This is a genomic window from Streptomyces sp. NPDC037288, from assembly GCF_055603265.1.
On sequence record NZ_JBVJVY010000006.1, the window covers coordinates 218,870 to 273,143 of the forward strand.

Here is a 54,274-nt window from a genome sequence, read left to right on the forward strand (position 1 = left end):
CACTTTTTCTTTCTCTTTCGCTGAGAGATCGGGCGGGGGGGGGGGGGGGGGGGGGGGGGGGGGGGGGGCCCCCCCCCCCCCCCCCCCCCCTCCCTCCCCCCCCCCCCCCACCGCCGCGGTCGGCTCCGCGTGTTCAGCGGACGCGGTGCCCGAACGCGTCCTCACGCGTGTAATAGCGGTAGAAGAACGTGGCGAAGGTGCATCCGGCGACGATCAGCGACATCACTACGGTCCGCCAGACCGAGTGGCCCGTCTGGATGTAGAGGAAGCCGAACGCGATACCGGTGCACGCCGTCCACAGCAGCGCGTGCACCTCCCGCGGCATCCGCGGGGCCAGCTTCAGCAGGGCGATGCACACCACCGCGAACACCAGCGCGCTGACCCATCCGAGCAGCAGGTTCCCTCCCGTGATGTCACCGCCCTGGCGGGCGTCGGCCGCGACCCAGTAGCCGTAGACGAGGCCCAGCACGACCGGGACGGCGATATGGGCGATGCGATGGGTGCGCGTGTCGAAGACGTCGGGCGGACGGGCGCGCCCCTCGGGCGTCCGGGCGCCGATCTCCGGCCTGACGCCGGGACGGGGCGTGCCGCCGGGCGCGGGTGCCGCTTGAGCCATGGGAGCACTCCTCTCTCTCCTTGCCCCCGCCTTCCAGAGCACACCTGGGGGCAGGGCCTGGCAAGTCGGCCGGGGGAGTGACGGGCGCCCGGATACGGCCGGTTCTCTCCCGTGTCTCACTGTTGGGACACCGGGAAACAGGGTCCTGGTCGCCCTGGGCGACTGCTGGCCACGGTGGCCTGCGCCGTGCGCGTGCGCAAGGAGAAGCAGACCCTGCACATCCAGGACATCGCCGGGAACACCCGGCGTATCGGGCCGCGCCCGCTGCCGCCGCGCCGGCGGGCCTCGACCACGCCCGGGTGTACCCGGCCGCCGACGCCGACGCCCGGGTCGGCGGGGACTTCTACGACATCCGGCCCGGCCCGCACACTCGGCCTCGGCGGCCTGCTGTCGGGCCTGCCGCCCGTGCACCGGGTGCCGTTGGCCGCCGACGAGCACGGCGAACCGGGACGTTTGCGGTCCTGAGGCGCGGGTTTGCAGCAGCAGCGGTTACCGTGCTGGCTGGAGAGCCGATCAGGGCCGACAGGGGGAGGACCGATGCCCGGAACCGTGTTGCTGCTCGCGGCCTCGCCGGTGGGCCGGGGGCGCCTGGTGGACGCGGCCGGTGTGCTGCCGGTGCTGGCCGCCGTGGCGCCCGCCGTGCTGTCCGGGACCGACACCGCCAACGTGGTGGAACTCGCCGACCCGCTCGAACCGCAGGCCGTCCTCACCCGGCTGCGCGCCGCCGCCGCCGCGCCCGGTCCGCTGACCGTGTACATCGCCGGCCAGCTGCAGCTGGACCGCCGGCAGCGGCTGCCGCATCTGGCGCTGGCGCGCACCACCGCGGCCACCGTCCGCTACACGGGGCTGCCGTGGCACTGGATCCGGGAGGAGCTGCGGTTGCGCTCCGCTGCGGACACGGGGCTTGTGGTGGACCTGCACGCGGACGACGAGGCCTGGCGGTACGTCACCGAGCGCGGGTTGGACTGCGGGCCCAACAGCGCTGTCTACGGTCGTGTGGTGGCGGTGGGCGGGCGGCGGGGGGTGGGGGAGCCGGCGTACATGAAGGCGGTCGCCACCTTGCTGAGGAGCGGTTACCGGCCGCCGCTGGGTCAGTTGCACGAGCAGGCGCTGGCTCGGGTCGGTGAGTCCGCTGCCGGCCGGGGGCTGGTGCTCGCCGTTGCCGGGGGCTGGGCCCCCAGACCTCCGGTCGCCCACCCGTCCACCCGCCTCGGCCGGCGCGGAGGCCACCCCGCCACCCCGCCCGGTGCCGAGCGGAACCCCCACACCGTCATCGGCACCGGGCAGGCCCTGGATGCTGTCATCGGCACCGGGCAAGACCCCCACGCCCTCATCAGTGCCGCCGTTCGGGCCGGGCGGCACGCCGATGCCGAGGTGCTCGCCGCCCGGCATGAGCAGTTCGCCGTGCGCGACCACGGGCCTGCCTCCGACGAGGCTCTGCACTGGGCCGAAGTCCGCGCCGACCTCGCGATGTTCGCGGGGGACGCGGTGCGCAGTTGCCGGGCCTGGCTGGCGGTCGCCCGGACCCGGCTGGGCGCGGGGCAGGCGGTGGACTCGCCTGCCGTGGAGGCCGCCGTGGACCGGGCCCACCACCAGTGGGGGCGGATCACGGACACGGCACCGGCCCGGGAACTCGGCCCCGCGCTCGCGGAGTTGAGGCAGAGCGTGCCGGGCCGCCGAAGCGGCGCGCTGGAGAACGTCCAGCGGCACCTGCGCCAGCTACAGGCGGCTCCGTAGCCCCGCCATCACGGCCACGCCACCGCGGCACGCGCTCATGCCGCAGACAGCATGGCCAGGGCGCCGGAGACGAGGGTGCGGACGCCGGGGGCGATCGTGCACAGGTCGGGTGCGAAGTGCGGGCTGTGGTTGCTCGGCACGGCCGCGAACTTCTCCGGCGGCGTGTCACCGGGGGCCTGCTCCCAGACCTCGGCGGGGGTGGTGGTGACGAACCAGTACGAGTACGGGATCGAGCCGAGCGCCAGCTCGGGGAAGTCCTCGCTGCCCATCGCCGGGCCCGGGTCGAACACCGTGCCCGCGCCGAAGACCTCCCCGTGCACGGCGGCCACGGCGGCGTCGGTGGCCGCGTCGTTCACGGTCACCGGGAAGGTGTTGCCGACGGTCACCTCCGGCTCGCGCGGGCAGCCGGCGGCCAGGCACTCACCGTGCGCGATGCGCCGGATCGCGGCCAGCATCCGGGTGCGCACCTCGTGTGACTGCGTGCGCAGGTTCAGCGAGATGCGGGCCTCGGTGGGGATGATGTTGTGCCGGGTGCCCGCCTCGATGCGGCCCACCGTGAGCACGGCCGGTTCGCGGGCGGCCAGCTCCCGGGAGACGACCGTCTGGAGCCGGGTGACCAGGTAGGCGGCGGTCACCACCGGGTCGACGGTCGACTCGGGCCGCGAGCCGTGCCCGCCCCGGCCGTGCACGACGATGTCCACGTCCGTCGCCGCCGACATGATGAGGCCGGGTGCGTGCGGGTACAGGCCCGCCGGGCCGGGCGCGGCATGCTGCCCGAGGAGCACGTCCGGCCGGCCGAACCGTTCGTACAGCCCGTCCGCGACCATCCGGGCCGCCCCCTGCCCGCTCTCCTCGGCGGGCTGGCCGACGAGCAGCAGCGTGCCGTTCCAGGTGTCCCGGCCGGCCGCCAGTGCCGCCGCGGCCCCGGCCAGCCAGGTGACGTGCAGATCGTGTCCGCAGGCGTGCATCACACCGTCCGCCGTCGAGGCGTACGCCAGCCCGGTCTCCTCCGTGACCGGCAGCGCGTCCATGTCGGCCCGCAGCAGCACGGTCGGGCCGTCGCCGTTGCGCAGCCGGCCCACGACGCCGGTGCCGCCGACGCCCTGGGTGGTGTCGAACCCGGCCCGCTCCAGCCGCTCGGCGAGCTTCCCGGCGGTGCGGTGTTCGCGCAGGGACAGTTCGGGGTTGCGGTGCAGGTCCCGGTAGAAGTCCTCCAGCCGCGCTGCCGGCAGGTCGGAGGTGAGGTCGAGAGCGGTGCGGGCGGCGGCAGAGGTCATGGCCGCAGCGTAGGTCGGTTCCGCGTCGTTGTCCCCGGATCGGCCGGCGCCCCCGCCCGTCCCCTGTGGCCGGCCCAGCCGATCCCGTGCCCCGTCAGTGGGGGGACATCGCCGCCGACGCCGTGGCGTGCGCGGCCGGAACCGACGGTGCCGCTGCCCGGGCCGGGCCCGCGTTCGCCGCGAGGACGAGGGTCGTCACGGCGACCACCGCCGCGGCGACGCCTCTGGCATACCGTGTGGCGGGCCGTTCGAAGGGTGCGGATGTACGTCCGATCACGGCGACCTCGCAACACGACAGCGGCGTATTAAGCAGCTTTAATTCGCCGTTTAACCTAGGGGTGCCGCAGCCTAACGGCAAGACGACACACGCGAGTTGGGGGGCACAGGCGATGCGGGAACGGGATGATCCTGCGGTCATCGGGCGGCGCGTGCAGCAGCTGCGCACGGAGCGCGGGCTGACCCAGCGGCAGCTGGCGGAGCCCGCCTACACGCCCGCCTACATCTCGACGCTGGAGGCGGGCCGGGCGCGGGCCTCCGACGAGGCGCTGCGGCACATCGCCGGCCGGCTGGGGGTGGCCTTCGAGGAGCTGGCCGTCGGCCGGCCCGCCCACCTCGCCACGGACCTGCGCCTGCGGCTCACCGGGGCGCAGCGGGTCCTCGCGGACGGCAGGGCCGAGGAGGCCGCCGTCCAGTACACGGCGCTGCGCGCGGAGGCGGAGACCCACGGGCTGGGCGGCGAGCAGGCCGCCGCGCTGCTGGGACTCGGCGAATGCGCGCTGGAGACGGGCGAGTTGGCGAAGGCGCGGGAGTTCTTCGAACGTGCCGAGGGGCACCTCGCGGACCAGTCCCTCCCGGTGCGCGTACCGGCCGTCCGCGGTCGCGCGGTCGCGCACTACCTCGCCGGTGAACTCCGGTACGCCGTCTACCTCCTGGAGTCCGCCCTCGACGAACTGAACCGGGGCGGACTGCATGATCCCGACGCCCTGCTGCTCCTGTACGCGAGTGTCATCGGCCCGTACATGGACATGGGCGCGCACGCCCGCGCCGCCCAGGCCGCCGAGTTCGCCCTCGCGCTCGCCCCGCGGGCCGCCGACCCCGCGCTGATCGCCCGGATGCACCGCTCGGTGGCGCGCACCCTGATCGCCGAGGGCCGGGTCGCCGAGGCCGACGCCTCCCTCGCCAAGGCCGCCGAGCTCTACCGCCAGCTGCAGCTGCGCACCGAGCTGGCCAACTGCCACTGGATGCGCGGTTACGTCTGCGCCCAGAACGGCGAACTGAAGCGGGCGGAAGCGGAGTTGCGCCAAGCGCACGCCATGCTCGCGCAGAGCCGGGCCGCTCTCTACCGCAGCCAGGCCGCCGTCGAACTGGCCGACGTCCTGCACCGCCGCGGCAAGTCCGCCGAGGCCGCCGGCCTCCTGCGGGGCGTCCTCGGTGACTTCTCCTCCGAACGCGGTGCGGTGCACGCCGCCGCGGCCCACCGCCTGCTCGGCATCATCGCCGAGGACGCCCGGGACACCGAGGCCGCCGAGGAGCACTACGTCCGCGCGCTCAGCCTCCTGGAACGCGCGGGCGCCGCCGGCGACCTGGCCGACCTGTGCCGCCTCCTCGGTGACCTGCTCCGCCGCACAGGCCGTGTCGAGGCCGCCCTCGACGCCTACCGCACGGGCCTGGGCCACCGCACGGCCCCGGGCACGACGACCCTGGGCCCGGCTCCGGCACAGCCACCGCTGTGAGGGCGGACGGCGACCTAGACCTTCGAGTCCCGCTTCCAGTCCTGGACGAGGAGCCCGAGCAGCACCTCGTCCAGGAACTCGCCCATCACCCAGGCCGAGGAGCGCAGCACGCCCTCGCGGACGAAGCCGTTGCGCTCGGCGGAGCGCAGCATCGCGGCATTGTCCGACAGCGTCTCGATCTGCAGCCGCTGCAGGCCGCGCACGACGAAACCGTAGTGGCACAGCACCGCGACCACGTCGGTGCCGTAGCCCTTGCCGCGGGAGGACGGCAGCAGGCCGAGCCCGATGTGCGCGGACCGGTTGTGGTTGTCGATGCCCCACAGCGTCGCCGTGCCGACCAGCGTGCCGCCCTCCAGCTCCACCACGGAGAACTGGACGCTTCCCTGGTTCTTGTCGTCCACCACGAGCCGCGGATCGTTCGAGCCGGGCGTGATCGGCCGCCACGGCCCGCCTTCGGCCCGTGAGGAGTTGACCACGTCGTCGTAGAGCTCGGCCCGCAGGACCGGGATGTCTTCCTCGTGCCGGGCCCTGAGCCCGACCTTGCCGCCTATGAGCATGTGAGTTTCCTACTGACGCCGCTGGCCGAGGACACAGAACTCGTTGCCTTCGGGGTCGGCCAACACGACCCACGACTGGTCGCCCTGGCCGATGTCGACACGCTGTGCGCCATGAGCCACCAGCCGGGCCACCTCGGCGTCCTGGTCATCAGGCCTGAAGTCGAGATGCAGTCGGCTCTTGGCCTTCTTGCTCTCGTCAAGCCGGACGAAATCCAGCCCCGGCAGGCGATCCGGCGCCGGGCGGATCTCGAACTCCTCGTCGGAGGAGTGGACCACGACCCACCCAAGAGCCTCGGCCCACCACTGCCCCAAGGCCACCGGATCCGCCGAGTGGACGATTACCTGTTCCCATTCCAAGGCCATCAGCCAAGCCTAGGCCCAGGGTTTCGAAAACACACTCGTATAAAGAGCGGGCCACCGCTCACCCCCGTGCCGGGCTCGCCGCCGCGGTGGCGAAGACGTCCGACCGGACGCCTGCCGCCAGATCCCCGGCCGCGGCCGGGAGATGAGCCGGTGTGGCCGGGTGCCCTCCGGTGGCCGGGTGCTCGGCGAACAGGGCGGTGGTCAGAGCGAGCCGGGTGGTGTACGCCGACTGCCACAGGGTCCGGGTGCCGGGGCCCGTGCCCGCGCCGCCGGTGAACACCGGCAGGGGGCTCACGGTGGCGTACTTCGCCGTGGTCGCGGCCGTGCCGGGGTCCATGACCCGGTGCCGGTCCGGGCGGGCCGTGTAGAGCGTGTGGCCGCCCCGGGTGATCCGGGCCACCGTGTACGGCGTCGCGTACGTGCCCTCCGCCGCCGCCGTCGCGTACACCGAGGCCACGGCCAGCGGCGTCGGGGCCGCGGTGCCCGGGAGCCCGGTCAGCGGGGCGCCGAGCCGGATGCCGGTGAACGGCCGCAGTGCCGTACCGGCCTCCACCGCGCCGGACAGGGCGTCGTTGAAGGGCTGGTGGGCGTAGTCCGTGCCGCCGTACAGGACGCGGACCGCGCCGTCGCCGGGGACCATGGCGACCACGGCCGCGTGCAGCCGGGTGCCCTTCGGCGGGTTCATGGCGCCCTCGCGCTCGCGCACCCGCTCCGAGACCGCGTACTGCGTGCTCAGGTCGAAGGTCGTACGGACCGTGTAGCCGCCGCGCGCCAGTTGGTCCTGCGAGATGCCCAGGCGGCGGGCGGCCTCGGTGGCCGCCGCGTCGATCAGGTACTGGCGCTGGCCGTCCGTGTCACCGGGCGGGTAGAAGCGGAAGGCCGGGAAGGCGGCCGAGGAGCGCTGCGCGGCCGTGATGCCGCCCGAGGAGCGCATCGCGTCCAGGACCCAGCGCCAGCGCTTCTGCAGCGTCGCGGTGACCTGCGCGTCGGAGCCAGCCCGTTCGTAGTACGTCGGCCGGTTGATGACGGCCGCGAGCGCCGCGCCCTGCGCCACCGTGAGGCCCTTGGCGTCCACGCCGAAGTAGTTTCGTGCCGCCGACTCGATGCCCGCCGCGCCCCGGCCGAAGTACACGGTGTTGAGGTAGCCCTCCAGGATCGCGTCCTTGGAGCGGGTGCGGTCCAGCTTGACGGCGATCAGCGCCTCGCGGGCCTTGCGGGTCAGCGACTGCTCGGGGCTCAGCAGGGCGTTCTTCACGTACTGCTGGGTGATCGTCGAACCGCCCTGACGCTCCCCGCCGGACAGCGTGGACAGGGCCGCGCGGACGACCGCGCTGGGTGAGACGCCCGAGTCCGTCCGGAAGGAACGGTTCTCTGCGGCGATCACCGCGTCCTGGACGTGCCGGGGCACTTGGGAGAGGGGCACGTCCTGCCGGTCCACCGGGCCGCGCCGGCCCAGGTACTCGCCCTCCGCGTCCAGGAAGACGGTGCTCTGGCTCACCGTCTCCGGGTGCGGGTCGGGTATGGCCGTGAGCAGGTACGCCACCCAGACCGTGCCGACGAGCGCGAGGACCAGTGTGAGAAGTCCCACCAGGACGCGCCGGGCCCAGCGGCCCCGGCGGCGGCGCAGATGCACGAGAAGACGCTTCACGAACGGACGCTTCACCGGCTGACGGTTCACGAGCCCACCCCGCCCCGCGCCAGCACCCTGCCGGCCCCGTCGTACACCGTGACCCGGGCGTCCAGCAGCACCCGCTTGTCGTGGGTGGCGGTGAACGGGGCGGTCGCGTACCAGGCGTCCCAGCCGGGGGAGCCCGCCAGCGTGAGCACGGTCCCGGGGACGCGGCCCGACGGTGCCTCCACCTCGACACGGGCGGCCGGTCCGCCGCCGTGGTGGACGCCGGACAGCAGCAGCCGCCCGTCCAGCACCTCCAGCCGGAGGGTGACCGCCGGCGAGCCCGAGGAGAGCCCCGCGACCGGCAGGAACTCGCCCCCGCCCTGCGGCGCCGACCAGTGCGCCCCGTCCTTCGTCAGCCACAACTCCGTTGCGGCCAGGGGCCGTACGCGCTCGCCGGCCGCCACCACCCGCACGGCCCCGGCCGTCCCGGTCCTTGCGGGCGTCGCGGGCCCGGACGCCGGCCTGCCCGCCAGTCGCAGGCCGACGTAGCCGAGCGGGCCCAGCACCAGCAGACAGCAGGTCAGCAGCGCCGTGATCCGGCGCCGGCGGCGCCGTGCCCGGCCCTCGCGCTCGATGGCCGCGAGCGGGACGGGTGTGCGGGGGGCCTCGTCCAGGGCGGCGGCGAAGGCCTCGCTCAACTCCTCGTGCAGCGCACCGGGTTGCCTCTGCTTCATGCTGCCCCCAGGGCTTTCAGCCCCCGTCGTTCGTACCACTTCACCGCGCCGACCGACCAGCCGAGCATCTCGGCGGTCTCCAGCCGGCCCAGGCCCTCGCCCAGACGCAGGACCAGCACCACCCGCTGGCGGGCGGGCAGGGCGGCGAGGGTGCGGGCGAGCCCGCCCTCGGGGCCGGACCCCGTGCCGCGCGGCCGGCGGCGCAGGTGCCGGCGCACCAGCAGGCGCCGTACGTGGAAGTCGGTGTCGTTGCCCGGGATGCGCCGCCAGCGGGCGTACGCGTCGGAGAGGGCGGCGCGCGCCAGGGCGTCGGCCCGGGCCGGCTCGCCGGTCAGCAGCTGGGCCGTGCGCAGCAGACGCGGCCAGGCCACGGCGGCGTAGCCGCCGAACTCGGGCCGGCGGCCGGGTCGGTGGGCGGGACGGCGGCTGGCTCTGGTCGTCATCGGTTCCCCTACGGTGTGTTTCCATGTGCGGCGTACGGGACCTGTACGCACCGTGAAGCGCTCCGGGTTGCACGGTGATTCGGGGAATTTGGGGACCGATGGCGGGGGTGGCATGACCGAGGACGAGTTCGACGCGTTCTACGCCACCGCGTTTCCCCGGCTGACCGGACAGCTCTACGCCTTCACCGGGGATCACGGCGAGGCGCAGGACGTCGTGCAGGAGGCGTTCGTACGGGCCTGGGACCGGCGGCGTGACTTCCTCGCGGACGGGGCGCCCGAGGCGTGGGTCAGGACCGTCGCGATGCGACTCGCCGTCAGCCGGTGGCGGCGCGCCCGGCGGTGGCTGGAGCTCGTACGGCGCACCCCGCCGCCGGAGTCCGTCCCCGGGCCCGATCCCGGGCACGCCGCGCTCGTCACCGCACTGCGCACGCTGCCCGAGGCCCAGCGGATGGCCGTCGTCCTGCACCATCTGTGCGACCTGAGTGTGGAGCAAGTAGCCTCGGAAACCGGGGCCCCGGTGGGTACGGTCAAGGCCCGCCTGTCCCGCGGCCGCGCGGCACTGGCGCGGGTGCTGGGCGAGGGGGAGAGGGAGGCCGACCGTGTCCGATGACCGCGGCTACGACGCCGGCCTCGACGGCACCGGTACCGGACGCCCCGCCGAACTGTCCGGAGCGCTGCGCACGTTGGCTGGTGAGCACCAGTGCGCACCGCCCGTCCCCGGCGCGGAGATCCGCCGTCTCGCCGTACGGCGCGGCCGTCGCCGGCGTACGGCCGTCGCGCTCGCCGGGGTCGCGGCCGCGGCGGCCGTCGCCGTCACCCTGACCGCCGGCCTCGGCCACGACTCCGGCCCCGGCCGCCGTACCACCCCGGCCACCGGTCCCGGCGTGCGCCCGAGCCCGGCCCCCTCCGCGACCGAGGCCGCCGACGCCGTCGTCGACCTCGGCAGGATGACGATGACCGTCGACGGGCGGGTCCTGCCCGTCTCCTCCGGCGTGCCGGGACAGCCCACACCCACCGGCCGGTTCACCGTCATCGGCAAGTACCAGGCGCGGTCGCCGAAGGCAGGGAACGGCCTCGACGGCAGTGGCAGCGGCAGCGGTGGCGGCGCGGCGAGGCCGACAGCCCCATGGGGGATCGAGCTGCGCTCCGCGGACACGCGCAAGGCCACCTTCGCCATCGCCCTCGCCCACGACCCGGAGGCTCCCGGCGACCACCCCACCACCGACGGCTGGATCGGCCTGCGCGAGGCCGACGTCAAGTGGCTGTACGCCCGGCTGGACAAGGGTGCCGTGGTGCTGGTGACGGGGGGGACGCCGACGGCCGGGCCGTCCGCGTCGACGCCGTCCTAGGACGCTCACCCCGGCAGGCCCGAGGATCAGACCTGCGCCCGCCCCTGTCTGCGGACGTCCGCCAGGCGGAGCGCGCCGACCTGGACGACGGCCTGGGTCGCGTCGTTCGGTACGTCGCCCAGACCGCCGTTGGTGAACGCGAAGGCGTCCTCGCCGACCCGGACGGCGGCCAGGTCCAGCGAGAGCAGGGCCTCCTGCCCGTCCGGGGTCACGGCGGCGACGCTGATGTGCAGGCCCTGGCGCGCGTCGCCGACCTCCGGCAGCGGGGCGTCGGTGACCTGGACGTCCTCGAGGATCCCCAGTTCCGTGGTGGCGGTGAAGCGCGCACACCGCGCCGGCATCGTGCCGAGCCACTGCAGCGCCGCGTCGACGTCGGCGGGACGGCGGGCGGCGATCTGGTAGCGCAGCTGGGCGTCGGTGTCGGCGTCGTCCAGGCCGATGGCGACGCGGGCGGGGCCGCCGAGGAGTTCGTCGGTGTAGAGGGCGTCCAGCAGCGGCTGGCAGTCGCCGGCCTCGGTGGTCGCCTTCAGCAGCCCGTCCCGCCAGGTGGCCGCACCGGCGGTCGGCGTCCAGGGGGCGCCGAGGTCGGTCTGGGTGACGAGCGCGGCCTGTGCCTGCGCGTCGGTGAGGGTGGAGCCGTCGGCCCGCGCGGACGGCTTCGGCGCCGGGGCCTGCTTGTCGATCGTCGGGAGGGGCTGGGGAGCGGTCGCCGGGTGCTTCAGACCGAGAGCCGCGCAGCTGCCCAGGCCGAGAAGGCCGGCGACGGTGAGCCAGAGCGGGAGGCCACGGGGGCGTATCGCGTCGGTCATGGCAGAGGTGCCTCCTGGGCTGCGGGCCGGTGGGGTGCCTGCTCTCACGGCACCACCGCCCCGCCCGCCTCACCAGCGCTTGGGTCCGTCCGGGTGAGTGCCCGGCCGAAAACGCCTCGACCTGCGGCTTCACGGCGGCTACGGTGGGCGTATGCAGCGCGCCCAGCAGTGCCCGAAGAGCACGACGACGCCGGATACCGTCCCGGCGCGCTGACACCTGACCAGCATCGAAGCCCCGGGGCGAACGCCCCGGGGCTTCTGGCGTGTCACGGGGTGTTGGCCCCTCCTGGCGAGGAGGAACCCCCATGGACGACCGTCTGCCCGACCACCGCCGGCTCGGCCGTGAGCTGGACCTGTTCGACACCGACCCGCTGATGGGCGCCGGCCTGCCGTACTGGCTGCCCGACGGCGCGGTCGTACGGCACACCCTGGAGGAGTACATCCGCGAGGCCGAACGCCGCGCCGGGTACCGGCACGTGTACTCGCCCGCGCTCGGCAAACGGGAGCTGTACGAGATCTCCGGGCACTGGGACCACTACAGCGACGACATGTACCCGCCGATGCGGCTGGGACCCGATGAGTCCGACGAAGTGGTGCTGCGCCCCAGCCTGTGCCCCCACCACGCCCTGATCTACCGCTCCCGCTCCCACAGTTACCGCGAACTGCCGCTCAGAATCGCCGAGTTGGGCAGCATGCACCGTGCCGAACTCTCCGGTGTCCTCGGCGGACTGACCCGCGTACGGGCCATCCAGCTCAACGACGCGCACATCTTCTGCACCCTGGACCAGGCGGTTCAGGAGGCCCGTGCCGCGCTGGAGCTGATCGGCCGTGCCTACGCCGACCTCGGCATCGAGGCCGTACGCCACCGTCTCTCGCTGCCCGGTGAGGGCGGCAAGTACGTCGCCGATCCCGAGCTGTGGCGCCGGGCCACCGAACTGCTGCGGGAGGTGCTGGACGCGTCCGGGGTGGCGTACGAGGAGGCGGAGGGCGAGGCCGCCTTCTACGGCCCGAAGATCGACGTGCAGATCGCCGACCCGGCCGGCCGTGAGTCCACCCTGTCCACCGTGCAGATCGACTTCCACCAGCCGGCCCGCTTCGACCTGCACTACATCGGCGCCGACGGCGCCAAGCACCGCCCGGTGATGGTGCACCGCAGCATCATCGGCAGCGTCGAGCGGGCCGTCGCCCACCTCATCGAGGCGCACGCCGGCGCCTTCCCGGCCTGGCTGGCCCCGGTCCAGCTGGTGGTGCTGCCGGTCGCCGAGGAGCAGGAGGAACAGGCGGCGGCGGTCGTACGGCAGGCCCTGGAGCTGGGCCTGCGGGCGGAGCTCGCCGGTCCCGCCGGCGGCACCCTGGGCGCCCGGATCCGCGCGGCCCGCCTGGTGCCGTACCAGGCGGTGATCGGCGCCCGTGAGGCCGGGGCCGGGCTGGCCGCCGTACGCCTGCGGGACGGCCGGCGCCCCGGGGAGCTTCCGGTGCCGCAGCTGCTGGCCCGGATCACCGCCCGGGTGGCCGCACGCGGCACCGGGCTGTGGGACTGATCGCCGGTGGACCGACGGCTGTGCGACTGATCGCCGTAGGGCTGATCGCCGTGCGCTGATCTAGGGTTTGAGCGTCGGTACGACGAAGGAGGCCGCTGTGACCGGTCAGCCCATCCCCGTGATCATCGACTGCGACACCGGCGTCGACGACGCCCTGGCCCTGCTGCTCGCCGTACGCCACCCCGGCCTGGACCTGCGGGCGGTGACCTGCGTGGCCGGGAACACGGACGTCGACGGCGTGGTCCGCAACACCCTGACCGTGCTGGAGCAGGCGGGCGCCCCGGACATCCCGGTGGGCCGGGGCGCCGAACGCCCGCTGATCGAACCCGCCCGCTCGGCCCGGCATGTGCACGGCTCGGACGGCATGGGCGACCTCGGCCTGCCCGCACCGGCCCGCCGCCCCGCCGACCTGGACGCGGTCGCCCTCCTGCGCCGCGAGATCCTCGCCTCCCCCCGCCCGGTCACCCTCATCCCCACCGCACCGCTGACGAACATCGCTCTGCTGCTGCGCAGCCACCCCGAGGTGACCCGCAACATCGAGCGGATCGTCTTCATGGGCGGCGCGGTGGCCGTCGGGAACGCCACGCCGGTCGCCGAGTTCAACGTCTGGCACGACCCGGAGGCGGCGGCGATCCTGCTCACGGCCGGCGTGCCGATCACCATGTACGGCCTGGACGTGTTCATGCAGGTCGTGGTGGACGCCCCGGACGTCCACCGGCTGCGCGCGAGCAGCGACCCCGGCACCCGGCTGGCCGGCGAACTCCTCGCGCACCGGCCGACCACGCAGGGAGAGGCCCCGGAGGCGGAGGAGGCGGGCGGCCTCGGCGACGCGGGCGCGGTGTGCGCGGTCGCCGACCCGGACGGCATCACCACCCGGCTCCTGCCCGTCGAGGTCTCCCTGGCGCCCGGCCCGGCCCGGGGCCAGACGATCGTCGACCGCCGCCCCCGCCCCGGCGAGTCCGAGATCCACGAGGGCAGGCGCGAACAGGCCCTGGTGGACGTGGCGTTGCAGGTGGACGTGGACCGGTACGTCAAGCTGTACCTGCAGACCGTGGAGCGCTAGCCGAGGCGGACCGCGGGCAGACGATTGTCGTCGGCCTCGACGACCAGGATGCGGCGGTGGCAGCCCGGACTTGCGGCGGTGGACGGCCAGATCACTCGCGATATCGGGGCGGTGGAAGGCGACGGTGACCGCCACCGTCCGGCACCTGAGCCACGGGCGGGCGTCCCGCCTCGGCACGCAGTGGTGCTAGTCGGCGGCGGCGGGCTTCGCCGTCCAGCGTTCCTCCACCTTGGCGAGGCGCCAGTAGGACAGTGCCGCCGCCCACACCACCACGAACAGGCCGACGATGAGGTAGCCGACGTTGTCCAGGTCGAGTCCGGCGATCCAGCCCGTGACGCCGTCGTGCAGGCCGAACTTCTCGTGCAGGACGCCGACCAGCTCGATCGTGCCGATGAAGAAGGCGACCGCGATGGACAGGCCGGTGATGGCGAGGTTGTAGAAGACCTTGCGGACGGGGTTGGAGAACGCCCACTGGTAGGCGAAGTTCATGAAGGTGCCGTCGAGGGTGTCGAACAGGCTCATGCCGGCGGCGAACAGCAGCGGCAGGCAGAGGACCGCGTACCAGGGCAGACCGGCCGCCGCGCCCGAACCGGCCATCACCATCAGCGTGACCTCGGTGGCCGTGTCGAAGCCGAGCCCGAACAGGAAGCCGAGCGGGAACATCTGGCCGGGCCGGCTGATCGATTTGGTGAGGCGGCCGAGGATCCGGTTCATGAAACCGCGTGCGTCCAGGTGCTGTTCGAGCTCCCGCTCGTCGTACGCCCCGGCGCGCATCGCCCGGAAGACCCTGAGGATGCCCACCAGGGCGACCAGGTTCAGGGCCGCGATGAGGTACAGGAACGTGCCGGAGATCGTCGTCCCGAGGAAGCCCAGCACCTGGTGGGTGCGTGAGTGCTCGTCCATCACCTTGCCGGCGAGCCGGGTGCCGCCGGCGATCAGCACCGCGAGGACGACCACCACGCTGGAGTGCCCCAGCGCGAACCAGAACCCCACCGACACCGGCCGCTTGCCGTCGGCCATCAGCTTGCGCGTGGTGTTGTCGATCGCGGCGATGTGGTCGGCGTCGAACGCGTGCCGCATCCCGAGGGTGTAGGCGGTGACGCCGAGCCCGATCCCGAAGGCGTCGGTACCGACCCTGTAGTGCTCGGGTACGACCAGCAGGAAGAGGATCCCGAAGGCGACGACGTGCAGGGCGACGATCACCGCCAGCAGTCCCGCCGTCTTCAGGGTGTCCTCGCGCCGCCAGCGGAAGGAAGCAGCATCGGCCATCGGGTTGAACGCTCCAGCACCTCGTGGATCACTTCGAAGTGCCGTGGCCGGTCTCCTGGCTTGGGGGGTCGTGCGTCCGCCGTCCCTGCCTTCCCAGTCGTACGACCGACCAGTGGCCCGGCTGCTGCCGGACGGGACGAGAACTCCCCGATCACAGTGGCGAGGGCCGCGTCGAGTTCTCATCGACTTCCCGAGCACCACGGCCCGCCCACCGTACGGGTGCGAGCCGGGCACTGCATAGCTGCGCACCCGTGCAGGTATGCAAGATCACAGAGCCGCCTGCGAGGATGGCGCCATGCATCTCGTGCCTGCCGACCGAGCCGACCGGCGCACCATCGACGGTCACCGGGTGTGCGAGGCGATCGCCGCCATCGGTGACGCGGACCGGGTGCGCGCCTGGGCCGGCCGCTTCTCGCTGCTGGCCGACGCCAACCGGCTCGCCCTGCTCCTCGCCCTGCACCGCACCGGCCCGCTCGCCGTCTCCGACCTGGCCGTGGCCACCGGAATGAACGATCCCGCCGTCTCCCAGGCCCTGCGGCTGCTGCGGGCGGCGGGCGTCGTGGCCGGGGAGAAGGAGGGGCGGGTGGTGCGGTACCGCGTGGTGGACGCCGAGGTGCGCGCGGTGCTGGACCACTGCTGACACGCTCCCCCGCGCGTCCTTGCGAAGGTTCCCTTTCCGGGTCATGTGGACAGATCTGTACTGTCGTCCTCCCCGAAGGGATCCCGTATGGCCCCTATGGCAGACCGCTCCTTGGACCTCTCCTCCAAGAACCCCGACTGGTGGCGCCAGGCCGTCATCTACCAGGTCTACCCCCGCAGCTTCGCCGACGCGGACGGCGACGGCCTCGGCGACCTGCGCGGCATCACCCAGCGCCTGAGCCACCTCGCCGGCCTCGGTGTCGACGCCCTGTGGCTGAGCCCGTTCTACCCGTCGGAGCTGGCCGACGGCGGCTACGACGTCGCCGACCACCGGGACGTCGACCCCCGCCTCGGCACCCTGGGCGACTTCGACGCCCTGGTCGGCGAGGCCCACCGGCTCGGCCTGAAGGTCGTCGTCGACATCGTCCCCAACCACACCTCGCACCAGCACCCCTGGTTCCAGCAGGCCCTGCGCTCCGCCCCCGGCTCCCCGGCCCGCGACCGCTACGTCTTCCGGCCCGGCCGGGGCGCGCACGGCGAACGGCCGCCCACCGACTGGCAGTCCGTGTTCGGCGGAAGCGCCTGGCAGCGCGTCCCGGACGGCGAGTGGTACCTCCACCTCTTCGCCCCCGAACAGCCCGACCTCAACTGGGACAACGAGGAGGTCCGCGCCGACTTCCGCACCACCCTGCGCTTCTGGTCCGACCGGGGCGTCGACGGCTTCCGCGTCGACGTCGCCCACGGCCTCGCCAAGGACCTCACCGAGCCGCTGCGGGACGTCGGAGACATCGGCGCCACCGGCGAGACGGCCCTGCCGCGCGTCCCGCCGGGCAGCCACCCGTACTGGGACCGCGACGAGGTCCACGAGATCTACCGCGACTGGCGCAAGATCCTCGACGCCTACAGCCCGCCGCGCACCGCCGTCGCCGAGGCCTGGGTCCCGGGCGCCCGCCGCGCCCTGTACGCCCGCCCCGACGAACTCGGCCAGGCCTTCAACTTCGAGTACCTGGAGACCGGGTGGGACGCGGAGGAGCTCCGGCAGGTCATCACCGACTCCCTCGCCACCGCCCGGGCCGCCGGCGCCTCCGCCACCTGGGTGCTGTCCAACCACGACGTCGTACGGCACGCCTCCCGCCTGGTGCTGCCGCCCGGCACCGACCCGGCGGCCTGGCTGCTGTCCGGCGGCACCGCGCCCGCGATCGACACCGGGGCGGGCCTGCGCCGGGCCTGCGCCGCGACCCTTCTCATGCTCGCCCTGCCCGGATCCTCCTACCTCTACCAGGGGGAGGAACTCGGCCTGCCGGAGGTCGCCGACCTGCCCACGTCGGTCCTCCAGGATCCGATCTGGGAGCAGACGGGGCATGTCCGCAAGGGCCGCGACGGCTGCCGGGTGCCGCTGCCGTGGACCAGGAGCGGACCGTCGTACGGCTTCGGGCGCGGCGCGGCCTGGCTGCCGCAGCCGGCGTCCTTCGCGTCGTACGCCGTCGAGGCGCAGAAGGGGGCGGAGGGTTCGACCCTGGAGCTGTACCGCACCGCCCTGCGCCTGCGCCGCAAGCTGCTGGAGGGCGAGACCCTGACCTGGACACCGGACGCGCCCGCCGGGGTCCTGGACTTCACCCGCTCGGAGACCTGGCGCTGTGTCACGAACCTCACCGCCGAGCCGGTGCCGCTGCCGCCGGGCGAGGTGCTGCTGGCCAGTACGCCGCTCGACGGGAGTGCAGTCCTCCCGCCCGACACGACCGTCTGGCTGGCCTAACCCACGGTCGGGCTCGGGCTCGCCCCCGAGCCGCCCGCGATGCCGTTGATGTCGACGGGCGTGGACGTGGGGTTCGGGGGCGGAGTGAGGACCACCTCCGGCTGGCCGGCGGCCGGGGGTGGCGGGGTCAGGTCGGAGTTGGGCAGCTTCGGCGGGGTCGTCTGCTGGAACAGGGTCTGGTCGAAGTCGACCAGGCCCGTCTTCTCCATCACCGTCATGTGGTCCAGAACCGTGTTGTTGGCCTGGTCGGCGAGGGCGCGCACCAGCGAGTTCTTGGTGGTGGAACGGATCTTCGAGATGGTGTTGAAGATCGCGCCGTGCGTCATCCGCAGGATGTTGGCGAAGTCGCTGTCGAACTTCTTGCCGCTGTCCGCCTTCAGCTGGCTGACGAAGCCCTGCTGCTGGGGGCTCGCCAGGTTGGGCAGCGTGATGTTCAGCATCGGTGCGATCTTGCGGCAGGTGATGTCCAGTGCCGCGTGTCCGTCGACCAGGTGCTTGCTGGCCGTGATGACCCCCGGCGTGGTGCCCTTCTGCAGCCCTATCTGCCCCACCGGGTACTCCCAGAGACCGGCGGCCCGCACCTTCACCACGAAGTCCCGGTCCTGCTCGGTGAGCGGTCCCCACTGGGTGTTGGCGATGACGCGGTCCTGGGCGGTGGTGACCGTGGTCAGACCGAGCATGCTCGGGTAGGCCAGGGCCACGAGGGTCATGGCCATCGCACCGCCCACGAAGAGGGTTCCCGTCGCGTTCCGCGAAAAGCGCACCGTGCCTCCTGCCCGGTCGTGGATCCCGCCTCGGCGTTGGCGCAGGGCGGTTCGGACGCACAGCAGTACGGACGGGGGAGCGATTCGTCTCTGTGGATCAGGTAAAAACTGCCGAAGGCTCAGGCCCGGACGTCGATTGCCACGTGTTGGCGCACATGACGAACGGTTGGTCAAACGTTGACCGGTCTCCGGGAGAAAGCAGCCGAAACACAGTCCTAGATTCGCCACATGCCCCCACAGCCCCCGCCCCGCATGCCCGCGGCCCTCCCCGTCCTCCCCTACCGCAAGCCCACCAAGGGCCGCGACTACTGGGTCCTGGACGACGCCCTGCCCGAGATCGACGCCGTACGGGAGCGGTGCCTGACCAAGGACGACTGGGTCAAGGGGTACCCGTACACCTCCGAGACCTGGCCCGGCCTGCGCGCCATGCCCGGACTGGAACCCTCCGAACTCGCCCGTGTCGAAAGGCTGGTGAAGAAGGCCACCGGGGCGAAGGACCTCTGGGTGCAGCAGGCGCCCGGCGGCGGCACCCTGAACCACAACTGCGTCCAGGTGGTCGGCGAGGGCGAGAGCGAGCCCCGCCCGCACACGGATTCGCGGGCGCTGTGCCGGTACGCCGCCGTGCTGTATCTGAATCCCGGCGTCCCCAAAGACTGCGGCACCGCCTTCTACCGACAGTCACTCCCCGGCGGCCGGCTCGGCGGCAACATCGTCCAGGCCCCGCACAACAACCTCGTCGAGGCCCTCGGCACGCGGTACGTCCCGTCCGACCACTTCGAGGAGGACATCCGCGTCCCGCACAGGTACAACCGCCTGCTCCTGTACAACGCCAACCTCGTCCACAGCGCGACCGGTTACCACGGCTCCACGCTGGAGGAGAAGCGGATGACGGCGGTGTTCTTCTGGATGGCGTGAGGGGGACGGCCTGACGGCCTTCCCCCATCGGAACTCTGCTTGACCGCTGCCGCCGGCAGTCGACGTCATGTGCCGGTACATCTCGGAGTGGGTCGGAACCAAACTCCGCTGGGGACTCACCGCGGACGCCGTCGAGCGCGAAGCGCTCCCGCCCACGTCACAGTGCCAGCAACAGTGCCGCCAGCGCCGTACAGCCCGCGCACACCGTCAGGGTCAGGGCCACACAGCGTCGGCGCAGGTGCTGGTAGCGGCCTTCGTACTCGGTGCGGAGCGACGCGCAGCGGGACGCGATCCGTTCCAGGTCCGTCCGGGCCCGGTGCAGGCTGTCGGCGACGTAGCGTCGCTCGATCTCCTCGCGCTGTCCGGTCGTCAGCCAGTCCAGAGGCCCGGTGAACTCCCGTGCGCGCTGCTGCGCCTCGGCGATCCGGGCCTGCCAGAGCAGGTAGCCCTCCACCTCGTTGGCGAGGGCGGCGTCGAAGCCCTGCCGCGGCGGACCGTTCACCCGTGGCCCCGGTCGGTCCTCGCCGGGGCCTGGGCCTCGTGCTCGCTCATCGCGATGTCGGGGTGGTGCAGGTCGAACGCCGGGGATTCGCTGCGGATCCGCGGCAGGGTGACGAAGTTGTGCCGCGGTGGCGGGCAGGACGTCGCCCACTCCAGCGAACGGCCGTAGCCCCACGGGTCGTCGACGTTCACCGGCTTGCCGTACTTGGCCGTCTTCCAGACGTTGTAGAGGAACGGCAGGATCGACAGGCCGAGGAGGAACGAGCTGATCGTGGAGACCGTGTTCAGGGCGGTGAAGCCGTCGCTGGCCAGGTAGTCGGCGTACCGGCGCGGCATGCCCTCGGCACCCAGCCAGTGCTGGACCAGGAAGGTGCCGTGGAAGCCGACGAACAGCGTCCAGAAGGTGATCTTGCCGAGGCGCTCGTCCAGCATCTTGCCGGTCCACTTCGGCCACCAGAAGTGGAATCCGGCGAACATGGCGAAGACGACCGTCCCGAAGACGACGTAGTGGAAGTGGGCGACCACGAAGTACGAGTCCGAGACGTGGAAGTCCATCGGCGGCGAGGCCAGGATGACGCCGGTCAGGCCGCCGAAGAGGAACGTCACCAGGAAGCCCGCGGCCCAGAGCATCGGTGTCTCGAAGGACAGGGACCCCTGCCACATGGTGCCGATCCAGTTGAAGAACTTCACCCCGGTCGGCACGGCGATCAGGAAGGTCATGAAGGAGAAGAAGGGGAGGAGGACGCCCCCGGTGACGTACATGTGGTGGGCCCACACCGTCACGGACAGACCGGCGATCGCGATGGTCGCGGCGACGAGGCCCATGTAACCGAAGATCGGCTTGCGGGAGAACACCGGGATGACCTCGGTGACGATGCCGAAGAACGGCAGGGCGATGATGTACACCTCGGGATGGCCGAAGAACCAGAAGAGGTGCTGCCACAGCAGGGCGCCGCCGTTGGCCGGGTCGAAGACGTGGGCGCCGAACTGGCGGTCCGCCTCCAGGGCGAACAGCGCGGCGGCCAGCACCGGGAACACCATGATGGCGAGGACGGCGGTCAGCAGCACGTTCCACACGAAGATCGGCATCCGGAACATGGTCAGGCCCGGGGCGCGCATGCAGATGATCGTGGTGACGAAGTTGACCGAGCCGAGGATGGTGCCGAAGCCGGAGAAGGCCAGGCCCATGATCCACAGGTCGGGGCCGATCCCGGGTGAGTGGACCGCGTCCGTCAGCGGGGTGTAGGCGAACCAGCCGAAGGCCGCCGCGCCGTCCGGGGTGAGGAAGCCGCCCGTCGCGATGAGCGAGCCGAACAGGTACAACCAGTAGGCGAGCATGTTCAGCCGCGGGAACGCCACGTCGGGGGCGCCGATCTGCAGCGGCATGATCCAGTTGGTGAAGCCCGCGAACAGCGGCGTGGCGAACATCAGCAGCATGATCGTACCGTGCATCGTGAACAGCTGGTTGAACTGCTCGTTCGAGACGATCTGCAGGCCCGGCCGGGCCAGCTCGGCACGCATGATCAACGCCATCACGCCGCCGGCCAGGAAGAACGCGAAGGACGTCGCCAGATAGAGCGTGCCGATCGTCTTGTGGTCGGTGGTCGTCATCCACTTCACCACGACACTGCCCGGCCGCCTGCCCCTGACCGGCACCTCGCTCTCGTACGCCTCCTCGGCGGCACCATGGGGTTCGTTGAGGATGCTCACTGGTCGTCTGTCTCCTGATGCTCGCGGGCCGCGCACGTCATGACATCGGCTACTCGCCATCCTTGCTGCGCGGTGGCGCGCTCGACGCCCTGAGCGGCCGACGCGCGGCCGATCGTGTGACGGATGCACACGTATGGCGCAAGCTCGAAGGAGAGCAGGAGGAGAGCCGGCGAACGGGTTCGAGCAGGCGCCTCGTCCGTCCTCCGGGTCCCGGGCGGGCAGGTTTGACATCCGCGTCATGGAATGCGTCGGGAAGGGCGAACACTGATGAGCAGCATCGCCATCGTGGGGGCCGGTCCGGGGCTGGGGGCCGCTGTCGCGCGACGGTTCGGGCGGGAGGGGTTCGACGTCGCTCTCTTCGCCCGGGACCGGGAGCGGCTCGACGTGCTGGCAAGGGAGCTCGGCGGGAGCGGGATCGGCGCCCGGGGGTTCGTCGCCGACGTGCGCAAGCCGGAGGAACTGGCCGGGGCGCTGGAGCGGGCGGCGGGCGAGGTGGGGACCGTCGAGGTGCTGCAGTACAGCCCGGTGCCGCACCGGGACTTCATGCGGCCCGTGCTGGAGACCGGGCCGCGCGATCTCGTCGGGCCCGTCGAGTTCTCCGTGTACGGGCCCGTCGCGGCCGTGCAGCAGGTGCTGCCGGGGATGCGCCGGCTGGGGCGCGGGACGATCCTCTTCGTCAACGGCGGGACCGCCGTCGTACCGCACACCGAGCGGGCCGGGACGTCCATCGCGTTCGCCGCGGAGACCGCGTACGGCCATCTGCTGCACGAACGGCTCGCGCGGGAGGGGATTCACGTCGCCCAGCTGGTGATCCCGGGGGCGATCACCCCGGGGCACGCGCGCAAGGACCCGGCCGTGCTCGCGGAGACGCTGTGGGGCATGCACCGGGACCGGCACGGGTTCCGGCACTTCGCCGACGACCTCGACGGCTGACGGGGCACCGTCCACCTGCGGGGTGGGGGTTTGTGGGCCAATATGGTGATGTTGGCCGTATCGCTCTCTTCGAGGGGGCCCCAATGGCTGTCGAAATCCCTGCGCTCATCAAGCCGTCCCGGCTCCGAGCCCGAGGAGGGCTGCTGGGCGAGTGTCTCGCCGAGTTCCTCGGAACCTTCGTGCTGATCTCCTTCGGCTGCGGTGTGGTCGCGATGGCGGTCGCCGCACTACCCGGTTCGGGCCGTGCCGCCACCCCCACGACGATCTTCCTGGCGGCCGGGGACTGGCTGCTGATCAGCTGGGGCTGGGCCCTCGCCGTCACCTTCGGCGTCTACGTCGGCGGCGGCGTGAGCGGCGCCCATCTGAACCCGGCGGTGACGCTGGCCATGGCGGTGCGCCGCGGATTCTCCTGGGCCAAGGTCCTGCCGTACTGGTTCTCGCAGATCGTCGGCGCCCTCACCGGCGCGGCGCTCGTCTACCTCGTCTACCACCAAGCGATCCACGCCTTCGACGCCGCCGCGCCGGGCCCGAAGGTGAACGGGCACACGAACGCCACCTTCTCCATCTTCGCCACGTTCCCGGCCCCGTACTTCCACGGCGGCTACTGGGGGCCGCTGGTCGACCAGATCGTCGGTACGGCCTTCCTGCTCATGCTGATCGCCGCCGTCATCGACCTGCGCAACCAGGCCGTGAAGGCCAACCTCGGGCCGCTCGTCGTGGGCTTCGTCGTGGCCGCCATCGGCATGTCCTACGGCGCCAACGCGGGCTACGCCATCAACCCCGCCCGTGACTTCGGGCCGCGCCTGTTCACCTATGCGGCGGGCTGGGACGGTCTGGCGTTCCCCGGGAGCGTGGCCGGTTCGTTCAGCGCCTACTGGTGGATCCCGATCGTCGGCCCGCTGATCGGCGGTGTCATCGGCATCCTGGTGTACGACCTGTTCATCGGCGACGTCCTGCTCGTCCGGGCGGAACTGGCCGAGCTGCCCGAGCCGGGGCGCACCCGCCCGGTGGTCGAGACCGACGAGGAGTGACCGGGGCTCAGCCGCAGCCGCCGCCCGCCTCGGTGGCCGCTTGGCGGGCCGCCGCCGCGATGTCCTCCAGCGCCGCCAGATGGCGGGCGAGGGCCCTGCGGCCGGTGAGTGTGAGCGCTGCCCAGGTGCGCGGACGCTTGCCGAGGTATCCCTTGCGGATGCTGACGTAGCCGGTCTTCTCCAGCGCGGAGAGGGTCTTGCTCAGCGTGGAGTCGGAGACCTGGCAGTAGTCCCGCAGGACGGCGAACTCCGCCTCGCCGCATGCCGAGAGGTAGGCGGCGAGGGCCAGCCGGGTCGGGTGGTGCAGTTCGCGGTCCAGCGTGGGAGGCGCGCCGCCGGCGGGGCCGGTCATGCGGTGCGGGCCTGATGCCGGGTCGCGCGCAGGACGTACTCGGCGCCGGACGCCAGGCCGAAGCCGATCGACCAGCCGGCCCAGCCGTACGGGATCGCGGCCAGCAGGCCGATGGCCGCGGGGATGAACGGCACCACCCAGGCATACCAGGCCGGGCGGCCGGGCCCGCAGTCGCGGCTGAACCAGCGTGTCACCCCGCCGTGGTGGGCGCCCTGCCACATCAGCACGAAGAAGCCGGTGAGGCTCACCAGGGCGGCGATCACCAGCCAGATCCCCCACCGCGGCTCGCGGTCGGCCACGCCCAGCGCGGTGAAGCCGGCCGCGAACGTCAGTCCCTGGCCGACGGCGTACCCGCGCGGCCGGTCGCGCTCGCCGGCCTTGCGGGCCGCGGTGCGTGCGGCGCAGACGGCGGCGAGCGCGTCTTGCGCCTGGCGGGCGTCCATGGGGTCCCCCGTGGTGTCCATGTGTGTCCCTTCGACGGGTGGGTCGGCGAGAGGCGGTGGTCGGCCGCCTCTCGTTCACACCCGTAAGCATGGACAGTACTTTCCATGAATGCAAGTACTTTCAGCCTGGCCCCGAAGTGGGCAGCCGGTGGTCACAGGGGCCGGTTCGGCCAGTCCAGGAGGCGGGCGCCGATGACCGCTGTCTGGAGCATGTAGCGGTGGGCCGGGTCGGCCGGGTCGGCGGTGGTGAGCTTGTGGATGCGCTCCAGGCGGTAGGTGAGCGCGCGGACGCTGAGGGAGAGGCGGCGGGCGGCCTCGGCGGCCACGCACCCGGCGTCGAAGTAGGCGCTGAGCGTGTCCAGGAGGGGTACGGCTCCGCCGCGGGCCGAGGCCAGCGGGCCGAGCGTGTGCTCCACCAGGTCGACCAGGGCCTGCCGGTCCCGCGCCAGCACCGGGTAGACGAGCAGGTCCGCGGCGCGCAGCACCGGCCCGGCCAGGTCCAGACGGGCCGCCATCTCCAGCGCGGCGAGGGCCTCCTCGTACGACTGCACGACCCCGCCGGCGCCGTGCTGCGGACGGCCGATGGCGATCCGCGGTGCTGCGCCGTCGGCGTCCGTCGCCGCGTACGCCTGCTTGGCGAAGTGGACGAGGATCTCGTCCTCCTCGCCGGGCGCGACACACAGCAACCGGCCGTTCTTGGTGGTGAGCAGGATGCTGCGGGAGTCGAAGCGGGCGAGTACGGCGGCCTCGACACGGCGCGCCACCGGACCGCCCTCGACGTACGCGTCCGGGCCCTCGGCGACGGCCACCGCGTGGGCCTGGGACAGGCGCAGGCCGAACCGCTCGGCGCGCTCGGCGAGGCGGCCCAGGTCGCTGCGGCCGTAGAGCAGGTCGTCGATGAACTCCCGGCGCGCGGCCTCCTCGCGCCGTACGGCGAGCCGCTGGGCGCGTTCGTAGCCCTCGGCGAACGCGTCGATCGCCTGCTCCACGGCGGCCAGCGTGGCCAGGCCGCTGTCGGCGGTGCCGGGGGCGGCCGGCCAGGCGGCGCGGGTGGCGGCCAGGTGGGCGACGACCAGCGCGCGTAGTCCGTGCCCGGCGTCGGCGGCCTGCTCCCCCAGGGTCCGCCGGACCTTCAGCTCCTCCCTGGTCAGCCGCCGCCCGGTCACCGCGACCTCGGCCAGCGTCCGGGAGAAACCGTCCAGATAGCGCTCCGGTATGCCGCCGGTGTCGTGCTGGTCCCCCACGCCTGCCCCGCCCCCCGTGTTCCTGACGCGCCGGTGACGGTTTCCTAGCGCCTGTCCGGCATGCAGACACTAGTGAACACTGCCGGAAACCGGCAATGCGCGGGCGTATGCCCTGCCGCACCATCTCCTGTGGGGAGCACAACGGAGGGTTGCGGTGCCGGGCACCGTCGCAGGGTGCGGCAGATGACCGGCACCGCGGCCCCGGGGGGCTCCGTATCCCGTCGTCTGACGCAAGGACGTGTGTCATGGAAGCGCTCGGCGTGCTCGCCGCCGTCTGTCTCTTCGCCGTGCTGCTCGCGGTGCTCGCGTTCTCCCGGCTGTACCGCAAGGTGGACCAGAGCCAGGCCCTGATCGTCTCGCGGACGCGGCGGGTCGACGTGTCGTTCACCGGGCAGGTCGTGCTGCCCATCCTGCACAAGGCCGAGGTCATGGACATCTCGGTGAAGACGATCGAGATCAGCCGCTCCGGCCGGGACGGGCTGATCTGCCGGGACAACATCCGCGCCGACATCCGGATCCTGTTCTTCGTCAAGGTCAACAAGACCGTCCCGGACGTCATCAAGGTCGCCCAGACCGTGGGCACCGAGCGCGCCAGTCACCAGGACACGCTGCAGGAGCTGTTCCACGCGAAGTTCTCCGAGGCGCTGAAGACCGTCGGCAAGCAGATGGACTTCACCGACCTGTACACCAAGCGCGAGGAACTCCGGTACCACATCATCGAGTTGATCGGTATCGACCTCAACGGCTACCACCTCGAGGACGCGGCGATCGACTACCTGGAGCAGACCCCGCTCACCCAGCTGGACCCGGCCAACGTCCTCGACGCCCAGGGCATCCGCAAGATCACCGAACTGACGGCGATCGAGCACGTGCGCACCAACGAGGCCCAGCGCACCGAGCAGAAGGAGATCACCCGGCAGAACGTCGACGCCCGCGAGGCCATCCTGGAGCTGGAGCGCCGGCAGGCGGACGCCGAGATCAAGCAGAAGCGGGAGATCGAGACCTCCCGGGCGCGCGAGGAGGCCGAGACCGCCCGCGTGGTGGAGGAGGAACGGCTGCGCGCGCAGGGCGCCTTCCTGCGCACCGAGGAGCAGTTGGGGGTACAGCGCGAGAACCAGGCCCGCGAGATCGCCGTCGCCGCGAAGAACCGCGAGCGGGTCATCGCCGTCGAGAACGAGCGCATCGAGAAGGACCGGCTGCTGGAGGCCATCGCCCGGGAACGGGAGACCCAGCTGACGAGGATCGCCGCAGAGAAGGAGGTCGAGGCGGAGAAGCGGGACATCGCCGAGGTCGTCCGGGAGCGGGTCGCGGTGGACCGTACGGTCGCCGAGCAGGAGGAGTCCATCAAGAAGCTGCGCGTGGTCGAGGAGGCCGAGCGGGAGCGGCAGGCCCTCGTCATCGCCGCCGAGGCGGAGGCGCAGGAGAAGCTGGTCAAGGACATCAAGGCCGCCGAGGCCGCGGAACAGGCGGCCACGCACCGGGCCGCCGAGGAACTCACACTGGCCGAGGCCCGGTTGAAGACCGCCGACCTGGACGCGCGGGCCAAGCTGCGGCTCGCCGAGGGCGTCCAGGCCGAGGCCGCCGCCGAGGGGCTGGCCGCCGTACAGGTCCGCGACAAGGAGGCCGAGGTCACCGTCAAGGCAGGGCGCGCGGAGGCGGAGGCCACCGAGGCGCGGCTGCGGGCCGAGGCCGAGGGCACGCAGGCCAAGGCGCTGGCGGAGGCCGAGGGAGCGCGGGCCAGGGGACTCGCGGAGGCCGAGGGCGCGCGGGCCGCGGCGGAGGCCGCCGAGGCGCGGCTGAAGGCGGAGGCGGAGGGGTCCCGGGCCAAGGGGCTGGCCGAGGCGGAGGGCGCCAGGGCGAAGGCGCTCGCGGAGGCCACCGCCATCGGCGAGAAGCTGAAGGCCGAGGCCGCCGGTCTCACCGAGAAGGCCGCCGCGATGGCCGCCCTGGACGAGGCCTCGCGCGGGCACGAGGAGTACCGGCTGCGGCTGCAGGCGGAGAAGGAGATCCGGCTGGCCGGGCTGGAGACGCAGCGGCAGGTGGCCGAGGCGCAGGCGACGGTGCTGGCGACCGGGCTGGAGAACGCCGACATCGACATCGTCGGCGGCGAGTCGGTCTTCTTCGACCGCCTGGTGTCCTCCATCTCCCTCGGCAAGGGCGTGGACGGCTTCGTCGAGAACTCCCGCACCGCGCAGTCCCTGGTGAAGCCGTGGCTGGACGGTACGGGCCGTTTCACCGACGACCTCTCCCACATCCTCGGCTCGCTCGGCTCGGCGGACGTGCGGAACCTGACGGTGTCGGCGCTGCTGATGAAGCAGATCAAGGGCGGCGGCCCGGAGGCGGGCCGGCTCCAGAAACTCCTCGACCGCGCAAGCGAACTGGGTCTGGCCGACACGCCGGTGACCGCCCTGAACGGAAGCGGTGCGGGGAGCTGAGGGCAGCGCCCCGAAGGGCGCGGGGAACTGCGCCACCAGCCACCAAGCACCCGCACTCGCACCCGGCAGGCGACCCGCAGGCCCGAGCCCGTAGCCGCACAGCCCACGAAGGGAACCACACGTCATGGCCACCGCTGAGGCGCCGCAGGTGGATGCCGGTACCTACGACGTGCTGCGCGACCGGCTCGCCCGGCATGCCGCTGAGCTGGCCCGGCGGGCCCAGGCGCTCAACGCCCGCCGAGTCGAGGAGTTCGGCTCGGGGCGGCTGGACCTCGCGCGCACCGCGCGCCTCCGCACCGAGCACGCGTGCGTGCCGAGCGACATCGTGGCCGTAGGGGACGCGCTCCTCTTCGGTGCAACCGGTGGAATCACGGACGTCCTCGCGCTGTACGGCCGCGACGGCGAGCGGCTGGCCGAGGACGCCGTATCCGGTCTGCTGGACGACCCCGCGTTCGTGAGGGAGTTCAGCGCGCTGCACCGTTACTACCGCGAAGCGAAACTGCTGCGACTGCGCCGGGTCGACGGCCGGCTGCTGGCGGTGTTCCGCACCGGCGAGAAGGCCGAGGACGTCCGCGTCCTGCGCTGGTCCCTCACCGAGGACGGCCGGGCGGCGCGGTTCCTGGACGCGCGCGGCGACCGCGACGACGTCTTCCCGCCGGCCCAGGACATGACCTGGACGGAGACCACCCGCGAAGACCACGTGCTGGGACGCGAGGCCTACGTCACCGTCCCCGGCGGGCTCGGCGTGTCGACCGTCGGCGGCGCCCTCACCGTCCGCACCCCGGACGGCGGCGAGCTGTACACGGAACCCGTCCAGGAGCCCCTGCAGTCGCTCGCGGACGCCGCCGTCGGGCACGCGCGCGTGGGCCCCCTGGTGCTGCTGCGGGTGCGGCCGTACAAGGAGGACGCCGACCGGTACCTGGTGTTCGACACGCTCTCCCGGACCGTGGTCCGGCTCGACGGGATCGGGCAGGCGTGCCGGCGGCTGCCGGAGGAGCAGGGGATCGTCTTCCCCGGCGGGTACTGCCTGGCGGGCGGCACCCACAAGACGTACGAACTCGACGCCCGCGGCCTGGAGTTCGAGCGGGAGGTGCGGGCGCCGAACGGCGAGGACGTGCTGTACGCGTTCCGGTCCCGCGCCGAGGGCCGCACGCTGCTGCTGTCGTACAACACCCTGCGCAAGGAGGTCGCGACCCCGCTGCCGTGCCGGGGCTGGGCGCTGTTCGAGGACGGTGCGCTCGCCGTGCTGCGCGCCGACGGGGACGAGCCCGCGCACACCCATCCCGTCCAGTGGTGGTCCTCGCCGTACGTCTCCGACACCCACGCCGCCGCCCTGCGCACCGGCACCGGCGCGCTCGCCCGGGTCGGCAACGCGGACCTCGTGCGCGGGCTCGCCGACTGTCTGTCCGTGGCCCGGCTGGTCACCGACGGCACCGGGACGAGCGAGGGGTACCGGGCGCTGGTGGCGGCCTGCGTGCGGGCCGCCGACGCCCATCACTGGCTCGCCGAGCCCGAACTCGACGATCTGGCCGGTCCGTTGGACCAGGTCCGGGCCACCGCCGGGCAGGTGCTCAGCGAGTACGAGACCGTACGGGAGCTGACCCGGCAGGCCGCCGACGCCCTCGACGAGGCCGCCGAGCGGATCGCCGCCGTGGTGCGCCGGCTGCGCGGCGAGGCTCCGCGCGAGGCCACCGCCTGGGTGCGCGGACTGACCGAACTCCGGCAGGCGCAGGGGCACCTGCTCACCCTGCGCGAGCTGCGGTACGTCGATGCCGTCCGGCTGGAGGAGCTGGCGGCCGACGCCGAGGAGGACCTCGCCGGGTTCGGGCGGCGCGCGGTGGCGTACCTGGCGCGCGAGGACGCCTTCACCGGGCAGCAGGAGGAGGTCGAGCGGCTGACCGGGGAGGCGGCGGCCGTCGAGTCCGTGGCCGCCGCCCGGCCCGTCACCGCCCGGCTCGACGAACTGGCCACCGCACTGCGCACGGTCACCGAGGTCGTCACCGGACTCGACATCGCCGACGCCACCGTCCGTACGGCCGTCCTGGAGCGGATCGCCGAGGTGCTGGGCGGGGTCAACCGGGCCCGCGCCACGCTCGACGGCCGTCGCCGCGCCCTCCAGGACCGTGAGGGGCGGGCCGAGTTCGCCGCCGAGACGGCGCTGCTCGCCCAGGCCGTCACCGCCGCGCTCGCCGTGTCCGGCACGCCCGAGGAGTGCGACGACCAGCTCGCGGCCGTCCTCACCCGGGTGGAGGACCTGGACGGCCGGTTCGCCGAGTTCGACGACTTCCTCGCCGAACTCGCCGGCCGGCGCACGGAGATCTACGAGGCGTTCGCCGCCCGCAAGCAGTCCCTCGCCGACGCCCGCGCCCGCCGCGCCGAACAGCTCGCCGTCTCCGCCGGGCGGATCATGGACACCGTCGGGCGGCGCTCGGCCACCCTCGCCGACACCGACGCGGTCGCCGCCTACTTCGCCTCCGACCCACTGGTCGCCAAGGTCCGCCGCACCGCCGACGAGCTGCGCGCCCTCGGCGACAGTGTGCGCGCCGAGGAACTCGACGGCCGCCTGAAGGCGGCCCGCCAGGAGGCCGCCCGCGCGCTGCGCGACCGTACCGACCTGTACGCCGAGGACGGCCGCACCCTGCTGCTCGGCGGCCACCGCTTCGCCGTCAACACCCAGCCGCTCGACCTCACCCTCGTCCCGCACGGCGACGGCGTCGCCTTCGCGGTCACCGGGACGGACTACCGCACCCCCGTCACCGACCCCGGCTTCGCCGCGTACCGCCCCTACTGGGACCGCCCTCTGCCGTCCGAGTCGCCCGAGGTCTACCGCGCCGAGCACCTCGCCGCCCGCCTGCTCGCCGAGCACGGCCCGGCCGCCCTCGCCGCCGCCGACGACCTGCCCGGCCTGGTCCGCCGGGCGGCGCAGGAGTCGTACGACGAGGGCTACGAGCGCGGCGTCCACGACCACGACGCGACCGTCGTCCTCACCGCCCTGCTGCCCTTGTACGAGGGCGCCGGCACCCTGCGCCACGAGCCCGCCGCCCGCGCCGCCGCCCAGCTGTTCTGGGCGCACGGCACCACCGGCGAAGCCCGTACCGCGTGGGCCCGGCGGGCGGTGTCGCTGGCCCGGGCCCGGGACGCCTTCGGTGCCGTACCGGCCATCGGGGAGCTGGAGCGGGAGCTGGCCGGGGCGATCGAGGCCTGGGACGCCCGGGCGGCGGGCGCTCCGGCCGCCGCCTACCTCTTCGAGGAGCTGACCGGCGGCCCGGAGGGCTTCGTCCTCGGGGCCGCGGCACGCACGTTGCTGGAGAAGTTCCGCCACGCGGGCGGGAATTACGGCAGTGACCTGGAGGGCCTGACCGACCTCGCCGCGCGCCGGCAGGTGGTGCACGCGTGGCTCGGCGCGTACGCCGCGGCCACCGGCACCGAGGCCGGTCCGGGCGACCTGGCCGAGGCGGTCGCCGCCGAGCTGTGCCCCGGCCTGCCCCGCTACGACGGCGACGCCCCGCTCACCGCGACGGCGCAGGGCCTGCTCGGCACGCACCCGCGCGTGCACGGCGGGCGACTCCGCCTGCGCATCGACGAGTTCCTCGCCCGTACGGCCCGTTTCGCGGACCAGGAGGTACCCGCCTTCCGCAGCTACCAGCGCCGTCGCACGACCCTGGTGACCGCCGAACGCGACCGCCTCCGCCTGGACGACCACCGCCCCCGCGTCCTGTCGGCGTTCGTCCGCAACCGCCTGGTGGACGAGGTGTATCTCCCCCTGATCGGCGACAGCCTGGCCCGCCAGCTGGGTACCACCGGCGAGTCGAAGCGCACCGACACCGGCGGCCTGCTCCTGCTGATCTCCCCGCCCGGCTACGGCAAGACGACCCTCATGGAGTACGTCGCCGACCGGCTCGGTCTGATGCTGGTCAAGGTCAGCGGCCCGGCGCTCGGCCACACCGTCACCTCACTGGACCCGGCCGACGCCCCGGACGCCACCGCCCGCCGGGAGATCGAGAAGGTCAACTTCGCGCTCGCGGCGGGCAACAACACCCTCCTGTACCTGGACGACATCCAGCACACCTCGCCGGAACTGCTGCAGAGGTTCATCCCGCTGTGCGACGCCACCCGGCGCGTGGACGGCGTGCGGGACGGCGAGCCGCGCACCTACGACCTGCGGGGCAAGCGCTTCGCGGTCTGCATGGCCGGCAACCCCTACACCGAGTCCGGGGAACGCTTCCGCGTCCCCGACATGCTCGCCAGCCGCGCGGACGTCTGGAACCTCGGCGACGTCCTCACCGGCAAGGAGGACGTCTTCGCGCTCAGCTTCGTCGAGAACGCCCTGACCGCCAACCCGGTGCTCGCCCCGCTCGCCGCCCGCGACCGCGCCGACCTGGACCTGCTGGTCCGACTGGCCGCGGCCGACCCCACGGCCCGCGCCGACCGGCTGACCCGGCCCCTGCCGGCGGCCGAACTGGACGGCGTCCTGGCGGTGTTGCGGCATGCGCTGGCGGTCCGCGAGACGGTCCTGAAGGTCAACCGGGCCTACATCGCCTCCGCCGCCCGGTCGGAGGCGACCCGCACGGAACCGGCCTTCCGCCTCCAGGGTTCCTACCGCGACATGAACAAGATCACCCAGCGGCTGCGGCCGGTCATGAACGACGCCGAACGCGAGGCCGTCGTCGACGACCACTACACCGCCGAGGCCCAGACCCTCACCACGGGCGCCGAGGCCAGCCTGCTGAAACTGGCGGAGCTGCGCGGTGCGCTCGACGCCGACCGGGCGGCGCGCTGGGCCGAGGTGAAGAGGGCCCATGCCCGGGCTCGTACCCTCGGCGGTCCCGAAGACGACCCCGTGACCCGGGCGGTCGCGGCCCTGGGCCTGCTCGCCGACCGGCTCGCCGCCGTGGAGAGCGCCATCACCCGGGCACGGGCCGGCGGCCAGGAGCGGTGATGGCGTACTTCCTCGCGCCGCTGTCGGCCGCGCTCGCGTTCGTCGCCCTGAGCACGGCGGTACTGGTCCGCCGGGACCGACGGCTGGCGCGCCGCCAGCGGAAGTGAGAGCCGGGACGGCGTTCAGAAGTCGATGTTCGAGTGCTGGAACCCTTCGCCCAGTGCGTAGAGCGCGACGACCCACATCACCAGGGTGCCGAGGAGCGCACCGGCCGCCGCCCACACCGCGGCCCGGCGCCGCAGCAGCGCCCCGGTGGTCCCGAGGAACACGGCACCGACGACCGGCCCGCCGAGGAGCGACAGCCCCCAGTCCACGGCCGACATCACGGGGGTGCCCTGCCCCCGGCAGCCGGCCGGCCGGCCGAGACAGGCGAGCGTGTCCTGACTGAGGCGGTACCACCCGTAGAGCTGGGGCAGCAGCAGGAGCGCGGTCGCCACCAGCAGCGCGGCGACCGGGCCGCGGTCCGGCGCGGAAGAGGATGCGGTCACGCCGCCATCCTGGTCAGGTACCGGCGCCCGGCACATCCGCTGTCGTACTCATCCGCCGTCAGCAGCCGTTGTCCGGGAGCAGGGGCACGACCTGCACACGGGCGTGGTCGCCGGCGTCCACGACCCGGTCGTAGTCGGTGCGGTCGACGCGGTACCAGACGTCGTTGCGCCTGCGGTCGCCGTTGACGTCGTCCAGGCGGACGCACCAGCGCTCGGGGCGCAGTTGCCTGCGGTAGGTCTCGGTGCCGTCCTGGACCCTGCGGCAGGTGCGGCGGCTCCCGTGGGTGCCGGTCGTGCAGTGCCTGACCAGGTGCGGACGGGTGGCCCGGGTGGTCTGCCGGGAGATGTGGCGGGCCGTGTCCCTGAGGCCGTGGACGGGATCGGGGGCGTCATCTCCCTTCCCGCCGCCGCAGGCGGTGAGAGCGGCCAGCAGGAGCGCTGTCACTCCGGCCGCGCTCAGGCGCTTGCCGAACATGGTGTTGAACACGTGTTTCTCCCCCGGTTGCCGGACGCTTGACGTCCCCATCACGTTAACGGGGGGTGCTTCCCCCCTGTCCCGCCGCGTGCCGCGCCGCGGGCTCAGCCGAGGCAGACCAGGACGAGGCAGAGGTGGTCGTGCGAGGTCGAGCCGGTGGCCGGGGTGGTCGAGGTGCCGCTGCCCGTGCCGGTGGAGGACGTCGGCTGTGTCGCCGTACCGGAGCCGCTGGTGCCCGTGCTGCCGCTGCTTCCGGTGCTGGTGCTGGTGCCGGTGCCCGTGCCCGTGTCCGTGCTCGTGCCGGAGGAGGACGGTGCGGTGGTCCGCGGCTGTGGGGCGGCCGGTGCGGCCGGGCGCGGGGCCGTCGCCGCGGCGTGCGGGTGGCCGGCGGACTGGGCCGTGCGGGACACGGGCGTGAGGGTCTGGTGCCGGGGGACGTCGACGGCGGCCGTCCGCGCGGTCCGTGCCGTCGGGGTGGCGGGCGTGAGCCGGTGGTGCGTGGTGGTGGCGGGCGGTGCGGGCGTGGACGCCGGGCGGCTGGTAGCGGCCGACGGCTCGTCGGTGAGGCCCATGCTGCGGTGGTCCGGTGCGCTGGCCGCCTGGGCCCGGTCGCCGGAGCCGCGGTCCAGCGAGGCGAGCGTCAGGCCGCCGCCGACCAGCGCGACGGCGGTCGCCACCACGGCCCGGCGCCGGCTCTTCTTCCAGCGGGCCCGCTGCCGACGCCGCGCCGCGCGTCCCCGGGGAGCGGGCGGCGCATCCGCGACATCGGCGCGTGGCGTGTCCGTGGCCACGGCGGGCCGCGCCGTGGGGGCCGACTCGGTGCCGGACAAGCCGTGGCCGGCGAGCGGCGCCGACGCTTCCCTCCCGCCGGCGGTCGTGCTCTCGGTGCCGAAGCCGGTGGTGCCGAAGCCGTTCGTGCCGGAACCGGTCGGGGTGAAACCGTCGGTGCCCGGCGGGGCTATGTCCGGGGCGTAGGCACCGCACCCTGGACAGACCAGGGCGCCGTTGAGGTGACGGCGGCACGAGGAGCAGTAGTCCATTTGTGGTCTTCCTGAGTCCAGGGGGAGCGGCGAGCAGTCACGCTAACGAGCCTTTCGAAAGGCTGTGTGCAGCCCGTGTGGCTCTCCTGCGCAGATTCGTGGGGTCCCGCGCGGGTGGCTGCACACCGGACGGCAGGAGGACACGCATGCTCGGCACAGAGTTCCGCACCGGCTCGCCCATCTGGATCGACCTCGGCAGCCCCGACACGCACACCGCCGCGGCCTTCTACGGCGCCGTCTTCGGCTGGCAGTTCGCCTCCGCCGGCCCGGAAGCGGGCGGCTACGGCTTCTTCCAGAAGAACGGCGGCACGGTGGCCGCCCTCGGCCCGCTGACCGAGGAGGGGGCGACGTCCGCCTGGATGACGTACTTCCGCACCGACGACGCCCAGGCCACCGCACGGGCCGTGACCGACGCCGGCGGTACGGTGCGCGCCGAGCCGGTGAGCATGAAAGACGCCGCCTTCGCCCAGTTCACCGACCCGCAGGGCGCGCAGTTCGCCGTGCTCCAGTCGGGGCAGGGCCTGCAGCGGGTGTCGGAGGACGACACGCTGGTGTGGGTGGAACTGCACGTCGGCGACCCGGCGGCGGCCATCGGCTTCTACCGCGGGCTGTTCGGCTGGCGCGCCCAGGAGATGCAGGCGCCGGGCATGACGTACCAGGTGCTCAGCATTGCCGAGGGCGACCAGCAGGAGGGTTCCTTCGGCGGCGTGGCCCCGCTGCAGGACGGCCGGGAGGACGCGCGCTGGGTGCCGTACTTCGCCGTGGCCGACGCGGACGCGATCGCCGCCGCGGTGCGCGACAACGGCGGCACGGTGCTGATGCCGGCCGCGAACGTGCCCGGCGTCGGCCGCATCGCCTGGCTGGCCGACCCCGCCCAGGCGGTGTTCGCCGTACTCAGGCCGGACCCGCGTCAGGCGTGAACGGGCGGTGGGTGCGCCTCGGCGGCGGGTCGTGGTGCCGGCCGTAAGGGATGGCGGCGGGCTGACCGAGCGCAGTGCTGCTCCAGTAGCTTTCCGCCGGTGAAGTAGCTTGCGGACTCGTCCGGATCACCTCACTCACCGGAGAGTCGCACATGCCCCGCAAGGCGCCGTACCTCGCCGTGGCCGACGCGCTGCGCGCCCGGGTGCTCGCGGGCGAGTGGGCGATCGGCGAGCGGCTGCCGTCCCGGGCGCGCCTCGCCGAGGAGTACGGCGTCGGGCGCAACGTCATGCAGCGGGCCGTGGACCGCCTGATCATCGAGGATCTGCTCGAAGGGCGCGCGGGCTCCGGCACGTACGTCCGTACGCCGCGCGAGCGCCTGCGGATGGTGCGCTCCTGGCACCGTGAGCACCGGGGCTCCCTGGCCCTCGCCGGCCGGCGGGAGCGGGGCCGGGCCGCCGCCTGGGACGCGCACAGCCTGGTCCGCGTCCCCGCCCCCGAGGCCGTCGCCGAGCGGCTCTCCATCGAACCCGGGGACCCCTGCGTCAACACGCAGTACGAGTTCCTCGCCAACGGGCAGCCCGTCCAGCTCTCCGACTCCTGGGAGCCGATGGCCGTCACGGAGGGCACGCCGGTCGTCCTGCCCGAGAGGGGTCCGCTCGCGGGCAAGGGAGTCGTGGAGCGCATGCGTGCCATCGGCGTGGTCGTCGAGACCGTCGTCGAGGTGCCGCGCCCGGCCCGTGCCGACCGGGCGGAGGCGAACCTGCTCGGGATCGGCGTCGGGGACCTGGTGCTCCGCATCGAGCGGACCATCTACGACACCGACGGACGCCCGGTGGAGACCGCCGACATCGTCATTCCGGACGTACGCCGCGAGGTCGTCTACGAGTTCGCCGTCGACGTGAGGTCGTGAGCCGATGCGCCTGCGCCCGCGTGACGGGGACTTCGGGCTGCTGTTCGCCGCCACCGCGCTCGGTCAGCTGGGCGACCGCATCCTCTTCCTGGCGCTGCCGATGGTCGCCATCGTCGCGCTGCACGCCGACGCGTTCCAGGTCGGACTGCTGACCGCGCTCACCACGGCGGGCTCGCTGCTCGTGGGACTGCCGGCCGGGGCCTGGGTGGACCGGATGCGCAAGCGGTCGGTGCTGGTCGCCGCCGACCTCGCGCGGGCGCTGGTGCTCGTCACGGTACCGACGGCGTGGTGGACCGGTCTGCTGTCGGTCCGCTGGCTCTACGGCGTCGCACTGGTCCACGGGGTGCTGACCGTGTTCTTCGACGTCGCGTACGCCGGCTTCCTGCCGCACCTGGTGGGGCGCGGACGACTCGTCGAGGCGAACGCGAGGCTGTCGGCCGTCCGCTCGGTGACCAGTATCAGCGGGCCGGCCGTGGCGGGTCCGCTGGCCGGCTGGGCCGGAGCGCCGGCGGCGCTCGTGGCGAGCGCGGTCGGGATGGCCGCGTCGGGGTTCCTCGCGAGCCGTATCCGCAAGCGTGAGACGAAGCCGGGCGCGGGTGCAAGGAGCGGGACGAGTCAGCGGCACCGACTGCGCCGGGAGATCAAGGAGGGGCTGACGTTCGTGCTCGGCCAGCCCGTCCTGCGCGCGACCGTACTCGGCGACGCGGTCTTCAACCTCTTTCTCGTGATGTACCAGACCATGCTGCTGGTCTTCCTCGAACGGGAGGCGGGCCTCGGGCCGTCCGCCGTCGGCCTGGTTCTGTCGGGCATGGGCTGCGGTGCCCTGCTGGGTGCGCTGCTGGCGACCCGTGTCTCGCGGCGGCTCGGGCAAGGCCCCGTCATCTGGCTCGCGCCGCTCGCCACCTGCCCGCTGACCGCCGTGATGCCGGCCGCGCGACCGGGGTGGGGCGTGTGCGCGGCGGCGGTCGGGCTCGCGGCCCTCTCGCTGGGCGGGGTGGTCCGCGTGGTGGCCCAGGCGAGCGTCCAGCAGGCCCTCACCCCGGACCGGCTCCTGGGCAGGATGGGTGCGACGGCCCGGTTCGTCTCCTGGGGCGGCCTGCCGCTCGGCGGAGTCCTGGGCGGGGCCTCGGGCTCGGCGTTCGGAGCGGCGCCCACCTTGTGGCTCGGCGCGGCCGGCATGACGCTGAGCTTCCTGCCGGCCTTCCTCTCACCGCTGCGCACCCTGCGCACCACGGGCCCGTCGCCGCTCCCGGCCGGGTAGCCGCGCGCTGCGACTCCACTGGGAGCGGCGCACGCTTGCCGCCGCGCCACCGTCCGGACCCGCGCCGACGGCTCGTCGGGCGCGTCCCCGGGTCCCGGCCTCCCGCAGGAAGCGCGGACGCCCGGAACAATTCGGGCGTGCAGCGCGCTGTTCCCCATGCGCAGTGAGCGGAGCCGACCGGTGGAGGAGCGTGAACCGATGGCGGGCACGGCAGGCACGGCAGGCACGGCAGGCACGGCAGGCACGGCGACGACGGTGGGGACGGCGGAGCACGACCGGCGTGACACCCCTCTCGTGACCAGGTGCGGACGCACGATCGACGTGCGGTGCCTGTGGCTCGGCCGTCCGGAGCGTCCCGTCGGCCGGATCACGCTGGACGTGGGCGAGGACCAGGGCGGTGAGCCCGGAGTCTGGGCGGCACTCACCCCGGACGAGGCACGGGACCTGGCCCGCCTGCTGCTTCAGCAGGCGGGCACGGCCGAACGGCCCGCCGCCGACCGTCCGTAGCCCGGCTCAGCCCGGCCGGCCCGGTTCAGCCCCCCGAGGGCTCGTCGGCGCCCAGCTCGCGCGGACGGCCGTGGTGGGCCGTCCGGGCGGTGCCCGGTGTGCGCGGCGAGCTAGGATCCCGGCCATGGCCCTGACCGCGAACGACGTGGACCGGTTCGAGGCCTCCAGGTCACGTCTGGAGGCCATCGCCTACCGCCTGCTCGGCTCGGCGAGCGAGGCGGAGGACGCCGTGCAGGACACGTTCCTGCGCTGGCAGGCGGCCGACGTCCGGCGCATCGAGGTCCCCGAGGCGTGGCTGACGAAGGTGCTCACCAACCTGTGTCTCAACCAGCTCACCTCGGCCCGCGCCCGGCGCGAGACGTACGTGGGCCAGTGGCTTCCCGAGCCGCTGCTCGCCGGTGACCCGATGCTCGGCCCGGCCGACACCGCCGAACAGCGCGAGTCGGTGTCGTACGCGGTCATGGCCGTACTGGAGCGGCTGTCCCCGGGCGAGCGCGCCGTGTACGTCCTCCGGGAGGCCTTCGGCTACCCGCACCGGGAGATCGCCGAGATCCTCGACGTCAGCGAGGCCGCCAGCCAGCAGATCTTCCACCGCGCCAGGAAGCACGTCGCGGACGGCCGGGCCCGTGCCGAGATCGACGAGGCCACCGCCCGGCGGATCATCGACGAGTTCCTCGTGGCCGCCACCAGCGGCCGGACCGAGCCGCTCGTACGGCTGCTCACCCAGGACGCCGTCGCGATCGGCGACGGCGGCGGGAAGGTCCCGGCCCGCGCCAAGGCGTTCGAGGGCGCCCTCGCGGTCGCGAAGTTCATGCGGGGCCTGTTCAAACCCAGCAAGGCCAAGCACGCCCTGGTCGGCGGCTCGCCCGAGGTCCACGCCACGACCGCCAACGGCGGCCCGGCCCTCGTGGCGGTCCTCGACGGGCGGGTCATCGGCGTCATGTGCCTGGAGATCACCCCCGAGGGCATCGCCGCGTTCCGCAACCAGGTCAACCCCGACAAGCTCGAACGCGCGACTCGGCGGTGGGCGGCCACGGACCATGGAGAACCCCTGTTGAGGGCCTTCTGACCACCTTCTGACCGCATCCGATCGCTATGTGAGCTGCTTCACACCACGTTCCTGTCAGGAAACGGCGGGCCGCCCGGTTCAAGGGGCGAATCCGCTGAAGCGCATCCGCCGGAAGCGCATCCGCAGAAGACAGGAGCAGGGACATGCAGCACCGCATCGTCGTCCTCGGAGCCGGATACTCCGGAGCCATCGCCGCCGGGCGCCTCGCCAAGCGGCTGCACCGCGAGGACGTCGCCATCACGCTCGTCAACGCCGAGCCCGACTTCGTCGAGCGCGTCCGGCTGCACCAGCTCGCGGCCGGCCAGGATCTCAGGCCCCGGCCCTTCAGCGAGATGTTCGCGGGCACCGGCGTGGAACTGAGGCTGGCGAAGGTCACCGGTGTCGACGTCGACCGCAGGACCGTGACCGTCAACGGCACCGGCCCTGAAGAGGAGTTGGCGTACGACACCCTCGTGTACGCCCTCGGCAGCGGCTGGAGCGACCAGGGCGTCCCCGGTACGGCCGAGCACGCCCACGAGATCGCCAGTCGCGCCGGCGCACTCCGGCTGCGCGAGCGCCTGGCCGGCCTGGACGCCGGAGCGCCCGTGGTCGTGGTCGGCGGCGGCCTCACCGGCCTGGAGGCCGCGACCGAGATCGCCGAGGCCCGCCCCGACCTCGACGTCGCCCTCGCCGCCCGCACCGGCCTCGGCGACTGGCTCTCGCCCAAGGGCCGCCGGCACCTGCGGAGGGTCTTCGACGGGCTGGGCATCACCGTGCACGAACAGGCCGTCGTCACCGCCGTCGGGAGCGACCGCGTCACCACCGCCGAGGGCCGGACGATCCCCGCCGCGGTCACCGTGTGGACCACCGGCTTCGCCGTCCACCCGATCGCGCAGGCCACCACCCTGGAAGTCACCGGTACCGGCCGGATCGTGGTCGACCGGACCATGCGCTCGGTCTCGCACCCGGACGTGTACGCCATCGGTGACGCGGCGATGGCGAAGGGCCCCGGCGACAAGCCGCTGCGGATGTCGTGCGCCTCGGGCGTCCCCACCGCATGGCAGGCCGCCGACGCCATCGCGGCCCGCCTGACCGGCGGCAGGCCGCCGAAGGTGCCGTTCCGCTACTTCAACCAGTGCATCTCGCTGGGCCGCAGGGAAGGCCTGATCCAGTACGTCACCGCCGATGACCGCGCCGTCCGGGCGGCCCTGACCGGACGCCTCGCCGCCCGCTACAAGGAACTGGTCTGCAAGGGCGCGGCCTGGGGCGTCGCCAACCCGACGATGGGGGTGCCGACCCGGCGCCACCGCGTGGCACGCCCTCCGGTCCAGACCCCCTCCCCGGCCGGGACCCGGGCCTGAGCCGCCAACCGCCGGCGGAACGGCGGCCCTCGACGCTCTCCTCGTGAGGGCCCCCCGGCCCCCGCCGGGCTGCGGACGACCGCGAGACCCGGCCGTCGGCCCGGACGGAGGCCGGGCCGCCCATCTCAGCGTGTCGACCGCTCCCTCCCGGCGGGGACGAGGCCTCGCGCAGGCCACGGCGTCGGCAGCCGTGGCGCACGCCCTCACCGCCGGACTGCTGCCGCAACGGCGCGCCCTCTGGGGGCGACGGTGCCCCGGTGACCGTGCGGTCAACGCGCCGACGGGCCGGACAGGCCGTCCAGTTCGGCGGCGAAGAGCTGCGCCGGGTCGAATCCCATCCCGGTGAAGTGGCCGGCGAGTTCCAGGGACAGGACGCCGTGCAGCCGGGTCCAGAAGGCCAGGGCCCGGTGGAGAACCGCGGGCGGGGCGGGGTGGCCGGCCGCCCAGTCCCGGTGGTCTTCGAGGTGCGCGTCGAACGGCGTCGCCGGGCCGTCCGGGGGCGGCGTGGCGCAGGCGTCCAGGAGGGTCGCCATGATCTCGGACGCGGTCGCGGTGATGTCGTCGGGCGCGTGGTAGCCGGGGACGGGCGTGCCGTAGACGAGGAAGTAGCGCTGGGGGTCCGCCAGGGCCCATCCCCGCAGGGCGTGCGCCAGCGCGACCATGTCGGCACCGGTCTGTGAGGCCGCGCGGAAGGTGTCGGCGAGGCTTCGGTACGCGTCCCTGACGAGCTCGGTGATCAGTTCGTCACGGCTGCCGAAGTACCGGTACAGCGCGGGTCCGCTCATGCCCATCCGTTTGGCGATCGCGTTGAGGGAGAGCGCGGACGCGCCCGCCGCGGCGATCTGCTCCCACGCCCGGTCCTTGATCTCCGTACGCACCTGGGCGCGGTAGCGCTCGCGCGGGGTCTTCGCTTCGGAACTCACCATGGTTAGAGGTTATCACTGAAGTTATTGACACTCGCATGCCCGTTGAGTTACAACTTCTAACGAACGCGAAAGCAAGTAACTCAAGCGGTGGAGGTCGTCATGCACAGCGAAGGACTCGTCGAGGTCGTCCTGCCGGGCAAGGTCGAGCCCGAAGGACTCCGGATCCGGCACGGAGTCGTCCCCGCCGCGGGCCCGGGGCAGGTCGTGATCCGCATGGAGGCCACCGGCGTCTCCTTCGCCGAGCAGCAGATGCGGCGTGGCCGCTACTACGACCAGCCGCCGTTCCCGTTCGTCCCCGGTTACGACCTCGTGGGTACGGTGCTGGCGACCGGCGAGGGCGTCGAGCCGGGCCTCGCCGGCACCCGGGTCGCCGCGCTGGTCAAGGTCGGCGGCTGGGCCAGCCACGTGCTCGTCGACGCGGCGGACGTGGTGCCGGTGCCCGACGGGATCGGTGCCGCGGAGGCGGAGACCCTCGTCGTCAACGGCATCACCGCCTGGCAGATGCTGCACCGCAAGGCCCGCGTCCGCGCGGGGCAGACCGTCGTGGTGCACGGCGCCAACGGCGGCGTCGGCTCGGTCCTGGTCCAGCTCGCCCAGGCGGCGGGCGCGCACGTGATCGGCACGGCGTCCGCGCACCACCACGACGCGCTGCGGGAGAGGGGCGTCACTCCCGTCGACTACCGCACCGGCGACGTCGGCGCACGGATCCGCGAACTCGCCCCCCACGGGGTGGACGCCGTGTTCGACCACGTCGGCGGCAGCGGCATCGTCGACTCCTGGCGCCTCCTCGCCCCCGGCGGCACCCTCGTCTCGTACGGCAGCGCCTCCACCCGTGACGCCGAGGGCTCCAAGCAGTGGCCCGTACTGAAGCTCCTCGGCCGGGTGTGGCTGTGGAACGCCCTGCCCAACCGCCGGCACGCCTGCTTCTTCAACGTCTGGGCCGGGCGGGCGCTGGCCAGGAACCGGTTCCGGTCCCGGCTGCGTGCCGACCTCACCCAGGTCTTCGCCGCGTACCAGCGGGGGGAGGTCACCGCGCAGATCGCCGCCCGGTTGCCGCTCGCCCGTGTCGCGGACGCCCTGCGGCTGGCCGAGTCCGGCACGGTCGCAGGCAAGGTCGTACTGAACCCGTAGGGCTACGAATGCTTCCCGCCGCCCTTCCCGCCGCCGGCCCGGCCGCCCCCGCCGCTCGTCCCGCCGTTCCGGGTCTTGTCACCGGACGTACCGCCGGTCTTGTCACCGGACGTGCCGCCGGTCTTGTCACCGGACGTGCCGCCCGCGTGGGCACCGGATGTACCGGTGCGGGCCGTGCCGTCGCCGGGGTCCGCGCCACCCGCGCCGGCCGGACCCTTCGGCCCGGCCGTCGTGCGCGTCAGCTGCTCGGAGCAGTAGGCGGCGACCTTGTTCTTTCCGCCGGCGGCTGCGACGAGCCGCTGCCACGCCCGCGCGTCGAGTGCCTTGCCACGCTCCTCGACCTGCTCGTAGGCGCGGCAGTGGGCCTCGGTGTCCTGGGCACGGGAGGGCCGGTCCGCCGGCCCGGGGCCGCCGGAGGCCGCCGACGGGGCCGCACCGCCCGGCCGGCCCGGGGCGACCGCCGACGGGTGTGCGGCCCCCCGGCCGGTGCCGGCGGCGTCGGTCGACGAGCGCGCGGAACCGATGGCCGCGACCGCGACACCGCCCAGGGTGAGGCTGGCGAAGACCACGCCGAACGTCATCCGCAGCGGGCGCCGGAGGCGCCGCTCCCGGGGCAGCCGCCAGTCGTCCCGCCGCCGGGTACGCGCCCGGCGCGCGCCCGCGCCGTGGGCGGCGGCCCGGAAGGCGGCCAGGGCCCGCTGCTCGGCCTCGGGGTCGAGGTGGTCGGCGCGGATGACGGTGGCCAGCAGCGCTTCCAGCGGGGATTCCTGTGCGTCCCACGGGCCGGACACGGCGCCCCCAGGGTGCACACGCCGACGGCCCGGGACTCCGTCGGCGCTCAGCCGTTCACCCATGTGCGTTTCCGCTCCTGTCCGGCAGTTTCGATTCGTTCGGCGTAGAGGCGTGATGCCTTTCCGTACGCATACTGTCGACGTCGTTGTTCATTTCGGCGTCGTAGTTCATTCGGTGTTGTAGTTCATGTCGACTCCCCCAGCGTGCGGGGAGCCCCATCCGTCACACCCTCCGCCGCCTCGCCGCCGGCGCCCAGTTGGCGGGCGAGGCGTTTGAGGCCCCGGTGGGCGGCCGTGCGCACCGCTCCCGGGCGCTTGCCGAGCACGCGCGCGGTGGCGGGACCGTCCAGGCCGACGACGACCCGCAGGAGCACGGCCTCGGCCTGGTCCCGGGGCAGCCCGCGGACCAGGGCGAGGGCCCGCTCGGTGGAGAGACCCTCCAGGGCCTGCTCATGGGTGCTGTACGGGGAGGGCAGGTCGAGTACGTCCTGTTCCGTGCCTCCGGCCCGGGGCCGTACCCGTTGCCGGCGCAGATGGTCCAGGGCCCGGTGCCGGGCGATCGTCGCGGTCCAGCCCCGGAAGCCGGCGCCGTCGCCCTTGAACCGTCCGAGGTCGCGGGCTATCTCCAGCCAGGCGTCGGACGCCACGTCCTCCGCGTCGTCGCCGACGATGCCGTGCAGGTAACCGAGCAGGCCAGGCTGCACGATCCGGTAGGCGACCGCGAAAGCGGTCTCGTCGCCGTCCTGGGCCCGCGCGACTGCCGCGCCCAGTTCCCCGTCGTACGCCTGTACGCGCCGTGGTTGCCGTACCTGGCCCAAGACTGTCCTCGTTCGCACCGGTCCACAGCGATTCGCTGCCGTCCGCCGATCTCCGGTCACATCGACGGCCCCATGGTGACCAGCGTCCGGGCTCACGGAAATGTCACCACGCGCCCGGGCCCGGGGTGGTGGCCGCCCGGCTTCACCGGTTCCCTCCGCGTACGGGCCCGGCCGGCGGTGTGTCCCAAGTGCCGCCCGCAACAGTGCAGTTGACCGAAAGTCCCCGCCGGTGGACAGCACTTCGCCCCGCCGGAACACCGGCGGGGCGAAGGGGGCGGAGTCGGCGCCTTCGGTCTACTTGGTGAAGGCCGCGACGCCGTTCGGGGTACCGAGGCCCGTCGGGCCGTCGTAACCCTTGCCTGCCTTGCACTGGTAGTCGCTGCAGGACCCGTTGGTGCCGTCGGTGACGTCGTTCAGCTTGTCCGGGTGGGCGTACGGGTAGGACGCCGGGACGTCGTCGGCGGCCGGGGCGCCCGCGAGGGCGTAGACGCCGGCGATGAACGGGGAGGAGGCGCTGGTGCCGCCGTACACGTTCCAGCCGCTGGCCTGGTAGGTGTCGTAGACGGCGAGGCCGGTGGCCGGGTCGGCGACGGCCGCGACGTCGGCGACGCTGCGCTTGGTGCAGCCGGTGTCCTTCTGCCAGGACGGCTTGGCGTCGTACGACGAGCAGCCCGAGCCCGCTCCCTCACCGCCGGCGGACGTGCCCCAGACGGACTCGGAGTAGCCGCGGGTGCTGCCGTCCTTCTTGAGCGAGGTGCCGCCGACGGCCGTCACGTACTGGGAGGCGGCCGGGTACTCGGTGCCGTAGCCGCTGTCGCCGGAGCTGACGGTGATGGCGACGCCGGGGTGCTTGAAGTACTTGTCGTCCGCGGAGGTGTCGGCCGCCTCCTCGTTGCCGCCGTAGCTGTTGGAGACGTACTTGGCGCCCTGCTTGACGGCCTGGTTCACGGCCGCGCCGAGGTCGTCCATGCTGGCGGACTTGGCCTCGACGAGCAGGATGTGGCACTGGGGGCAGGCGGCGCTGACCATGTCGACGTCGAGGGAGATCTCGCCGGCCCAACCCTGGTCGGGCGCCGGGTAGTTGGTGCCGCCGTCCTGGTCGGTCTTCTTGAAGCAGCCGTTGCTCGTGCTGCACTCCGGCAGGCCGTACTGGGACCGGTAGGCCGCCAGGTCCTTCTCGGCGTTCGGGTCGTCGTTCGCGTCGACGATCGCGACGGTGGCGCCCTTGCCGCCGTCCTTCGGCAGGTTGTACGCGGCCCGCAGATCGGCCGGTCCGAAGCCCTTGGGGGTGTCGTGGCGGCCGAGGGACCGCTGCGCCTTCAGGTCGGTGCGGACGACTGCCTGGCACGCCATGTAGCCGGGCTTGCTCGGCTCCGAGCAGAGCCGGTGGGTGGGCACCGCGGAGGCGGTGGGCGATGCGGCGGTCGTCGCCGTCGCGAACGCCGCCGACTGCGAGGCGACGGCCAGGCCGCCGGTGATCAGGGCCGCTGCGGACAGAAGCGCGGGCGCGCCGCGGCGTATCAGGGTCCTTCTGCGGTGAGAACGCAATGAACTGCCCTCCGTGGGGGGATGGGGTGGGCCTCACGACGGCGCGAACCGGTGTGACTGTCAAGTGCATGACAATCAGTCGGCGTTGGGGGGTGCCGAAGCGAAGCCGCCTTCCGGGCAATGTTGTCGGTCGGTCGACCGATGGGTTGCTGCCACCCCGGTCAGTGGTGGCTACTGAAGAGGCTATGGACAGTTTGCCGAAGAGAACAGGGCCAGTTGGTAAAACCTTGGCCTCAACTCGTCGGCACCAGAGGTACCTTGTGCAGCCATGGAGCTTGAAGACGGAACCATCAACGACCTGATGTCGCTGGGCCTGGCCCGGTACGAGGCACGGGTCTACCTGACGCTCATCAGGCGTGGTTCCTACACGGCCGCCGAGGTGGCCCGGGAGGCCGACGTGCCGCGCCAGCGTGTCTACGACGTGCTGGACGCACTCGTGCGGCGGCAGCTGGCCACCACCCATCCCGGGCGAGTGGCCACGTACTCCGCCGTCACGCCGGAGCTGGGCCTCGCCCGGCTGATGGCGGTGCAACGGGAGTCGGTCGACCGGCTGGAGCGGGTCTCGCAGGGCCTGGCCGGCATCCTGCAGCCCCTCTGGTTCCAGGGCCGCGACCACACCGACCCGCTGGACTACATCGAGATCCTGCGCGACCCGAAGGCGATCTCCGAACGCTTCGCCGACATCCAGCGGCAGGCGCGACACGAACTTCTCACCTTCTGCAAGCCGCCGTTCGTCGCCCCGGCCGAGAACACGGAGGGCATGGAGGTGGTCCGCCGGCTGCACCGGGCGGGCGGCACCGTCCGCGCGATCTACCTCGACGACGCCCTGGACGACCCCGAGACGGTGGAACACGTACGGCGCTTCGCCGCCGCGGGCGAGGAGGCCCGCTTCGCCCCCGAACTGCCGCTGAAACTCGTCATCGCCGACGCCTCCCTGGTGCTGTGCGACATGCCCGACCCGGTGGCCGGCGCGGGCTCCACCACCACCCTCTTCATCGAGCACCCCGCCCTGGCGGCCTGCCTGCGGCTGGCCTTCCACACCGTGTGGAAGGACGCCGCGCCCGGGCCGGAGACCAGACCGGCGCCGTGAGAAGGGGTCTGACGGGGTGTAGACCGTGCAGGGAGCCGTCGCGACCGGGTGATCCTCGGGGCCCCGGATGGCTCCGTCGATGAGCGCTGGGGCGAATGTCGGATTAGCCTCCGAAATGAGCGCGAAGTGGATCTTTATGTCGGCGCGCTCCACACGACCCGAGGAGGACACATGCGCAAGCTCTCCAAGGCCGCTGTCGCGGCCGCGGTTGTCGCTAGCGTGAGCTTCATAGCCACCGGCACCGCCACCGCCGCCGCCCCCGCCCAAGGCGCGGTCATGCATCGCGGCGGGTGCGTCGACATCCTGGGTGAGGTGGGCATCCTCAACGGCCTAGGCGGCAACTTGCTGAACGGCGAGGGCAATCCAGGCGCGCAGTTCACCGAGTGTTAGCCGGTCACCCAGCTCACCGACTTGGATCTCGGCGCCGGGCCACAGGCCCGCCGCCCACCCGGCCCCCAGTGGCCTGTCTTCATGTGAGAAGTGGATGCCGAAGGCCCCGGACCGCGACCGGTCCGGGGCCTTTGCGTGGCGTCCGGGAAGTCCCGCTCGTCGAGCCGGCACCGCTGTACGCGTGGCCGCCGGCCTGGCGCGAGTCCTCCAGGCACCCCCTCCTCGACCCTTCTGCGCGACCGAGTCCGGCGGGCCGGTGGCGCAGAGGGGTCAGGGCAGCAGGACGGCCTTGCCGCGGTTGCGGTGGGCCTCCAGGTCGGTGTGGGCCCGCGCCGCTTCCGCCAGGGGGTAAGTGCGCCAGACCGGCACCGTGAGCCTGCCGGCGGCGGCCAGCCGCACGAGCTCCGGCAGGGACTCCCCGGCCTGGTCGGCGCCGTCGGCACCGCCGGCGCTGAAGCGCACACCGTGCTGCGCGGCGGACATGTCGGCGATGGTGATGACGCGTGCGCTGTCACCGGTCAGGGCGACCGAGTCGGCGAGCACGCCCGCGCCGGAGGCGTCGAAGACGAAGTCGACGCCCCGCGGCGCCGCGGCCCTCACCCGCTCCACCCAGCCCTCGCCGTAGCGGACCGCGGCGGCAGCGAGGGCGGAAACACGCTCGATGTCGTGCTCGCCGACCGTTCCGACGACGGTGATGCCACGGGCGACGGCCAGCTGTACCGCGAGGGAACCGACACTGCCGCCGGCGCCGTGGACGAGCAGGGTCTGACCTGCCTGCACGCCCAGCTGCCCGAGGACACGCGATGCGGTCCGGCCGACCGTGACCAGCGAGGCGGCGACCTCCCACGACAGGGCCTCGGGCTTGGCCACCGGCTGGTCGAGCAGGGCGTACTCGCTGTAGCTGCCGCCGACGGCGGCACCGAGGACCTCGTCGCCCTCGGCCGCGTCGGCTCCCTCGCCGACGGCGTCGACGACACCGGCCGCGTCCAGGCCGGGGATCACGGGGAAGCGGGCGGGGACGGTGCGGGCCATCAGGCCGGACCGGATCTTGATGTCGAGAGGGTTCACGGAGGCGGCTCGCACTCGGATCCGGACCTGGCCCGGGCCGGGCTCCGGCGTGGCGACCTCGGACAGCCGCAGTACTTCGGGCGTGCCGTACTCGGAGAAGGTGATCGCTTTGGACATGGGAACTCCCAGGGGGAAACGGGTGAGGACGAGAACCGCCGCACGCCTCTGTGACTCACTGTGCGGCGGTCTCGGCGGCCTCGCCGCTCAGGCGGTGAGGGTCGGGTAGTCGGTGTAGCCGCGGTGGTCGCCGCCGTAGAAGGCGGCCGGGTCGGGAGTGTTGAACGGACCGCCGGCGGCGAGACGGCGCGGCAGGTCGGGGTTGGCCAGGAACAGCGCCCCGTAGGACACCATGTCCGCGCTGCCGTCCTCGACCAGCTTCAGCGCGTCGGGGCCGGTGGCGTCGGGGTAGGTGAACGGGTTGAGGACGAAGGTGCCGGGCCAGGCCTTGCGCAGTGACGCCGTCAGATCGCGGTCCGGGCCTTCCATCAGGTGCAGGTAGGCCAGGTCCAGGCCGGCGATGGCGTCCAGCAGGGCGGAGTAGACCTCGCCCGGGTTGTCCTCGGCCATGTCGTTGTACGGGTTTCCGGGCGAGATCCGCAGGCCCGTCCGGTGGCTGCCGATCGCCTGGGCCACGGCCGTCGCGACCTCGACGGCGAAGCGGATCCGGCCCTCGGTGCTACCGCCCCAGGCGTCGGTGCGGTGGTTGGAGCCGGGGGCGAGGAACTGGTGGATCAGGTAGCCGTTGGCTCCGTGGATCTCCACGCCGTCGAACCCGGCCTCGACGGCGTTGCGGGCCGCGTCGGCGAAGTCGGCGATCGTCTGCCGGATCTCCGCCTCGCTCAGCTCCTTCGGCGTCACGAAGTCCCTGGGACCCTCGTGGGTGTAGACCTGGCCCTTGGCTGCCACCGCCGACGGCCCCACCGGCACCAGACCGTCGGGCAGCAGGCTCGGGTGACCGATCCGGCCGGTGTGCATCAGCTGAGCGAAGATCACTCCGCCCTCGCGGTGCACGGCGTCGGTCACCGTCCGCCATGCCCGCACCTGCCCGGGCGTGTGCAGGCCGGGGGTGTCGGGGTAGCCCTGGCCGACCGCCGACGGCTGGATGCCCTCCGTGACGATCAGCCCGGCGCCGGCGCGCTGCGCGTAGTACGTCGCCATCAGCTCCGTCGGTTCCGCGCCGGGTCCGTAGGCCCGGCTGCGGGTCATCGGCGCCATCACGACGCGGCTGGCCAGGTGCCTGCCGCCCAGGTCGATCGGATCGAATGCGGTGGTCATGGTCTCTCCCTCACAGCGAATGCCTGTCCGAACAAGTAAATCACCTGTCCGAACAGGTAAATCCGGCGATTCTCTTCCCCGGCTGGATGTGAAGGCGGTCACACGGCCCACCTTGTTGCCGCATCTGCGCGGGCGATGGACCGGCGCGCGGCGATGGCAGCCAGGTAGGATTAACTTGACCGGACAGGAAAGTGAGGGAAAGAGATGACGCAGCCCGGACCCGGGGCCCAGCAGGGTCCTCTGGAGGCGGGACAGGCGGCCTCGGTCCCCGTGCCGGGCGCGGCAAGCGGCGGGCCGGTCAGTCACGCGATCTTCCGCCTGGCCCGCCTGCACCGCATGTTCGCGGGACAGCTGCTGCGCCGTATCGGTCTGCACCCGGGCCAGGAGCTGGTCATGATGCACCTGTGGGAACTCGGCCCCCAGCGGCAGGCCGACCTGGTGCGGCTGCTGGATTCCGACGCCGCCACCATGACGCGCACCGTCCGGCGGCTGGAGCAGGCCGGCTTTGTCCGCCGCCGCCCCTCGCCCACCGACAGGCGCGCCTCACTCATCGAACCCACGGTTGCCAGCCATGCCCTGCGCCGCGAGGTCGAACGGGTCTGGAGCCAACTCGAGGACATCTCGACGGGGGGTCTCTCGGACGACGAGCGTGCCGCGGCCCTGCGCACTCTGGAACGCCTGGAGCAGAACCTCGTACAGGCCGCCGCCGATCCGGCGGGCGCGGGCCTGGAGCGCTAGAACACCCGCGGCACTCAACGGTTGCGCCCCGCCCGCGGTTCAACCCACTGGCACGGCAAGCGCATGCCGGGTCCGCGCGGCGGCCCGCCGGGTGCCGCGCAGGTCTTCCGCCGGCCGGCCCCGGCTCAGCCCTGCCTGCGGCGGCGGAAGCCGAAGAACAGTGCCCCGCCGAGGAGTACGGCCAGTGCCGACGCCACGGTCGCCGGCGGCACCACGGGGCTCGCGCCGGTGTCGGCCATGGCCCCGTGCCCGGTGCCACCCGTCACCGCGGCGGAACCGGTGCCGGTGCCGGCACCCGTGCCGTTGCCCTCGGACCTGCCGCCGGAACCCGCCGTACCCCCAGCGCCGTCACCCGTGTCACCGGTGCCCGGGGTGTGGCCCGGGGCGTGGACGACGATCGCCGCGGTGTTGTTGCCCGCGTCGGGGTCGGTGCTCGGCGGCGTCACCTCTGCGTACGTACGGGCCGCGCCCGGCTGCCCGGCCCGGGCGGCGGCCAACTCGGGGCGCCCGCCCGGTATTTCGGCGGAGGCCCGCATCCGTCGATGGTGTCAGTCGCCCGGCCGAGGAGTGGTTGGACCGGCGAGGCCGATGGCGGCGTCGACCGGTACTCCCCGCGCGGCCTGGTGATCGCGGCGGCGGGCCGGGGGCCGGTCTACCGTCGTGGGGAGCAGGCGCGGCCCCAAACCGCCCGTCGCGCCTAACCGCCGTTCTGCTTGATGAGGAGATGGATCGGCCCGCGCAGAACGGGACTGCGCCGGTACGGCGGCGGGTCGGTGACCAGTGTGGGCCGGTCGAGGCGGCGTGCCAGCTCGCTCAGCGCGATCTGGGCTTCCCGCCGGGCCAGCGGGCCGCCGAAGCACAGGTGGATGCCGCTGCCGAAGCCGAGGTGCTGGTTGTCGCGCCGGTCCGGGTCGAAGCGGTCGGGATCGTGGAAGCGGTCCGGATCGCGGCTGCCCGAGGCCAGCATCAGCATGATCTGCGAGCCCTTGGGGACGACCGTGTCGGCGACGGTGATGTCGCTGTACGCCGCCCGCCAGGGAATGATCTGCACGGGCGGCTCGTAGCGCAGCAGTTCCTCGACCAGCGGCACGGTCAGATCCGGTTCGTCGCGCAGCCGTTGCAGCACCGGCGGGTGGCGCAGCAGCGTCAGCATGCCGTTGGCGATGAGGTTGACGGTGGTCTCGTGGCCGGCGACCAGCAGCAGGTTGGCGGTGCTGACGATCTCCTCGTCGGTCATCCGGCCGTCCGGCCCGTCGTCGTGGGCCAGCCGTGACAACAGGTCGTCGCCCGGATCGCGGTGGCGTTGTTCCAGCAGTCCGCCGAGGTACTCGCGCAGGTCCTTGCGGGCCTGCGCCCCCTTGTCCAGCTTCTCCTTCGGATCGGTCTTGGGGTCGTAGTCGATCGAGTTGATGAGGTCGTTCACCCAGATGCGGAACCTCGGTTCGTCCTCGCGTGGCACGCCGAGGAGGTGGCAGATCACGCTGACCGGGAACGGGTAGGCGAAGTCGTCGACGACGTCGATCTGCTCCTTGCCCGCGAAGTCGTCGATCAGGCCGCTGACGGTGCTGGTCAGGGCGGGTTCCAGGCCGGTCACCAGCCCCGGGGTGTGCGGGGGGCCGAAGTGGCGCATCGCCATACGCCGTAGGCGGTCGTGCTCGGGCGGGTCCATGTTGAGGAACGCCGGCGTGGCCGATCCCTCGGCCGAGGGCATCGGACGCGCCAGATTGCGGATGTCGGAGCTCAGGTGCGGATTGTGCAGGATGTCCGTGAGCTCGCGGTACGTGCTGATGACGTAACTGCCGTCCTCCTGCCGGGCCACCGGCGTCCTGCGCAGCTCGGCGTACAGCGGGTACGGGTCGGCCCGGGAGGAGTAGTCGAGGATCCGGCGCAGCGTGTCGGGCGTCTCGGTCGTGGTCATCTCACTTCCCCTTTCCCTCCTACCGGTGGTGCTGGTACGCGGCCGTGACGCGTCGCTCACCCGGGTCGTGTCCGGTGACGACCACGGTGGCGCCCTGGGCGAGCAGGGTGGGGCCGGGGAAGTCGACGGGCACCGGTTTCCTGTCGGCGGGCTGGTCGGGCGTGGGGCAGGGCGGCGGGAAGGGTGCGGCCGTCTCGATGAGACGCCGGTAGTGGTCGAGCCACTTCGCGTTGTTGAAGCTCACCGCGGCGGTGACCCGGCCTCGGTAGCCGTACGCGGCGACGAAGCGGCGGTCGGACACCGACCCCTGGGTGACGACCACCTCGTCGGCGAAGGTCGGCACGCCGACGGACTTGATGTTGACGCCGAACTGGATCGACCAGAACAGCGGGATGGACAGGTGGGGCCAGCGGTCCGCCTGGCCGTTGACCATGTTGTGGGCCGCGACCTCGGCCTGCTCCACGGCGTTGGCCCAGTGCTCCAGTGAGATGAGCCGGTACTCGTAGACCGGGTTCGGGCAGCGCGCCACGTCCCCGGCGACGAAGACGTCGTCGGTGACCATGCCGTTGAGGTCCATGGCGCGGCAGCCCGTGTCGCAGGCGATGCCCCAGACACCCGCCGCCAGTCCGGAGCCCTGCAGCCACTCGGTGTTGCGGATGCCCCCGAGCGCGACCACCGCCACGTCGGCGTCGATGGTGCTGCCGTCGTCGAAGTGAGCGCGGCGGAAGTGCCCCTGTGCGTCGCCCTCCAGCCGGGTGACCTTGACACCGCAGCGCAGGTCGACCCCGTGGGCGCGCTGCATGTCCGACGCCACCTCGCCGATCATGGCGCCGAGCGCCCCGACCAGCGGGGCCGGCGCGAGTTCGGCGACGGTCACCGGGATGTCCCGCTCGCGGCAGATGGAGGCGATCTCGGAGCCGGTGAATCCCGCGCCGATGACCAGCACACGGGACGGCCCGGCGGCGAGGGCCCGCTGCAGGCCCTCGGCGTGCTCGCGGGTGCGTACGACGAAGACCCCGTCCAGGGCCGCCTCGCTCTCCACGAACCAGGGCCTGGCCCGTACCCCGGTGGAGATCAGCACCCGGTCGAAGGGCACCTCGCGTCCGTCGGCCAGCCGCACGTGGTTGGTCGCCAGGTCCAGCCCGCCGGCGGGCACGCCCAGCAGCCACTCCGCGTCGATGTCACGACGGCGCGGCAGGGTGGTGCCACCGGCGGACACCCACCCCGTCAGAACCTGCTTGGACAAGGGGGGACGGTCGTAGGGCTCGCCCAGCTCGTCCCCGATCATGGTCAGCGATCCGGTGAAACCCTCGTCGCGCAATGCCTCCGCGGCCCGCAGGCCGGCCAGTGACGCCCCGACGACCACGATGCGGCCGTCGCGCTTGAAGGCTCTCAGGTTCTCGGCGCTGGTCATGACGGTGACGCCTCCACGGCCGCGTCCCGTCCCTCCAGCAGGTCGACCAGAATCGCCTGGACCGGGCAGGCCGCCGCGGCGCGCAGCACCCGGTCGCGCTGGGCGTCGTCCGGGCCCGGGTCGTACATCAGCGCTTCCTCTCCGTGCATCCGGAAGGCGTCCGGAGCCAGGAACGCGCACTGTGCGTACCCTTCACATCGCGAAAGATCCACGACAACTCTCATCCCGACCTCCACGGGGAGTGCGAGCTGTGGACCCTTGAAGCCGGCGCTGCTCCGGCGCGCAAGACACGAGATGGCGAGAGAGTGATTCGGCCGCTGCCCACCCTGCCTGTCGCGAGGGGACGCACCGCGCTCGTCGGGTCTCCGGAGAAAGAACTGATCATCTG

The 54,274-nt window shown here is 73.0% G+C and carries 52 protein-coding genes, 1 pseudogene and 1 riboswitch; of the genes and pseudogenes, 24 read left to right on the forward strand and 29 right to left on the reverse strand.

Annotated elements, in window-relative coordinates:
• Window positions 1–133 precede the first annotated feature (133 nt).
• Window positions 134–616, reverse strand: a complete 483-nt coding sequence (locus tag ACZ7GZ_RS09940; RefSeq protein ID WP_471022516.1) for a hypothetical protein — start codon at window positions 614–616, stop codon at window positions 134–136.
• 156 nt (window positions 617–772) lie between these two features.
• Here ACZ7GZ_RS09940 and ACZ7GZ_RS09945 point away from each other — a divergent pair.
• Both ACZ7GZ_RS09945 and ACZ7GZ_RS09950 read left to right on the forward strand, forming a co-directional pair.
• Window positions 773–984, forward strand: a pseudogene (locus ACZ7GZ_RS09945) (serine/threonine-protein phosphatase); the annotation flags it as partial.
• A gap of 169 nt (window positions 985–1,153) precedes the next feature.
• Window positions 1,154–2,353, forward strand: a complete 1,200-nt coding sequence (locus ACZ7GZ_RS09950; RefSeq protein WP_471022517.1) for a hypothetical protein — start codon at window positions 1,154–1,156, stop codon at window positions 2,351–2,353.
• A 35-nt stretch (window positions 2,354–2,388) separates the two neighbouring features.
• Here ACZ7GZ_RS09950 and ACZ7GZ_RS09955 read toward each other — a convergent pair whose 3' ends face one another.
• Together ACZ7GZ_RS09955 and ACZ7GZ_RS09960 are read right to left on the reverse strand one after the other, a co-directional pair.
• Window positions 2,389–3,630, reverse strand: coding sequence for an amidohydrolase (locus tag ACZ7GZ_RS09955; protein ID WP_471022519.1), 1,242 nt, complete (start codon window positions 3,628–3,630; stop codon window positions 2,389–2,391).
• 94 nt (window positions 3,631–3,724) lie between these two features.
• Window positions 3,725–3,907, reverse strand: coding sequence for a hypothetical protein (locus ACZ7GZ_RS09960; RefSeq protein WP_471022520.1), 183 nt, complete (start codon window positions 3,905–3,907; stop codon window positions 3,725–3,727).
• A gap of 112 nt (window positions 3,908–4,019) precedes the next feature.
• Between ACZ7GZ_RS09960 and ACZ7GZ_RS09965 the strand changes: the two genes are divergently transcribed.
• Window positions 4,020–5,363 (forward strand): helix-turn-helix domain-containing protein, encoded by a 1,344-nt coding sequence (locus ACZ7GZ_RS09965; protein WP_471022522.1) that lies wholly within the window; start codon window positions 4,020–4,022, stop codon window positions 5,361–5,363.
• Window positions 5,364–5,377: 14 nt separating this feature from the next.
• Here the strand turns inward: ACZ7GZ_RS09965 and ACZ7GZ_RS09970 are convergent, their stop codons facing one another.
• From ACZ7GZ_RS09970 to ACZ7GZ_RS09990, 5 genes are read right to left on the reverse strand one after another with little or no spacing between them, the layout of a single operon-like run.
• The gene (locus ACZ7GZ_RS09970) at window positions 5,378–5,920 is read right to left on the reverse strand and encodes a GNAT family N-acetyltransferase (protein ID WP_471022524.1); all 543 of its coding nucleotides are present in this window, start codon (window positions 5,918–5,920) and stop codon (window positions 5,378–5,380) included.
• 9 nt (window positions 5,921–5,929) lie between these two features.
• Window positions 5,930–6,283 (reverse strand): VOC family protein, encoded by a 354-nt coding sequence (locus ACZ7GZ_RS09975; RefSeq protein WP_471022525.1) that lies wholly within the window; start codon window positions 6,281–6,283, stop codon window positions 5,930–5,932.
• Window positions 6,284–6,341: 58 nt separating this feature from the next.
• Window positions 6,342–7,931, reverse strand: a complete 1,590-nt coding sequence (locus ACZ7GZ_RS09980; RefSeq protein ID WP_471022526.1) for a transglycosylase domain-containing protein — start codon at window positions 7,929–7,931, stop codon at window positions 6,342–6,344.
• A gap of 26 nt (window positions 7,932–7,957) precedes the next feature.
• Window positions 7,958–8,632, reverse strand: a complete 675-nt coding sequence (locus ACZ7GZ_RS09985; RefSeq protein WP_471022527.1) for a hypothetical protein — start codon at window positions 8,630–8,632, stop codon at window positions 7,958–7,960.
• On the reverse strand, window positions 8,629–9,075 hold the full coding sequence (locus tag ACZ7GZ_RS09990; RefSeq protein WP_471022528.1) for a sigma factor-like helix-turn-helix DNA-binding protein: 447 nt from the start codon (window positions 9,073–9,075) through the stop codon (window positions 8,629–8,631). The genes ACZ7GZ_RS09985 and ACZ7GZ_RS09990 overlap by 4 nt, the downstream gene beginning before the upstream one ends.
• A 112-nt stretch (window positions 9,076–9,187) precedes the next feature.
• Between ACZ7GZ_RS09990 and ACZ7GZ_RS09995 the strand changes: the two genes are divergently transcribed.
• Together ACZ7GZ_RS09995 and ACZ7GZ_RS10000 are read left to right on the forward strand one after the other, a co-directional pair.
• Window positions 9,188–9,685 (forward strand): SigE family RNA polymerase sigma factor, encoded by a 498-nt coding sequence (locus ACZ7GZ_RS09995; protein ID WP_471022529.1) that lies wholly within the window; start codon window positions 9,188–9,190, stop codon window positions 9,683–9,685.
• Window positions 9,675–10,424, forward strand: a complete 750-nt coding sequence (locus tag ACZ7GZ_RS10000) for a L,D-transpeptidase (RefSeq protein ID WP_471022530.1) — start codon at window positions 9,675–9,677, stop codon at window positions 10,422–10,424. Before ACZ7GZ_RS09995 ends, ACZ7GZ_RS10000 begins: the two co-directional genes overlap by 11 nt.
• 26 nt (window positions 10,425–10,450) lie before the next feature.
• On the opposite strand, the gene ACZ7GZ_RS10005 is transcribed toward ACZ7GZ_RS10000, so the two are convergent.
• Entirely contained in the window at window positions 10,451–11,233 is a 783-nt protein-coding gene (locus ACZ7GZ_RS10005) for a hypothetical protein (protein ID WP_471022531.1), read from the reverse strand.
• A gap of 305 nt (window positions 11,234–11,538) precedes the next feature.
• Between ACZ7GZ_RS10005 and thrS the strand changes: the two genes are divergently transcribed.
• Window positions 11,539–12,774: a threonine--tRNA ligase gene (gene thrS / locus ACZ7GZ_RS10010; protein ID WP_471022532.1), complete on the forward strand. Its 1,236-nt coding sequence runs from the start codon at window positions 11,539–11,541 to the stop codon at window positions 12,772–12,774.
• Window positions 12,775–12,871: 97 nt separating this feature from the next.
• A complete protein-coding gene (locus ACZ7GZ_RS10015; protein ID WP_471022533.1) occupies window positions 12,872–13,837 on the forward strand; it encodes a nucleoside hydrolase in 966 nt (321 codons plus the stop codon).
• A 186-nt stretch (window positions 13,838–14,023) separates the two neighbouring features.
• Here ACZ7GZ_RS10015 and nicT read toward each other — a convergent pair whose 3' ends face one another.
• Window positions 14,024–15,106: a Nickel transporter NicT gene (nicT, locus tag ACZ7GZ_RS10020; RefSeq protein WP_471022535.1), complete on the reverse strand. Its 1,083-nt coding sequence runs from the start codon at window positions 15,104–15,106 to the stop codon at window positions 14,024–14,026.
• A gap of 28 nt (window positions 15,107–15,134) precedes the next feature.
• Window positions 15,135–15,323: riboswitch (cobalamin riboswitch) on the reverse strand.
• Between the two features lie 78 nt (window positions 15,324–15,401).
• On the opposite strand from nicT, the gene ACZ7GZ_RS10025 reads away from it, so the two are divergent.
• Together ACZ7GZ_RS10025 and ACZ7GZ_RS10030 are read left to right on the forward strand one after the other, a co-directional pair.
• Entirely contained in the window at window positions 15,402–15,746 is a 345-nt protein-coding gene (locus tag ACZ7GZ_RS10025) for an ArsR/SmtB family transcription factor (protein WP_471022536.1), read from the forward strand.
• Between the two features lie 96 nt (window positions 15,747–15,842).
• Window positions 15,843–17,501 carry a glycoside hydrolase family 13 protein gene (locus tag ACZ7GZ_RS10030; protein ID WP_471022538.1) on the forward strand — a complete coding sequence of 553 codons (1,659 nt, stop codon included), beginning with the start codon at window positions 15,843–15,845 and terminating at the stop codon, window positions 17,499–17,501.
• Here ACZ7GZ_RS10030 and ACZ7GZ_RS10035 read toward each other — a convergent pair.
• On the reverse strand, window positions 17,498–18,211 hold the full coding sequence (locus ACZ7GZ_RS10035; protein ID WP_471022641.1) for a DUF4142 domain-containing protein: 714 nt from the start codon (window positions 18,209–18,211) through the stop codon (window positions 17,498–17,500). The genes ACZ7GZ_RS10030 and ACZ7GZ_RS10035 overlap by 4 nt on opposite strands.
• 282 nt (window positions 18,212–18,493) lie before the next feature.
• On the opposite strand from ACZ7GZ_RS10035, the gene ACZ7GZ_RS10040 reads away from it, so the two are divergent.
• Window positions 18,494–19,180 carry a DUF6445 family protein gene (locus ACZ7GZ_RS10040; protein ID WP_471022539.1) on the forward strand — a complete coding sequence of 229 codons (687 nt, stop codon included), beginning with the start codon at window positions 18,494–18,496 and terminating at the stop codon, window positions 19,178–19,180.
• Between the two features lie 157 nt (window positions 19,181–19,337).
• Here ACZ7GZ_RS10040 and ACZ7GZ_RS10045 read toward each other — a convergent pair whose 3' ends face one another.
• Both ACZ7GZ_RS10045 and ctaD read right to left on the reverse strand, forming a co-directional pair.
• The gene (locus ACZ7GZ_RS10045) at window positions 19,338–19,682 is read right to left on the reverse strand and encodes a cytochrome C oxidase subunit I (protein ID WP_471022541.1); all 345 of its coding nucleotides are present in this window, start codon (window positions 19,680–19,682) and stop codon (window positions 19,338–19,340) included.
• Entirely contained in the window at window positions 19,679–21,391 is a 1,713-nt protein-coding gene (ctaD, locus tag ACZ7GZ_RS10050) for an aa3-type cytochrome oxidase subunit I (RefSeq protein ID WP_471022542.1), read from the reverse strand. Before ctaD ends, ACZ7GZ_RS10045 begins: the two co-directional genes overlap by 4 nt.
• A 267-nt stretch (window positions 21,392–21,658) precedes the next feature.
• On the opposite strand from ctaD, the gene ACZ7GZ_RS10055 reads away from it, so the two are divergent.
• Window positions 21,659–22,324 carry an SDR family NAD(P)-dependent oxidoreductase gene (locus ACZ7GZ_RS10055; protein ID WP_471022543.1) on the forward strand — a complete coding sequence of 222 codons (666 nt, stop codon included), beginning with the start codon at window positions 21,659–21,661 and terminating at the stop codon, window positions 22,322–22,324.
• 83 nt (window positions 22,325–22,407) lie between these two features.
• On the forward strand, window positions 22,408–23,355 hold the full coding sequence (locus ACZ7GZ_RS10060) for an MIP/aquaporin family protein (RefSeq protein ID WP_471022545.1): 948 nt from the start codon (window positions 22,408–22,410) through the stop codon (window positions 23,353–23,355).
• 7 nt (window positions 23,356–23,362) lie between these two features.
• On the opposite strand, the gene ACZ7GZ_RS10065 is transcribed toward ACZ7GZ_RS10060, so the two are convergent.
• From ACZ7GZ_RS10065 to ACZ7GZ_RS10075, 3 genes are all read right to left on the reverse strand, one after another.
• The gene (locus ACZ7GZ_RS10065; protein WP_471022546.1) at window positions 23,363–23,707 is read right to left on the reverse strand and encodes a transcriptional regulator; all 345 of its coding nucleotides are present in this window, start codon (window positions 23,705–23,707) and stop codon (window positions 23,363–23,365) included.
• Window positions 23,704–24,171 carry a hypothetical protein gene (locus ACZ7GZ_RS10070; RefSeq protein WP_471022547.1) on the reverse strand — a complete coding sequence of 156 codons (468 nt, stop codon included), beginning with the start codon at window positions 24,169–24,171 and terminating at the stop codon, window positions 23,704–23,706. The genes ACZ7GZ_RS10065 and ACZ7GZ_RS10070 overlap by 4 nt, the downstream gene beginning before the upstream one ends.
• A 131-nt stretch (window positions 24,172–24,302) precedes the next feature.
• Entirely contained in the window at window positions 24,303–25,394 is a 1,092-nt protein-coding gene (locus ACZ7GZ_RS10075; RefSeq protein ID WP_471022549.1) for a PucR family transcriptional regulator, read from the reverse strand.
• A 245-nt stretch (window positions 25,395–25,639) separates the two neighbouring features.
• Here ACZ7GZ_RS10075 and ACZ7GZ_RS10080 point away from each other — a divergent pair, with 245 nt between their 5' ends.
• On the forward strand, window positions 25,640–27,829 hold the full coding sequence (locus ACZ7GZ_RS10080; RefSeq protein ID WP_471022550.1) for a flotillin family protein: 2,190 nt from the start codon (window positions 25,640–25,642) through the stop codon (window positions 27,827–27,829).
• 124 nt (window positions 27,830–27,953) lie between these two features.
• On the forward strand, window positions 27,954–32,768 hold the full coding sequence (locus ACZ7GZ_RS10085) for a DNA repair ATPase (protein ID WP_471022551.1): 4,815 nt from the start codon (window positions 27,954–27,956) through the stop codon (window positions 32,766–32,768).
• A 122-nt stretch (window positions 32,769–32,890) separates the two neighbouring features.
• Here ACZ7GZ_RS10085 and ACZ7GZ_RS10090 read toward each other — a convergent pair whose 3' ends face one another.
• From ACZ7GZ_RS10090 to ACZ7GZ_RS10100, 3 genes are all read right to left on the reverse strand, one after another.
• Entirely contained in the window at window positions 32,891–33,256 is a 366-nt protein-coding gene (locus ACZ7GZ_RS10090; protein ID WP_471022553.1) for a hypothetical protein, read from the reverse strand.
• 58 nt (window positions 33,257–33,314) lie between these two features.
• Window positions 33,315–33,743 (reverse strand): hypothetical protein, encoded by a 429-nt coding sequence (locus ACZ7GZ_RS10095; protein ID WP_471022554.1) that lies wholly within the window; start codon window positions 33,741–33,743, stop codon window positions 33,315–33,317.
• Window positions 33,744–33,835: 92 nt separating this feature from the next.
• Entirely contained in the window at window positions 33,836–34,771 is a 936-nt protein-coding gene (locus tag ACZ7GZ_RS10100; protein ID WP_471022555.1) for an SCO2400 family protein, read from the reverse strand.
• A gap of 146 nt (window positions 34,772–34,917) precedes the next feature.
• On the opposite strand from ACZ7GZ_RS10100, the gene ACZ7GZ_RS10105 reads away from it, so the two are divergent.
• From ACZ7GZ_RS10105 to ACZ7GZ_RS10130, 6 genes are all read left to right on the forward strand, one after another.
• Window positions 34,918–35,691, forward strand: a complete 774-nt coding sequence (locus ACZ7GZ_RS10105) for a VOC family protein (RefSeq protein ID WP_471022556.1) — start codon at window positions 34,918–34,920, stop codon at window positions 35,689–35,691.
• Between the two features lie 152 nt (window positions 35,692–35,843).
• Window positions 35,844–36,602, forward strand: a complete 759-nt coding sequence (locus ACZ7GZ_RS10110) for a GntR family transcriptional regulator (RefSeq protein WP_471022557.1) — start codon at window positions 35,844–35,846, stop codon at window positions 36,600–36,602.
• 4 nt (window positions 36,603–36,606) lie between these two features.
• A complete protein-coding gene (locus ACZ7GZ_RS10115; protein ID WP_471022560.1) occupies window positions 36,607–37,863 on the forward strand; it encodes an MFS transporter in 1,257 nt (418 codons plus the stop codon).
• A gap of 198 nt (window positions 37,864–38,061) precedes the next feature.
• On the forward strand, window positions 38,062–38,370 hold the full coding sequence (locus ACZ7GZ_RS10120) for a hypothetical protein (protein WP_471022561.1): 309 nt from the start codon (window positions 38,062–38,064) through the stop codon (window positions 38,368–38,370).
• Window positions 38,371–38,494: 124 nt separating this feature from the next.
• Complete coding sequence (locus ACZ7GZ_RS10125) at window positions 38,495–39,439, forward strand: RNA polymerase sigma-70 factor (protein ID WP_471022562.1); 945 nt, start codon at window positions 38,495–38,497, stop codon at window positions 39,437–39,439.
• A gap of 143 nt (window positions 39,440–39,582) precedes the next feature.
• Window positions 39,583–40,779: an NAD(P)/FAD-dependent oxidoreductase gene (locus tag ACZ7GZ_RS10130; RefSeq protein WP_471022564.1), complete on the forward strand. Its 1,197-nt coding sequence runs from the start codon at window positions 39,583–39,585 to the stop codon at window positions 40,777–40,779.
• Window positions 40,780–41,048: 269 nt separating this feature from the next.
• Here ACZ7GZ_RS10130 and ACZ7GZ_RS10135 read toward each other — a convergent pair whose 3' ends face one another.
• The gene (locus ACZ7GZ_RS10135) at window positions 41,049–41,705 is read right to left on the reverse strand and encodes a TetR/AcrR family transcriptional regulator (protein WP_471022566.1); all 657 of its coding nucleotides are present in this window, start codon (window positions 41,703–41,705) and stop codon (window positions 41,049–41,051) included.
• Between the two features lie 99 nt (window positions 41,706–41,804).
• On the opposite strand from ACZ7GZ_RS10135, the gene ACZ7GZ_RS10140 reads away from it, so the two are divergent.
• Window positions 41,805–42,836 carry a medium chain dehydrogenase/reductase family protein gene (locus ACZ7GZ_RS10140; protein WP_471022568.1) on the forward strand — a complete coding sequence of 344 codons (1,032 nt, stop codon included), beginning with the start codon at window positions 41,805–41,807 and terminating at the stop codon, window positions 42,834–42,836.
• A gap of 2 nt (window positions 42,837–42,838) precedes the next feature.
• Here ACZ7GZ_RS10140 and ACZ7GZ_RS10145 read toward each other — a convergent pair whose 3' ends face one another.
• From ACZ7GZ_RS10145 to ACZ7GZ_RS10155, 3 genes are all read right to left on the reverse strand, one after another.
• Window positions 42,839–43,690 carry a hypothetical protein gene (locus ACZ7GZ_RS10145; protein ID WP_471022570.1) on the reverse strand — a complete coding sequence of 284 codons (852 nt, stop codon included), beginning with the start codon at window positions 43,688–43,690 and terminating at the stop codon, window positions 42,839–42,841.
• Between the two features lie 122 nt (window positions 43,691–43,812).
• Entirely contained in the window at window positions 43,813–44,445 is a 633-nt protein-coding gene (locus ACZ7GZ_RS10150; RefSeq protein WP_471022572.1) for an RNA polymerase sigma factor, read from the reverse strand.
• 294 nt (window positions 44,446–44,739) lie between these two features.
• Complete coding sequence (locus tag ACZ7GZ_RS10155; protein WP_471022573.1) at window positions 44,740–45,993, reverse strand: S53 family peptidase; 1,254 nt, start codon at window positions 45,991–45,993, stop codon at window positions 44,740–44,742.
• Between the two features lie 268 nt (window positions 45,994–46,261).
• Here ACZ7GZ_RS10155 and ACZ7GZ_RS10160 point away from each other — a divergent pair, with 268 nt between their 5' ends.
• Together ACZ7GZ_RS10160 and ACZ7GZ_RS10165 are read left to right on the forward strand one after the other, a co-directional pair.
• Complete coding sequence (locus ACZ7GZ_RS10160) at window positions 46,262–47,083, forward strand: TrmB family transcriptional regulator (protein ID WP_471022574.1); 822 nt, start codon at window positions 46,262–46,264, stop codon at window positions 47,081–47,083.
• Window positions 47,084–47,254: 171 nt separating this feature from the next.
• Window positions 47,255–47,473 (forward strand): hypothetical protein, encoded by a 219-nt coding sequence (locus tag ACZ7GZ_RS10165; RefSeq protein WP_471022575.1) that lies wholly within the window; start codon window positions 47,255–47,257, stop codon window positions 47,471–47,473.
• Window positions 47,474–47,743: 270 nt separating this feature from the next.
• Here the strand turns inward: ACZ7GZ_RS10165 and ACZ7GZ_RS10170 are convergent, their stop codons facing one another.
• Complete coding sequence (locus ACZ7GZ_RS10170) at window positions 47,744–48,658, reverse strand: NADP-dependent oxidoreductase (protein ID WP_471022578.1); 915 nt, start codon at window positions 48,656–48,658, stop codon at window positions 47,744–47,746.
• Between the two features lie 87 nt (window positions 48,659–48,745).
• Window positions 48,746–49,816: an alkene reductase gene (locus tag ACZ7GZ_RS10175; protein ID WP_471022581.1), complete on the reverse strand. Its 1,071-nt coding sequence runs from the start codon at window positions 49,814–49,816 to the stop codon at window positions 48,746–48,748.
• 204 nt (window positions 49,817–50,020) lie between these two features.
• Between ACZ7GZ_RS10175 and ACZ7GZ_RS10180 the strand changes: the two genes are divergently transcribed.
• The gene (locus ACZ7GZ_RS10180) at window positions 50,021–50,554 is read left to right on the forward strand and encodes a MarR family winged helix-turn-helix transcriptional regulator (RefSeq protein ID WP_471022583.1); all 534 of its coding nucleotides are present in this window, start codon (window positions 50,021–50,023) and stop codon (window positions 50,552–50,554) included.
• Between the two features lie 125 nt (window positions 50,555–50,679).
• On the opposite strand, the gene ACZ7GZ_RS10185 is transcribed toward ACZ7GZ_RS10180, so the two are convergent.
• The 4 genes from ACZ7GZ_RS10185 to ACZ7GZ_RS10200 form a co-directional block, all read right to left on the reverse strand.
• Window positions 50,680–51,090, reverse strand: coding sequence for a hypothetical protein (locus tag ACZ7GZ_RS10185; RefSeq protein ID WP_471022585.1), 411 nt, complete (start codon window positions 51,088–51,090; stop codon window positions 50,680–50,682).
• A gap of 161 nt (window positions 51,091–51,251) precedes the next feature.
• Window positions 51,252–52,472 carry a cytochrome P450 gene (locus ACZ7GZ_RS10190; RefSeq protein ID WP_471022586.1) on the reverse strand — a complete coding sequence of 407 codons (1,221 nt, stop codon included), beginning with the start codon at window positions 52,470–52,472 and terminating at the stop codon, window positions 51,252–51,254.
• Between the two features lie 19 nt (window positions 52,473–52,491).
• Entirely contained in the window at window positions 52,492–53,886 is a 1,395-nt protein-coding gene (locus ACZ7GZ_RS10195; protein WP_471022587.1) for an NAD(P)/FAD-dependent oxidoreductase, read from the reverse strand.
• Window positions 53,883–54,110, reverse strand: a complete 228-nt coding sequence (locus ACZ7GZ_RS10200; protein ID WP_471022589.1) for a ferredoxin — start codon at window positions 54,108–54,110, stop codon at window positions 53,883–53,885. Before ACZ7GZ_RS10200 ends, ACZ7GZ_RS10195 begins: the two co-directional genes overlap by 4 nt.
• Between the last annotated feature and the right edge of the window lie 164 nt (window positions 54,111–54,274).

What these genes read in the sequence shown, in the direction of transcription:
- ACZ7GZ_RS09940 (WP_471022516.1), bottom strand. Translation starts at nt 616, where the DNA reads ATGGCTCAAGCGGCACCCGCGCCCGGCGGCACGCCCCGTCCCGGCGTC.
- ACZ7GZ_RS09950 (WP_471022517.1), top strand. Translation starts at nt 1,154, where the DNA reads ATGCCCGGAACCGTGTTGCTGCTCGCGGCCTCGCCGGTGGGCCGGGGG.
- ACZ7GZ_RS09955 (WP_471022519.1), bottom strand. Translation starts at nt 3,630, where the DNA reads ATGACCTCTGCCGCCGCCCGCACCGCTCTCGACCTCACCTCCGACCTG.
- ACZ7GZ_RS09965 (WP_471022522.1), top strand. Translation starts at nt 4,020, where the DNA reads ATGCGGGAACGGGATGATCCTGCGGTCATCGGGCGGCGCGTGCAGCAG.
- ACZ7GZ_RS09970 (WP_471022524.1), bottom strand. Translation starts at nt 5,920, where the DNA reads ATGCTCATAGGCGGCAAGGTCGGGCTCAGGGCCCGGCACGAGGAAGAC.
- ACZ7GZ_RS09975 (WP_471022525.1), bottom strand. Translation starts at nt 6,283, where the DNA reads ATGGCCTTGGAATGGGAACAGGTAATCGTCCACTCGGCGGATCCGGTG.
- ACZ7GZ_RS09985 (WP_471022527.1), bottom strand. Translation starts at nt 8,632, where the DNA reads ATGAAGCAGAGGCAACCCGGTGCGCTGCACGAGGAGTTGAGCGAGGCC.
- ACZ7GZ_RS09990 (WP_471022528.1), bottom strand. Translation starts at nt 9,075, where the DNA reads ATGACGACCAGAGCCAGCCGCCGTCCCGCCCACCGACCCGGCCGCCGG.
- ACZ7GZ_RS09995 (WP_471022529.1), top strand. Translation starts at nt 9,188, where the DNA reads ATGACCGAGGACGAGTTCGACGCGTTCTACGCCACCGCGTTTCCCCGG.
- ACZ7GZ_RS10005 (WP_471022531.1), bottom strand. Translation starts at nt 11,233, where the DNA reads ATGACCGACGCGATACGCCCCCGTGGCCTCCCGCTCTGGCTCACCGTC.
- thrS (WP_471022532.1), top strand. Translation starts at nt 11,539, where the DNA reads ATGGACGACCGTCTGCCCGACCACCGCCGGCTCGGCCGTGAGCTGGAC.
- nicT (WP_471022535.1), bottom strand. Translation starts at nt 15,106, where the DNA reads ATGGCCGATGCTGCTTCCTTCCGCTGGCGGCGCGAGGACACCCTGAAG.
- ACZ7GZ_RS10025 (WP_471022536.1), top strand. Translation starts at nt 15,402, where the DNA reads ATGCATCTCGTGCCTGCCGACCGAGCCGACCGGCGCACCATCGACGGT.
- ACZ7GZ_RS10030 (WP_471022538.1), top strand. Translation starts at nt 15,843, where the DNA reads ATGGCAGACCGCTCCTTGGACCTCTCCTCCAAGAACCCCGACTGGTGG.
- ACZ7GZ_RS10035 (WP_471022641.1), bottom strand. Translation starts at nt 18,211, where the DNA reads ATGACCCTCGTGGCCCTGGCCTACCCGAGCATGCTCGGTCTGACCACG.
- ACZ7GZ_RS10040 (WP_471022539.1), top strand. Translation starts at nt 18,494, where the DNA reads ATGCCCCCACAGCCCCCGCCCCGCATGCCCGCGGCCCTCCCCGTCCTC.
- ACZ7GZ_RS10055 (WP_471022543.1), top strand. Translation starts at nt 21,659, where the DNA reads ATGAGCAGCATCGCCATCGTGGGGGCCGGTCCGGGGCTGGGGGCCGCT.
- ACZ7GZ_RS10060 (WP_471022545.1), top strand. Translation starts at nt 22,408, where the DNA reads ATGGCTGTCGAAATCCCTGCGCTCATCAAGCCGTCCCGGCTCCGAGCC.
- ACZ7GZ_RS10065 (WP_471022546.1), bottom strand. Translation starts at nt 23,707, where the DNA reads ATGACCGGCCCCGCCGGCGGCGCGCCTCCCACGCTGGACCGCGAACTG.
- ACZ7GZ_RS10070 (WP_471022547.1), bottom strand. Translation starts at nt 24,171, where the DNA reads ATGGACACCACGGGGGACCCCATGGACGCCCGCCAGGCGCAAGACGCG.
- ACZ7GZ_RS10080 (WP_471022550.1), top strand. Translation starts at nt 25,640, where the DNA reads ATGGAAGCGCTCGGCGTGCTCGCCGCCGTCTGTCTCTTCGCCGTGCTG.
- ACZ7GZ_RS10085 (WP_471022551.1), top strand. Translation starts at nt 27,954, where the DNA reads ATGGCCACCGCTGAGGCGCCGCAGGTGGATGCCGGTACCTACGACGTG.
- ACZ7GZ_RS10100 (WP_471022555.1), bottom strand. Translation starts at nt 34,771, where the DNA reads ATGGACTACTGCTCCTCGTGCCGCCGTCACCTCAACGGCGCCCTGGTC.
- ACZ7GZ_RS10105 (WP_471022556.1), top strand. Translation starts at nt 34,918, where the DNA reads ATGCTCGGCACAGAGTTCCGCACCGGCTCGCCCATCTGGATCGACCTC.
- ACZ7GZ_RS10110 (WP_471022557.1), top strand. Translation starts at nt 35,844, where the DNA reads ATGCCCCGCAAGGCGCCGTACCTCGCCGTGGCCGACGCGCTGCGCGCC.
- ACZ7GZ_RS10115 (WP_471022560.1), top strand. Translation starts at nt 36,607, where the DNA reads ATGCGCCTGCGCCCGCGTGACGGGGACTTCGGGCTGCTGTTCGCCGCC.
- ACZ7GZ_RS10120 (WP_471022561.1), top strand. Translation starts at nt 38,062, where the DNA reads ATGGCGGGCACGGCAGGCACGGCAGGCACGGCAGGCACGGCAGGCACG.
- ACZ7GZ_RS10125 (WP_471022562.1), top strand. Translation starts at nt 38,495, where the DNA reads ATGGCCCTGACCGCGAACGACGTGGACCGGTTCGAGGCCTCCAGGTCA.
- ACZ7GZ_RS10130 (WP_471022564.1), top strand. Translation starts at nt 39,583, where the DNA reads ATGCAGCACCGCATCGTCGTCCTCGGAGCCGGATACTCCGGAGCCATC.
- ACZ7GZ_RS10135 (WP_471022566.1), bottom strand. Translation starts at nt 41,705, where the DNA reads ATGGTGAGTTCCGAAGCGAAGACCCCGCGCGAGCGCTACCGCGCCCAG.
- ACZ7GZ_RS10140 (WP_471022568.1), top strand. Translation starts at nt 41,805, where the DNA reads ATGCACAGCGAAGGACTCGTCGAGGTCGTCCTGCCGGGCAAGGTCGAG.
- ACZ7GZ_RS10145 (WP_471022570.1), bottom strand. Translation starts at nt 43,690, where the DNA reads ATGGGTGAACGGCTGAGCGCCGACGGAGTCCCGGGCCGTCGGCGTGTG.
- ACZ7GZ_RS10160 (WP_471022574.1), top strand. Translation starts at nt 46,262, where the DNA reads ATGGAGCTTGAAGACGGAACCATCAACGACCTGATGTCGCTGGGCCTG.
- ACZ7GZ_RS10165 (WP_471022575.1), top strand. Translation starts at nt 47,255, where the DNA reads ATGCGCAAGCTCTCCAAGGCCGCTGTCGCGGCCGCGGTTGTCGCTAGC.
- ACZ7GZ_RS10170 (WP_471022578.1), bottom strand. Translation starts at nt 48,658, where the DNA reads ATGTCCAAAGCGATCACCTTCTCCGAGTACGGCACGCCCGAAGTACTG.
- ACZ7GZ_RS10175 (WP_471022581.1), bottom strand. Translation starts at nt 49,816, where the DNA reads ATGACCACCGCATTCGATCCGATCGACCTGGGCGGCAGGCACCTGGCC.
- ACZ7GZ_RS10180 (WP_471022583.1), top strand. Translation starts at nt 50,021, where the DNA reads ATGACGCAGCCCGGACCCGGGGCCCAGCAGGGTCCTCTGGAGGCGGGA.
- ACZ7GZ_RS10185 (WP_471022585.1), bottom strand. Translation starts at nt 51,090, where the DNA reads ATGCGGGCCTCCGCCGAAATACCGGGCGGGCGCCCCGAGTTGGCCGCC.
- ACZ7GZ_RS10190 (WP_471022586.1), bottom strand. Translation starts at nt 52,472, where the DNA reads ATGACCACGACCGAGACGCCCGACACGCTGCGCCGGATCCTCGACTAC.
- ACZ7GZ_RS10195 (WP_471022587.1), bottom strand. Translation starts at nt 53,886, where the DNA reads ATGACCAGCGCCGAGAACCTGAGAGCCTTCAAGCGCGACGGCCGCATC.
- ACZ7GZ_RS10200 (WP_471022589.1), bottom strand. Translation starts at nt 54,110, where the DNA reads ATGAGAGTTGTCGTGGATCTTTCGCGATGTGAAGGGTACGCACAGTGC.